The 55486-nt window shown below is 67.6% G+C and carries 56 protein-coding genes (1 of these 56 only partly in view); 27 read left to right on the forward strand and 29 right to left on the reverse strand.

Going from position 1 to position 55486, the window contains the following annotated elements:
- Positions 1–2268: the 3' portion of an aconitate hydratase AcnA gene (gene acnA, locus J0A90_RS07530; protein ID WP_207033192.1), read on the forward strand. The gene continues 495 nt to the left of window position 1, outside the view; 2268 of the gene's 2763 nt are visible here — the last part of the coding sequence; its start codon lies off the left edge, out of view; it ends in the stop codon at positions 2266–2268.
- Positions 2269–2283: 15 nt separating this feature from the next.
- Here the strand turns inward: acnA and J0A90_RS07535 are convergent, their stop codons facing one another.
- Together J0A90_RS07535 and J0A90_RS07540 are read right to left on the reverse strand one after the other, a co-directional pair.
- On the reverse strand, positions 2284–3045 hold the full coding sequence (locus tag J0A90_RS07535) for a response regulator transcription factor (protein WP_207033194.1): 762 nt from the start codon (positions 3043–3045) through the stop codon (positions 2284–2286).
- Positions 3042–4286, reverse strand: coding sequence for an ATP-binding protein (locus J0A90_RS07540; protein WP_207033196.1), 1245 nt, complete (start codon positions 4284–4286; stop codon positions 3042–3044). Before J0A90_RS07540 ends, J0A90_RS07535 begins: the two co-directional genes overlap by 4 nt.
- A 356-nt stretch (positions 4287–4642) precedes the next feature.
- Between J0A90_RS07540 and J0A90_RS07545 the strand changes: the two genes are divergently transcribed.
- From J0A90_RS07545 to J0A90_RS07570, 6 genes are all read left to right on the forward strand, one after another.
- Entirely contained in the window at positions 4643–5845 is a 1203-nt protein-coding gene (locus J0A90_RS07545) for an ABC transporter substrate-binding protein (RefSeq protein ID WP_207033198.1), read from the forward strand.
- Positions 5842–7296, forward strand: a complete 1455-nt coding sequence (locus tag J0A90_RS07550; RefSeq protein WP_207033200.1) for a sugar ABC transporter ATP-binding protein — start codon at positions 5842–5844, stop codon at positions 7294–7296. Before J0A90_RS07545 ends, J0A90_RS07550 begins: the two co-directional genes overlap by 4 nt.
- A gap of 1 nt (position 7297) precedes the next feature.
- The gene (locus tag J0A90_RS07555) at positions 7298–8230 is read left to right on the forward strand and encodes an ABC transporter permease (RefSeq protein ID WP_233076587.1); all 933 of its coding nucleotides are present in this window, start codon (positions 7298–7300) and stop codon (positions 8228–8230) included.
- Positions 8231–8259: 29 nt separating this feature from the next.
- Entirely contained in the window at positions 8260–9198 is a 939-nt protein-coding gene (locus J0A90_RS07560) for an ABC transporter permease (protein WP_207033204.1), read from the forward strand.
- A complete protein-coding gene (locus tag J0A90_RS07565) occupies positions 9195–10130 on the forward strand; it encodes an SMP-30/gluconolactonase/LRE family protein (protein ID WP_207033207.1) in 936 nt (311 codons plus the stop codon). Before J0A90_RS07560 ends, J0A90_RS07565 begins: the two co-directional genes overlap by 4 nt.
- 126 nt (positions 10131–10256) lie before the next feature.
- Positions 10257–10595: a TM2 domain-containing protein gene (locus tag J0A90_RS07570; protein WP_233076588.1), complete on the forward strand. Its 339-nt coding sequence runs from the start codon at positions 10257–10259 to the stop codon at positions 10593–10595.
- Positions 10596–10905: 310 nt separating this feature from the next.
- On the opposite strand, the gene J0A90_RS07575 is transcribed toward J0A90_RS07570, so the two are convergent.
- The 14 genes from J0A90_RS07575 to radC all read right to left on the reverse strand — a co-directional run bounded on the left by J0A90_RS07575 (position 10906) and on the right by radC (position 24926).
- A complete protein-coding gene (locus tag J0A90_RS07575) occupies positions 10906–12588 on the reverse strand; it encodes an NAD-dependent malic enzyme (protein ID WP_207033209.1) in 1683 nt (560 codons plus the stop codon).
- Between the two features lie 276 nt (positions 12589–12864).
- Positions 12865–14079, reverse strand: coding sequence for a YeeE/YedE family protein (locus J0A90_RS07580; protein ID WP_207033210.1), 1215 nt, complete (start codon positions 14077–14079; stop codon positions 12865–12867).
- Between the two features lie 202 nt (positions 14080–14281).
- A complete protein-coding gene (locus J0A90_RS07585) occupies positions 14282–15295 on the reverse strand; it encodes a tryptophan--tRNA ligase (RefSeq protein WP_207033212.1) in 1014 nt (337 codons plus the stop codon).
- A 122-nt stretch (positions 15296–15417) separates the two neighbouring features.
- Positions 15418–16836, reverse strand: coding sequence for a Na+/H+ antiporter NhaC family protein (locus J0A90_RS07590; protein ID WP_207033214.1), 1419 nt, complete (start codon positions 16834–16836; stop codon positions 15418–15420).
- A gap of 145 nt (positions 16837–16981) precedes the next feature.
- Positions 16982–18295, reverse strand: a complete 1314-nt coding sequence (locus tag J0A90_RS07595) for an FAD-binding oxidoreductase (RefSeq protein WP_207033216.1) — start codon at positions 18293–18295, stop codon at positions 16982–16984.
- A 2-nt stretch (positions 18296–18297) separates the two neighbouring features.
- Complete coding sequence (locus tag J0A90_RS07600) at positions 18298–19095, reverse strand: helix-turn-helix domain-containing protein (protein ID WP_233076589.1); 798 nt, start codon at positions 19093–19095, stop codon at positions 18298–18300.
- 256 nt (positions 19096–19351) lie between these two features.
- A complete protein-coding gene (gene ald, locus J0A90_RS07605) occupies positions 19352–20467 on the reverse strand; it encodes an alanine dehydrogenase (RefSeq protein ID WP_207033218.1) in 1116 nt (371 codons plus the stop codon).
- Between the two features lie 160 nt (positions 20468–20627).
- Entirely contained in the window at positions 20628–21071 is a 444-nt protein-coding gene (locus J0A90_RS07610) for a thioesterase family protein (RefSeq protein WP_207033220.1), read from the reverse strand.
- Between the two features lie 21 nt (positions 21072–21092).
- Positions 21093–21428, reverse strand: a complete 336-nt coding sequence (locus J0A90_RS07615; RefSeq protein WP_207033222.1) for a DUF2007 domain-containing protein — start codon at positions 21426–21428, stop codon at positions 21093–21095.
- A gap of 32 nt (positions 21429–21460) precedes the next feature.
- Positions 21461–22663, reverse strand: a complete 1203-nt coding sequence (locus tag J0A90_RS07620) for a class I SAM-dependent rRNA methyltransferase (RefSeq protein WP_207033223.1) — start codon at positions 22661–22663, stop codon at positions 21461–21463.
- Between the two features lie 48 nt (positions 22664–22711).
- Entirely contained in the window at positions 22712–23527 is an 816-nt protein-coding gene (mutM, locus tag J0A90_RS07625; RefSeq protein ID WP_207033225.1) for a bifunctional DNA-formamidopyrimidine glycosylase/DNA-(apurinic or apyrimidinic site) lyase, read from the reverse strand.
- A 138-nt stretch (positions 23528–23665) separates the two neighbouring features.
- Complete coding sequence (rpmG, locus tag J0A90_RS07630) at positions 23666–23821, reverse strand: 50S ribosomal protein L33 (protein WP_035472447.1); 156 nt, start codon at positions 23819–23821, stop codon at positions 23666–23668.
- 12 nt (positions 23822–23833) lie between these two features.
- A complete protein-coding gene (gene rpmB / locus J0A90_RS07635) occupies positions 23834–24070 on the reverse strand; it encodes a 50S ribosomal protein L28 (RefSeq protein ID WP_035472445.1) in 237 nt (78 codons plus the stop codon).
- A 181-nt stretch (positions 24071–24251) separates the two neighbouring features.
- Complete coding sequence (gene radC / locus J0A90_RS07640; protein ID WP_035472443.1) at positions 24252–24926, reverse strand: DNA repair protein RadC; 675 nt, start codon at positions 24924–24926, stop codon at positions 24252–24254.
- Positions 24927–25389: 463 nt separating this feature from the next.
- On the opposite strand from radC, the gene J0A90_RS07645 reads away from it, so the two are divergent.
- From J0A90_RS07645 to uxuA, 8 genes are all read left to right on the forward strand, one after another.
- Positions 25390–26091 carry a GntR family transcriptional regulator gene (locus J0A90_RS07645; RefSeq protein ID WP_207033227.1) on the forward strand — a complete coding sequence of 234 codons (702 nt, stop codon included), beginning with the start codon at positions 25390–25392 and terminating at the stop codon, positions 26089–26091.
- A gap of 28 nt (positions 26092–26119) precedes the next feature.
- Entirely contained in the window at positions 26120–27331 is a 1212-nt protein-coding gene (gene manD / locus J0A90_RS07650; RefSeq protein WP_207033229.1) for a D-mannonate dehydratase ManD, read from the forward strand.
- Positions 27332–27430: 99 nt separating this feature from the next.
- A complete protein-coding gene (locus J0A90_RS07655; protein WP_207033231.1) occupies positions 27431–27586 on the forward strand; it encodes a hypothetical protein in 156 nt (51 codons plus the stop codon).
- Between the two features lie 134 nt (positions 27587–27720).
- The gene (locus J0A90_RS07660) at positions 27721–28704 is read left to right on the forward strand and encodes a TRAP transporter substrate-binding protein (protein ID WP_207033234.1); all 984 of its coding nucleotides are present in this window, start codon (positions 27721–27723) and stop codon (positions 28702–28704) included.
- Positions 28705–28810: 106 nt separating this feature from the next.
- Entirely contained in the window at positions 28811–29395 is a 585-nt protein-coding gene (locus J0A90_RS07665) for a TRAP transporter small permease (RefSeq protein WP_207033236.1), read from the forward strand.
- Positions 29395–30678: a TRAP transporter large permease gene (locus J0A90_RS07670; RefSeq protein ID WP_207033237.1), complete on the forward strand. Its 1284-nt coding sequence runs from the start codon at positions 29395–29397 to the stop codon at positions 30676–30678. The genes J0A90_RS07665 and J0A90_RS07670 overlap by 1 nt, the downstream gene beginning before the upstream one ends.
- 1 nt (position 30679) lies before the next feature.
- Entirely contained in the window at positions 30680–32209 is a 1530-nt protein-coding gene (locus tag J0A90_RS07675) for a mannitol dehydrogenase family protein (RefSeq protein WP_207033239.1), read from the forward strand.
- Positions 32175–33398, forward strand: coding sequence for a mannonate dehydratase (gene uxuA, locus J0A90_RS07680; protein WP_207033241.1), 1224 nt, complete (start codon positions 32175–32177; stop codon positions 33396–33398). Before J0A90_RS07675 ends, uxuA begins: the two co-directional genes overlap by 35 nt.
- Here uxuA and J0A90_RS07685 read toward each other — a convergent pair.
- A complete protein-coding gene (locus J0A90_RS07685) occupies positions 33393–33797 on the reverse strand; it encodes a VOC family protein (RefSeq protein WP_207033243.1) in 405 nt (134 codons plus the stop codon). The two genes, uxuA and J0A90_RS07685, sit on opposite strands and share 6 nt — an antisense overlap.
- Positions 33798–33974: 177 nt before the next feature.
- Between J0A90_RS07685 and J0A90_RS07690 the strand changes: the two genes are divergently transcribed.
- Together J0A90_RS07690 and J0A90_RS07695 are read left to right on the forward strand one after the other, a co-directional pair.
- A complete protein-coding gene (locus J0A90_RS07690) occupies positions 33975–34580 on the forward strand; it encodes a GyrI-like domain-containing protein (protein WP_207033245.1) in 606 nt (201 codons plus the stop codon).
- Between the two features lie 94 nt (positions 34581–34674).
- Positions 34675–35079, forward strand: a complete 405-nt coding sequence (locus tag J0A90_RS07695) for a nuclear transport factor 2 family protein (protein WP_207033247.1) — start codon at positions 34675–34677, stop codon at positions 35077–35079.
- 277 nt (positions 35080–35356) lie between these two features.
- Here the strand turns inward: J0A90_RS07695 and J0A90_RS07700 are convergent, their stop codons facing one another.
- Positions 35357–35644 (reverse strand): hypothetical protein, encoded by a 288-nt coding sequence (locus J0A90_RS07700; RefSeq protein ID WP_207033249.1) that lies wholly within the window; start codon positions 35642–35644, stop codon positions 35357–35359.
- On the opposite strand from J0A90_RS07700, the gene J0A90_RS07705 reads away from it, so the two are divergent.
- From J0A90_RS07705 to slmA, 7 genes are all read left to right on the forward strand, one after another.
- On the forward strand, positions 35643–36068 hold the full coding sequence (locus J0A90_RS07705) for a hypothetical protein (RefSeq protein ID WP_207033251.1): 426 nt from the start codon (positions 35643–35645) through the stop codon (positions 36066–36068). The genes J0A90_RS07700 and J0A90_RS07705 overlap by 2 nt on opposite strands.
- An 89-nt stretch (positions 36069–36157) precedes the next feature.
- Entirely contained in the window at positions 36158–37399 is a 1242-nt protein-coding gene (gene coaBC / locus J0A90_RS07710; RefSeq protein ID WP_207033253.1) for a bifunctional phosphopantothenoylcysteine decarboxylase/phosphopantothenate--cysteine ligase CoaBC, read from the forward strand.
- Between the two features lie 161 nt (positions 37400–37560).
- Complete coding sequence (gene dut / locus J0A90_RS07715; protein ID WP_207033255.1) at positions 37561–38034, forward strand: dUTP diphosphatase; 474 nt, start codon at positions 37561–37563, stop codon at positions 38032–38034.
- Positions 38035–38092: 58 nt separating this feature from the next.
- A complete protein-coding gene (locus tag J0A90_RS07720; protein WP_207033257.1) occupies positions 38093–38680 on the forward strand; it encodes a YaeQ family protein in 588 nt (195 codons plus the stop codon).
- Positions 38677–40083: a phosphomannomutase/phosphoglucomutase gene (locus J0A90_RS07725; protein WP_207033259.1), complete on the forward strand. Its 1407-nt coding sequence runs from the start codon at positions 38677–38679 to the stop codon at positions 40081–40083. The genes J0A90_RS07720 and J0A90_RS07725 overlap by 4 nt, the downstream gene beginning before the upstream one ends.
- A 67-nt stretch (positions 40084–40150) precedes the next feature.
- Positions 40151–41047: an acetylglutamate kinase gene (argB, locus tag J0A90_RS07730; protein WP_207033261.1), complete on the forward strand. Its 897-nt coding sequence runs from the start codon at positions 40151–40153 to the stop codon at positions 41045–41047.
- A 126-nt stretch (positions 41048–41173) separates the two neighbouring features.
- The gene (gene slmA, locus J0A90_RS07735; protein ID WP_035472421.1) at positions 41174–41788 is read left to right on the forward strand and encodes a nucleoid occlusion factor SlmA; all 615 of its coding nucleotides are present in this window, start codon (positions 41174–41176) and stop codon (positions 41786–41788) included.
- A 106-nt stretch (positions 41789–41894) separates the two neighbouring features.
- Here the strand turns inward: slmA and rpoH are convergent, their stop codons facing one another.
- The 4 genes from rpoH to ftsY form a co-directional block, all read right to left on the reverse strand.
- Complete coding sequence (gene rpoH / locus J0A90_RS07740; protein WP_035472419.1) at positions 41895–42761, reverse strand: RNA polymerase sigma factor RpoH; 867 nt, start codon at positions 42759–42761, stop codon at positions 41895–41897.
- Between the two features lie 298 nt (positions 42762–43059).
- Complete coding sequence (gene ftsX / locus J0A90_RS07745; RefSeq protein ID WP_207033263.1) at positions 43060–44031, reverse strand: permease-like cell division protein FtsX; 972 nt, start codon at positions 44029–44031, stop codon at positions 43060–43062.
- Complete coding sequence (gene ftsE / locus J0A90_RS07750) at positions 44028–44696, reverse strand: cell division ATP-binding protein FtsE (protein ID WP_106419408.1); 669 nt, start codon at positions 44694–44696, stop codon at positions 44028–44030. Before ftsE ends, ftsX begins: the two co-directional genes overlap by 4 nt.
- Positions 44693–46285, reverse strand: a complete 1593-nt coding sequence (gene ftsY, locus J0A90_RS07755; RefSeq protein WP_207033265.1) for a signal recognition particle-docking protein FtsY — start codon at positions 46283–46285, stop codon at positions 44693–44695. Before ftsY ends, ftsE begins: the two co-directional genes overlap by 4 nt.
- A 128-nt stretch (positions 46286–46413) precedes the next feature.
- Between ftsY and rsmD the strand changes: the two genes are divergently transcribed.
- Positions 46414–47067: a 16S rRNA (guanine(966)-N(2))-methyltransferase RsmD gene (rsmD, locus tag J0A90_RS07760; protein WP_207033267.1), complete on the forward strand. Its 654-nt coding sequence runs from the start codon at positions 46414–46416 to the stop codon at positions 47065–47067.
- Between the two features lie 165 nt (positions 47068–47232).
- Positions 47233–47436 carry a cell division protein ZapB gene (locus J0A90_RS07765; RefSeq protein ID WP_035473919.1) on the forward strand — a complete coding sequence of 68 codons (204 nt, stop codon included), beginning with the start codon at positions 47233–47235 and terminating at the stop codon, positions 47434–47436.
- Positions 47437–47494: 58 nt separating this feature from the next.
- Here J0A90_RS07765 and rimI read toward each other — a convergent pair whose 3' ends face one another.
- The 5 genes from rimI to J0A90_RS07790 form a co-directional block, all read right to left on the reverse strand.
- Positions 47495–47983, reverse strand: a complete 489-nt coding sequence (gene rimI, locus J0A90_RS07770; protein ID WP_207033269.1) for a ribosomal protein S18-alanine N-acetyltransferase — start codon at positions 47981–47983, stop codon at positions 47495–47497.
- Positions 47984–47997: 14 nt separating this feature from the next.
- Positions 47998–48870 carry a hypothetical protein gene (locus J0A90_RS07775; protein ID WP_207033271.1) on the reverse strand — a complete coding sequence of 291 codons (873 nt, stop codon included), beginning with the start codon at positions 48868–48870 and terminating at the stop codon, positions 47998–48000.
- Positions 48867–49178 carry a BolA family transcriptional regulator gene (locus J0A90_RS07780; protein ID WP_207033273.1) on the reverse strand — a complete coding sequence of 104 codons (312 nt, stop codon included), beginning with the start codon at positions 49176–49178 and terminating at the stop codon, positions 48867–48869. Before J0A90_RS07780 ends, J0A90_RS07775 begins: the two co-directional genes overlap by 4 nt.
- Before the next feature lie 72 nt (positions 49179–49250).
- Positions 49251–50639 carry an MFS transporter gene (locus J0A90_RS07785; RefSeq protein ID WP_207033276.1) on the reverse strand — a complete coding sequence of 463 codons (1389 nt, stop codon included), beginning with the start codon at positions 50637–50639 and terminating at the stop codon, positions 49251–49253.
- Positions 50640–50694: 55 nt separating this feature from the next.
- Positions 50695–51081: a hypothetical protein gene (locus J0A90_RS07790; RefSeq protein ID WP_035473929.1), complete on the reverse strand. Its 387-nt coding sequence runs from the start codon at positions 51079–51081 to the stop codon at positions 50695–50697.
- A gap of 243 nt (positions 51082–51324) precedes the next feature.
- On the opposite strand from J0A90_RS07790, the gene glsB reads away from it, so the two are divergent.
- The gene (gene glsB / locus J0A90_RS07795) at positions 51325–52266 is read left to right on the forward strand and encodes a glutaminase B (protein WP_207033278.1); all 942 of its coding nucleotides are present in this window, start codon (positions 51325–51327) and stop codon (positions 52264–52266) included.
- A gap of 97 nt (positions 52267–52363) precedes the next feature.
- Here glsB and lysS read toward each other — a convergent pair whose 3' ends face one another.
- Complete coding sequence (lysS, locus tag J0A90_RS07800) at positions 52364–53893, reverse strand: lysine--tRNA ligase (protein ID WP_207033279.1); 1530 nt, start codon at positions 53891–53893, stop codon at positions 52364–52366.
- A gap of 309 nt (positions 53894–54202) precedes the next feature.
- Positions 54203–55301, reverse strand: a protein-coding gene (gene prfB, locus J0A90_RS07805) for a peptide chain release factor 2 (protein WP_207033281.1) whose coding sequence is annotated in 2 segments (ribosomal slippage) — positions 54203–55225 and positions 55227–55301 — 1098 coding nt in all. Because the reading frame shifts where the segments join, the coding sequence is not laid out codon by codon here.
- Positions 55302–55486: the final 185 nt, after the last annotated feature.

The raw sequence follows: 55486 nt of genomic DNA on the forward strand, positions 1-55486 counted from the left end.
TTCGACAACTTCCGCGTGGTGCCGCCGGGCACCGGCATCTGCCACCAGGTCAACCTGGAGTACCTGGGCAAGACGGTGTGGACCAAGGAGGTCGACGGCAAGACCTATGCCTTCCCCGACACCCTGGTGGGTACCGACTCCCACACCACCATGATCAACGGCCTGGGCATCCTCGGCTGGGGCGTGGGCGGCATCGAGGCCGAGGCGGCGATGCTCGGCCAGCCGGTGTCGATGCTGATTCCCGAGGTGGTCGGCTTCAAGCTCACCGGCAAGCTCAACGAGGGCATCACCGCCACCGACCTGGTGCTGACGGTGACCCAGATGCTGCGCAAGAAAGGGGTGGTGGGCAAGTTCGTCGAATTCTATGGTGACGGCCTCAAGGATCTGCCGCTGGCTGATCGCGCCACCATCGCCAACATGGCCCCCGAGTACGGCGCCACCTGCGGCTTCTTCCCGGTCGACGACGAGACGCTCAACTATCTGCGCCTGACCGGCCGCGACGAAGAGCAGATCGCGCTGGTGAAGGCCTATACCCAGGCCCAGGGGCTGTGGCGCGAAGCCGGTGCCGAGCCCACCTTCACCGATACCCTGCACCTGGACATGGGCGAGGTCGAAGCCTCGCTGGCCGGGCCCAAGCGCCCGCAGGACCGGGTCGCGCTCTCCGACATGAAGACCACCTTCGAATCCCTGATGGGCGGCGAGCAGCCGGATGCCTCCCACGAGGAGAAGGCCAAGTGGACCGGTGAAGGCGGCGATACCGCCATCGGCGCCCCGCCCGCCGACGGCGAGGCTTATAACAACGGCGCCGATTACCGTACCGGCGACAGCCAGGAAGTGACCTACGACGACGAGACCTTCTCGCTCAACCACGGCGCCGTGGTGATCGCCGCCATCACCTCCTGCACCAACACCTCCAACCCCAGCGTGATGATGGCCGCCGGCCTGCTGGCACGGAAGGCCAAGGCGAAGGGGCTGACCACCAAGCCGTGGGTCAAGACCTCGCTGGCACCGGGCTCCAAGGTGGTCACCGACTACCTGGCCGCGGGCGGCGTGCAGGAGGACCTCGACGCCCTCGGCTTCAATCTGGTGGGCTACGGCTGCACCACCTGTATCGGCAACTCCGGGCCGCTGCCCGAGCCGATCGAGAAGGCGGTCAACGCCGGTGACCTGACCGTGGCCTCGGTGCTCTCGGGTAACCGTAACTTCGAGGGCCGCGTACACCCGCTGGTCAAGACCAACTGGCTCGCCTCGCCGCCCCTGGTGGTCGCCTACGCGCTGGCCGGCAACGTGCGCCGGGATCTGTCGAAGGAGCCCCTGGGCCAGGACCAGGACGGCAACGACGTCTACCTCAAGGATATCTGGCCCTCCCAGGCCGAGATCGCCGAGGCGGTAGAGAAGGTCAAGACCGAGATGTACCGCAAGGAGTACGCCGAGGTGTTCGACGGCGACGAGACCTGGCAGTCGATCGAGGTGCCGGAGAGCGAGGTCTACGCCTGGTCCAAGGACTCCACCTACATCCAGCATCCGCCGTTCTTCGAGGATATGGAGAAGGAGCCCAAGCCGGTCGAGGACATCCAGGAGGCCCGCATCCTGGCCAAGCTGGGCGACTCGGTGACCACCGACCATATCTCGCCCGCCGGCTCGATCAAGCCCGACAGCCCCGCCGGCAAGTACCTGCAGGAGCACGGGGTGGCGGTGAAGGACTTCAACTCCTACGGCTCGCGCCGGGGTAACCACGAAGTGATGATGCGCGGCACCTTCGCCAACGTGCGCATTCGCAACGAGATGCTCGACGACGTCGAGGGTGGCTACACCCGCCACGTGCCCAGCGGCGAGCAGATGTCGATCTTTGAGGCGGCGATGAAGTACGCCGAGGACGCCACCCCGCTGGTGGTGATCGCCGGCAAGGAGTACGGCACCGGCTCGTCGCGGGACTGGGCCGCCAAGGGCACGCGCCTGCTCGGCGTGCGCGCGGTCATCACCGAGTCCTACGAGCGTATCCACCGCTCCAACCTGATCGGCATGGGCGTACTGCCGCTGCAGTTCCCGGAGGGCGAGAGCCGCGAATCGCTGGGTCTGACCGGTGACGAGACCGTCTCCGTCGAGGGTCTCGCGGACCTGACCCCGGGCGGCAGCGTCAAGGTGACCATCAAGAGCGACAAGGGCGAGAAGAAGATCGACGCCCTGTGCCGTATCGACACCGCCAACGAGCTGGAGTACTACCGCCACGGCGGCATTCTCCACTACGTGCTGCGCAGCATGCTGTAAGACGCTGGCAGCCCACTACAGAGCCCCGCCGCCCCCCTGGGTCGGCGGGGCTTTTTCATGGGCTGGCCGCGCGGCCAGCCAGCACTCGAGATCGTGCTGGGCGGTCTCCAGCATCTCCAGATTGAGCGTGCGCGTGGAGATCGCCCGCGACAGCGCGCGCACGCGCTTGTTGAGCCCCGGCAGCGCCTGCTCCTCGCCGTTGACCCCGAGCTTGTCGTAGAGCGTCAGCAGACGATTCTGCACCGTGCGCAGCGACAGCCCCTGACGCTCGGCGATCAGCCGGTCCTGCAGCCCCAGGGCGAGATCCAGCAGTACCGCATACTCGCTCTGGCTGAGCGAGTGGCGTGGCAAGGCATTGCGCCGGCGCAGCCGCTGGATCTCGCGATCCATCATCACCTGCCCTTCCAGCAGCACCGCCCGTAGCACCAGCTTGAGACGTTCGCGGCTGGCGGTCTTGAGCACGTAGCCATAGGCGCTGTGGGCCGGCACGATATCGGCGACCCCGCGCAGGTAGGCCTCGTCGGAGTAGTTGGACCAGAACAGGATGCGGGTGCGCGGGCGCTCGTGCCAGATGGTCCGCGCCGCCTCGATGCCGTTGCGCCGTGCCATCTGCAGGTCCATCACCACCGCCTCGAAGCGTCCGGCGCGCGCCGCCGCTTCGCCCTGCAGCCCGTCCTGGACGTGCAGCGTCTCGGTCACCTCCGGCAGCGCCTCGGCGATCACTCCCTGCAGGAAGGAGGCGTGGAACTGATCATCCTCCACCACCAGGATCTTCACGCCGCGGTCTCCGCCGGCGGCAGCACCAGCCGCACTGCGACCCGGGTGCCGACGTGCTCGAAGATATCCAGGGTAGCGCCGATCAGCCGTGCCCGGGTGCGCATGTGGACCAGTCCGGACTGGCGCGTACCGGCATGGGCGAGCCCCTGGCCATCGTCGTCCACGCTGATGCACAGGGTATTCTCCGGCGCCAGCGTCACGCGCACCTCGATACGCTCGGCGCGCGCGTGTCGCGCGGCGTTGTTGATCGCTTCCTGGACGATCCGATAGAGCGCGGTGCGGGTCTCCCCGGGCAGCCGGTCCGGCGCCCCCGCGGTGAGGTCCTCGACCAGGATCTGGATGCGCTCACCCTCGGTGGCACGCTCGAGGTGATCGCGCACCGCATGGTGGAAGCCGAACAGATCGAGCAGCTTGGGTGCGGTGCGGTCGATGATGCAGCGCAGGTCGTCGATGCTCTGGGCCAGCGCCTGCGCCAGCGCCTCGCGGCTGGGCGGCGGCCCCGCGCCCTCCAGCTCGCGCAGCAGCCGGGTCAGGTCGGCCAGGGTCTGGTCGTGCAGATCCATGCCGATGCGCTGACGCGCCTGCTCCAGCGCCTGGGTCAACTGCAGCGAGCCCTGGCGCAGCCACTCCTCGCTGGCCTGGGTCTGGCTGCGGCCGTGGGCCTGCTGGCGCAGCTCGGCGGCCCCGTGCAGGGCGTGGAGCACCGGCGCCAGCGGTGCCGCCAGACGCTGGATCAGGGCGACGTCTTCGGCATCGAAATGGTCGGCCTCGCGGTGCGAGACGCTCAGCGCGCCGATCACCTGGCCAGCGCTGCGCAACGCCACATGTATCCGGCTGCGCAGCTGATGGGCGAAGATCGGCTCGCAGCAGGCGCCGGCGAAGATCTGGCGCGGGTCGAGCAGCGCGTTGGCGCTGACCATCAGCGGCAGCGAACCATCGAGCACCGAGCGGATCGGCGAGCAGTCGAGCCGGGTGCGCCGCGCCGACCAGTGGGTACTGATCCCCACTTCGTAGCTCACCGACCATTCGGGGCCGTCGTGGAGGCAGACATCGGCATGGGTGAACGGCAGCAGCGGCGCCAGCGCCGCGGCGACCCGGTCGAGTGCGGCCTGGATATCGCTCGCCTCGCCCAGCAGTGCGGGAAGCCGCAGCAGTAGCGCCGTGACCTCGGCCTCGCGCGCCGCCGCGGTCTCGCCGGGCAGCCTCTCCGTCAGGGGCCTAGGGTTCATCGTCTCGCTCACACCGGACTCCTTTACTGTCTGGCCTGCTTGGCTAGAACACGCTTCATGGACCGCGCGGCCCACATGAAGATGGCGCTTGCGCGCACTGGCACGGGCCAAAGTCAGGCGCCAACCGGGCGCCGGGTCGACCAGCATAGCGCTATCCCTGACGCCTTCCCCTCATCCTTAAGTTGAGGGCGAAATTGCGGGAACCCGCAGCATTTGTGCGGGGGGCCGCCTTTACACCCCAGACCGCCACGCCCAACCATGGTCCTCCCTGGACACGTGTCCGATACCACGCCCCACCAGAGGGCGATGTCCGCCCGCCAGTACGACCCGATCGCACCGGCAAGCGGCAGGAGAGATGGGAGCCGAGCATGACCCCTGATAACGACAACCGGCGCTGGCGTGCGGGCCTGCTGGGGCTGGCGCTGAGTGCCGCGGCCCTCGCCGCACACGCCGATACCGGCGGCGAGGCAGCGGCCACGCCCCCGAGCCCTGCTCAGGTCGCAGGCCAGACCCAAGACCAAAGCCAGCCGCGCACGAATTCGACTGCGGACAAGCGCATCGCGCTCTCCAACAACTACGCCGGCAACGCCTGGCGCCAGCAGATGCTCGCGGCCTGGCAGACGCAGACCGCACCCGCGGTCAAGACCGGCGTGGTCGCCGCCGCCGACGCCTTCACCATCGGCGAGAACCAGCCCACCGATCAGGCCGCCCAGATCCAGAACCTGATCCTGCAGGGCTACGACGCCATCGTGATCGACGCCGCCTCGACCACCGCCCTCAACGGCGCGGTGCAGGAGGCGTGCGACGCCGGCGTGGTGGTGGTCTCGTTCGACGGCATCGTCACCGCCCCCTGCGCCTGGAAGATCGTCAACGACTTCCATGAGTGGGGCCGCGAGCAGGTCGACTATATGGCCAAGCGCTTCCCCGACGGTGCCAACCTGCTCGAGGTGCGCGGGCTGCCGGGCACCTTCGTCGATGACGACCTGCACCAGGGCATCGTCGACGAGCTCAAGCACTACCCCAAGCTGCACATCGTCTCCTCGGTGGAGGGCGACTGGGCCCAGGACGTGACCCAGCAAGCGGTGGCCGGGGTACTGCCCTCGCTGCCGCACATCGACGGCGTGCTCAACCAGGGCGGCGAGGCCTACGGCGTGGCCCAGGCGTTCCGCGCCTCGCAGCGCAAGATGCCGGTGATCATCTTCTCCAACGCCCAGGACGAACTGGCCTGGTGGGCCGAACAGCACCGCAAAAACGGCTACCAGAGCATCGCCATCTCCAACGCCCCCGGTATCGCCGTGGTCGCTTTCTGGGTGGCCCAGCGCATTCTCGCCGGCGAAGACGTGCCCAAGCACCTGACCGTACCGCTCTACCACATCCGCCAGGACGAGCTCTCCGAGGTGCTGGCGCACACGCCCAAGGGCTCGGTGGCCGATCAGATCTTCACCCGCGCCGACGTCGAGCGGCTGATCCAGCAGGCCCGAGCCACGCAAGCCTCGACGCCTGAGCCCCGCCCCGCCACGGCCCAGAACCCGGCCAAGAATCCGCCCGCCGCCGAGGAGACCCAGCCATGAACACGTCTCAACCGGTCGCAGCCGTGGTCGCCCTGCGCGGGGTGCACAAGCAGTTCGGCGCGGTCAGGGCGATCGCTGGCATCGACCTCACCCTGGCCCCCGGCGAGTGCGTGGGGCTGGTGGGCCACAACGGCGCCGGCAAGTCGACCCTGGTCAATCTGATCAACGGCACGCTCAAGCCGAGCCGCGGCGAGATCGACAGCCATGTGACCCGCGGCGGTCGCGGCAGCGCCATCCGCTCGGTGTTCCAGGAGCTCTCGCTGTGTCCCAACCTGAGCGCGGCCGAGAACCTGCGCATCGCCCACCCCACGCTCAAGGGGCTGGGCTGGCGCCGTCGCGCCGGTGCCGAGATCCGCGCCAGCCTCGATCAGGTGTTTCCCGGCCACGGCATCGACACCGACGCCCGGGTCGATACCCTCTCCATCGCCCAGCGTCAGATGATCGAGATCGCCATCGGCTTCGCCCCGCGCGGCGGCCAGGCGCGGCTGGTGATCCTCGACGAACCCACCTCGTCGCTGGATGCAGGCATCGCCGAACAGCTACTGGCCTACGTCGAGCGCTTCTGCGCCGAGGGCGGCACGGTGGTGTTCATCTCGCACATGCTGGGCGAGATCTTCCGCGTCGCCAGCCGCATCGTGGTGATGCAGGACGGCCGCGTGGTGGCCGAACGCGCGAGCCAGGACTTCGACCGCGACTCGCTGGTCGACGCCATGGGCCATGTGGCCCAGCACGCCCCGAGCGCCGACCAGCGCCAGCGGGCCGAGGGCGCCAGCACGCCCGGAGCAGGCGCCGCGGGCGAGACGGTGATCGAAGACGCCGCCGGGCTCAGCGCGCGGCGTGGCGAGATCGTCGGCCTCGCCGGGCTTGCCGGCCACGGCCAGGCCGAGGCCCTGGCCAAGCTCTACTTCGCCGGCACCTCCGGCTGGCGCGCACCGCGCCAGCCCCGGATGGCCTTCGTCGCCGGCGACCGCGGCCTCGACGGAGTGCTGCCGCTGTGGTCGATCCTGCGCAACCTGAGCCTCTCGGTGCTACCGGCCAGGGCCCACCGCGGCGCGGTGGATCGCCGCGCCGAGGCGGCGCTGGGCCACGAGTGGCAGCAGCGCATCGGCATCCGCAGCGACGATCTGGGCAACCCCATCACCTCGCTCTCCGGCGGCAACCAGCAGAAGGTGCTGTTCGCCCGGGCGCTGGCGTCGAGCGCCCCCATCGTGGTGATGGACGACCCCATGCGCGGGGTCGATGTCGGCACCAAGCAGGAGGTCTATGCGCTGATTCGTGCCGAGGCCGACGCCGGCCGGACTTTCCTGTGGTACTCCACCGAAACCGAAGAGGTATGCCAGTGCGATCGCGTCTTCGTCTTCCGCGACGGCAAGATCTCGGCCGAACTGAGCGGCGCCGAGATCAGCGAAGAGCGCATCCTGGCCGCCTCGTTCGAGATGCAGGAGAACTGAGATGACCCGTCATTCGATCTCGCCGCGCAAGCTGCTGCCGCTCATCTCGTTCAGCGTGCTGCTGATCGCGACCTTCGCCCTGCAGGAGCGGGCGATGAGCTATCTGGGGCTGAACCTGCTGTTCAACCTGACCATTCCCATCGCCTTGGCCACCATCGGCCAGCTGCTGATCATCATGGTCAACGACATCGACCTCTCGGTGGGCGCCTTCGTCAGCCTGGTGGCGTGCGTCGCCTCCACCCTGCTGGTGCAGCACCCCTGGCTCGGCTGGCTGGCGCTGGCCGGCCTGGTGCTCGCCTACGCCGCCCTGGGGGCACTGATCCACCGCTTCGAGCTGCCGGCGATCGTGGTCACCCTGGGCATGTCGTTCATCTGGGGCGGGCTGGCGCTGGTGATCATGCCCGCCCCCGGCGGCACCTCGCCGGAGTGGCTGCGTGCGCTGATGACGGTCAAGCCGCCGCTGGCCCCCATGGCGGTGGTGGCGGCGCTTTTGATCGCCGCCGCGGCGCATCTGCTGATCATGCGCTCGGGAATCGGCACGGTGCTGCGCGGCCTGGGCGGCAACTCGCGCTCGGTGGCCCGCGCCGGCTGGCGCCTGAGCGGGCTCTACGCGCTGACCTACGGCCTCGCCGGGGTCTTCGGCGTGCTCGCCGGGCTCACGCTGGTGGGGCTCTACACCTCGTCCGGGGCCAGCGTCGCCTCCAGCTACACCCTGCTCAGCATCGCCGGGGTGATTCTCGGCGGCGGCGAGTTCATCGGCGGCCGGGTATCGCCGATCGGCGCGGTGCTGGGGGCGTTGACGCTGTCGCTGGCGGGGTCGCTGCTGGCCTTCATGCACATCTCGCCGGACTGGCAGATCGGTGCGCAGGGGGCGGTGCTGATTCTGGTGCTCGCCGCGCGCCTGCTGTTCACGCGCCGCGAAGCGCTGATTTGAGACTTCTCTCCACTGCAAGGATCGACGCCATGCAAAGCCTGATCTCGCGGCCCTGGCTCTGGGCCTGGCTCGCCGCCATCGCGGTCTTCGCTCTCTCCATCGCGCTCTCCGGCGCTTCCCAGGCCGGTGGGCTGCTCTACGCCGCGCTCTCGTTCGGCGCCTTCGCCGCGATCGTCGGCATCGGCCAGATGCTGGTGATCACCCTGGGGCCGGGCAATATCGACCTCTCGATCCCCGCGGTCATGACCCTGGCCGGCACCCTGGCGCTCAAGGCCATGGGCGGCGCCCCCGGTACCGCACTGCTGGGGCTGGGCGTGGCGCTGCTGGTGGGCCTGGGCTGCGGCGCAGCCAACTTCGCACTGATCCGGCTGCTGCGCCTGCCGCCGATCATCGCCACCCTCGCCGCCTCGCTGCTCTATCAGTCGCTGGCGATCTGGTCCAACCGCGGCCTGCGTATCAAGCCGCCGGCGGCGCTGGCCGACTTCGCCACCGGGCGCACCCTGGGCGTGCCCAACGTGGCGCTGATCGGCGTGCTCCTGGCACTGGTCGTGTGGTGGCTGCTGGAGCGCGGGCTATGGGGGCGCTGGCTGCTCGCCACCGGCCAGAATCCGCGCGCGGCAAGACTCGCCGGTGTGCCGGTAGAGCGCGTGCGTGCCAGTGCCTATCTCAGCGTGGCGCTGCTGGCCGGGCTCACCGGTTTCCTGCTGGCGAGCTTCTCCGGCGGCGCCGCACTCAACATGGGGCAGCAGTACCTGCTGCTGTCGATCGCCGTGGTGGTGATCGGCGGCACCTCGATCGCCGGCGGCTTCTCCAACGTGCCCGGGGTGTGGGGCGCGGCCCTGTTCATGTTCCTGGTGGTATCGATGCTCAACGCCTACGGCTTCGACGCCGGCGCGCGCATGATGCTGACCGGAACCATCATCATCGCTATCGTGATCGCCGCCAACGCCCGGAGACGCCGCGCATGATCCCCACCCCTGAGCATCTCGACAGCCGCGACCCGCGCTTCGCGCGGCTGGTTCACCCCATGGCACCGTTGACCCGGCTGGCCACAGGCTTCACCTGGACCGAGGGGCCGGTATGGTTCGGTGACCATCAGTGCCTGCTGTTCTCGGATATCCCCAGTCAGCGCCTGCTGCGCTGGTCGACACGCGAGGGTATCACCACCTTCCGCGAGCGCACCGGCTTCAACAACGGCAACACCCGCGACAATCAGGGACGCCTGGTGAGCTGCCGCCACGGTAGCCGCGACCTGGTGCGCACCGAGCCCGACGGGCGTATTCAGGTGCTCGCCTCGCACTACGCCGGCGGGCGGCTCAACTCGCCCAACGACGTGGTAGTGAGCCGCGACGGGGCGATCTGGTTCACCGACCCCACCTATGGGCTGATCTCCAACTTCGAGGGCTACCGCGCCGACCCCGAGCAGCCCGCGCGCCACGTCTTCCGGCTCGACCCCGAGGATGGCAGCCTGAGCGCGGTGGCCAGCGACTTCGCCCAGCCCAACGGGCTCTGCTTCTCCCCCGACGAGCGCCTGCTCTACGTGGCCGAGAGCGGTGCCACCCACGACCCCTCGGTGGCCCCGGTGATCCGCCGCTTCCGGGTGAACGGCAAGACGCTCGAGGACGACGGCATCTTCGCCGAGATCGGCGCCGGCGTGCCCGATGGCATGCGCGTGGACCGCGAAGGCAACCTGTGGTCGTCGGCGGCCGACGGGGTCCACTGCTTCGCCCCCGACGGCACCCTGCTGGGGCGTATCCTGGTTCCGGAGACGGTCTCCAACCTGTGCTTCGGCGGCAGTGACGGCCAGCGTCTCTACATCACCGCGACCACCTCGCTCTACAGCCTGTTCGTCGACGTCCAGGGCGCCGAGTGGTGGACCCAGTGTCAGCGCGAGGCGTGACCCGCGAAGCGCGACGCCCCCGCGGCGGCGAGGCGCTGTCGGGCCCGCCGCCGATCCCTTAGACTTGGCGGCCGGACATCGCGGCCAAGACCGCGCCGGCTCAAGTTCATCAATAGGGAACCCCGCATGACCCAAGACGTCGACACCCGGCCACAGCCGCTCTCCGCCGGCATGATCTACTGCCACGGCTGTGGCAAACCGATCCACGAGAGCGCCCGGAGCTGCCCTAACTGCGGCGCCGTCGCGCGCGGCGCCAGGAGCGGGCGCAGCAAGTGGAGCGCGGCGATCCTCGCCTTCTTCCTCGGTGGTTTCGGCGTGCATCGCTTCTACCTGGGTCAGCCGATCGTCGGCCTGATCTATCTGCTGTTCTGCTGGACCCTGGTGCCGGCGCTGATCGCCTTCTTCGAGTTCATCTACTTCCTGGTGATCAGCGAAGAGAAGTTCGACCTACAGTACAACCGCTGACGACGGCAACAAACCAGCAAGAAGCCGCGGGGACGGGGCTTGGAAGCCTTTCACAACCAGTAGATAACCGCTAGATGAAGAGGGCTTCTCCGGCGACAGGGCGTCGCGAGGGCGCTGTGAACCCTTCCCTGGGCGCTACCTTTGCCATCCGTGGCAAAGGACCCTCGCTTTGCCCTGCCTCCGGCGCCCATCGCCAGAAGGTTTGGCAGTGAGCGCTTAGCAGAGGATGAAAAACGAACGGCGCGCCCCCGAAGGGACGCGCCGAAGATCGCTTTCGAGGACGCGCTGAAGACGCGCCGGATCGCCGGGCTCAGATCGAGCGGCGACGGTACTGGCGGTAGCGCGGATACCAGAAGTGGCCGTGGATCGCTTCCCACAGCACCTCGTCGCTGGAGCTTAGCGCGACGCCATCCTGCTGCGCCTGCTTGCCCACGGCGAAGGCGATCTGCTGGCTGATCTCGCGGATATCGCCGAGTGCCGGCAGCAGCGCCCCTTCGCCGGTCTTGACGATCGGCGCGCTCTCGGCCAGCGCATTGGAGGCGGCCATCAGCATGTTGTCGGTGACGCGATTGGCGTTGGCGGCGATCACACCCAGACCGATCCCCGGGAAGATATAGGAGTTGTTGCACTGGGCGATGGGAATCTGGCGCCCGTCGATCTCCACCGGGGCGAACGGGCTGCCGGTGGCGACCATGGCCTGACCGCGGGTCCAGGTGAGCACGTCCTGCGGCGTCGCCTCGACCTTGGAGGTCGGGTTGGAGAGCGGCATCACCAGCGGGTTCTCGCAGTGGCTGTTGAGCGTGGTGATCACCTCTTCGGTGAACAGCCCGCGCTGCCCCGAGACGCCGATCAGGATGGTCGGCTTGGCATTGCGCACCACGTCGATCAGCGCGCGCGCATCGCCGTCGAAATCGAGCGACTCGGGGTCGTGGGCCAGGCGCCGCTGGAAGTCGTGCAGGCCATCCATGTCGGTGGTCAGCAGGCCGTTCTTGTCGACCATGAAGATACGCTTGCGCGCCTCGGCCTCGGAGAGCCCTTCGCGGGTCATCGCCACCACGATCTGCTCGGCGATGCCGCAGCCGGCGGAACCGGCACCAGCGAAGGTGATCACCTGATCGCTGAGCTTGGCGTTCTTGGCCTTGCACGACGCCAGCAGAGTCGCCACGCACACCGACGCGGTGCCCTGGATATCGTCGTTGAAGCAGCACAGCTCATCGCGGTAGCGCGCCAGCAGCGGCATGGCGTTGGTCAGCGCGAAGTCCTCGAACTGCAGCAGCACGTTGGGCCAGCGACGCTTGAGCGCTTCCATGAACAGCGTGATGAACTCGGCGTACTCCTCCGCCGAGACCCGCTCGTGGCGCCAGCCCATGTACATCGGGTCGTCGAGCAGCTTCTGGTTGTTGGTACCCACGTCGAGGGTGATCGGCAGGGTATAGGCCGGGCTGATACCGCCGCAGGCGGTGTAGAGCGAGAGCTTGCCGATGGGAATACCCATGCCACCGATGCCCTGGTCGCCGAGCCCCAGAATGCGCTCGCCGTCGGTGACCACGATCACCCGCACCTTGTCCTTGGTCGCGCTGCGCAGGATGTCATCCATGCGATGACGGTCGGGATAGGAGATGAACAGCCCGCGGTGGTTGCGATAGATCTTGGAGAACTCCTCGCACGCCTCGCCCACCGTCGGGGTGTAGATGATCGGCATCATCTCCTCGAGGTGCTCCTCGAGCAGGCGGAAGAACAGCGTCTCGTTGTCGTCCTGGATACCGCGCAGATAGATGTGCTTGTCGAGATTGTTCTGGCACAGCGAGTACTGGCGGTAGGCGCGCTCGACCTGCTCCTCGATGCTCTCGACGTTCTGCGGCAAGAGCCCCAGCAGATTGAACTCGACCCGCTCTTCGCTGGTGAAGGCGCTGCCCTTGTTGAGCAGCGGCATCTCCAGCAGCGTCGGGCCGGCATAGGGAATGTAGAGGGGGCGCTTGGCGTGATCGGACATGAATCGGCTCTCGCGATGACCTACGGATGAAAAGCGCTGGCCGGACCGAACTTGCCCCCCGCAACGGGGCCAGACCGGGAGTGGCGCGCTATCGTTATCGACCCACCGGCGGCGCCTGGCGGGCGGGCAACCGGCCGTGGCCGGTCGAGGGTCGCCCAGTATGCCACTTGGCGGCGCCAAAGGCATGTATCGGCGCGGCCGGGTGCCCGAGGAACGCACCGGCAGACATGCAAAAGCCCCGCCGTGGCGGGGCTTGGTGGTGCTCGGCGAGCGCGCTCAGCAGCTGGCAGCGACCGGCCTAGCCGGGCCAGGGAAGAACAGCGGGCGCAGCCGCACGCCGAGCATGTTGCCGGCGAAGGCGGCCACCAGCCACAGCCAGCCGTGCAGGCTGCCCGAGGCAATGCCGCTGAAGTAGGCACCGATGTTGCAGCCGAAGGCGAGCCGCGCGCCGTAGCCCAGCAGCAGCCCGCCGATGACCGCGGCGGCGACCGAGCGCAGCGGAATGCGCAGGCTCGGGGCGAAGCGCCCGGCCAGCGACGCCGCCAGGCTCGCGCCGAGGATGATGCCGAGATTCATCACCGTGGTGATGTCGCTGAAGACGCTGCTGTCGAGCGAGGCGGCGCGCGCGGGATTCTGCCAGTAGCCCCAGGCGGTGACATCGCCGCCCACGGCCTGGAACGCCTTGGCCCCCCACAGCGCGAACGCCGAGGTGATCCCCCAGGGGCGTCCGGCCAGCGCCAGGGTCAGATAGTTGAGCAGCGCCAGACCGATGGCGCCGGCCAGGATCGGCCACGGCCCGGTGAGCCAGCGCGCGCCGCCGTGGGGCACCCGCGGCGCCTGCTCGAGCTGGCCGTGGCGGCGTTTCTCCATCACCACGGTCAGACCCGCGATCGCCGCGAACAGCGCGAGACTCATGCCGATCCCGCCGCCAGTGCCGAACAGATCGATCATCGACGTGGGCTGGAACGCCGGCAGGCTCTGCCACCAGGCGAAATGCGCCGTGCCGATCACCGAACCGACGATGAAGAAGGCGAGCGTGATCAGCATGCGCGCGTTGCCACCGCCGACGGTGAATAGCGTACCCGAGGCGCAGCCGCCGCCGAGCTGCATGCCGACGCCGAAGAGGAAGGCGCCGACGATCACCGAGACCCCGATCGGCGAGACGAAGCCCCGCACCGGCTCGCCGAAGAGCGTGCCCGCCCCCAGCGCCGGGAGGAACAGCACCACCGCCAACGCCAGCATCACCATCTGGGCGCGCAGACCGCGGCCGCGGCGCTCGGTGATGAACACCCGCCACGCCGAGGTGAAGCCGAAGGAGGCATGGTAGAGCACGATCCCCAGGGCGCCACCGATCAGCATCAGCCAACCCTGGCGGCCGCCGACGAAGAGCCCCACGGCGAGCGCACCGAGCAACAGCAGCAGCGCGGCGAGCCACGCCTTGGGCGAGAGCCGCCCCAGCCCGGGCGGCGCGGTTTGTGTCAACGTTGTCATAAGCGATATCCCTTTTTAGACCGGAATCGAATGGGCGATACCTTAGTCTTTTGGTCAGGAATTCGAAAACGACTAAATATTCTTTATATAGACGAAAGTGTTATATGCCACGGTCGATGCCGTCGCCTGCCGGATGCCCATACAGCAACGAACCGGCGCAGGGCCGGCTCGTCGGGGTGGGGTAGCGGGTGCGGACGGACGCCTATTGAAAGCGCCCCAGCCCCACCGCCACTCGCAGCCGCTCCATCAGCGCATTGGCCTCGGCGCGGGCGCGCTCGGCGCCCTGCTGCAGCACCTGCTCGATGTGCCCGGGGTCGTTCATCAGCGCCTCATAGCGCTCGCGCGGCTCACTCAGGTGCGCATCGAGGTACTCGAACACCTCGTTCTTGGCCTCGCCCCAGCCGATCCCCTCGGCGTAGCGGCGGCGCATGTCGGCACTCTCCTCCGCGGTGGCGAAGGCGCTGTAGATCTGGAACAGGGTGCAGGTATCCGGGTCCTTGGGCTCGCCCGGCTCCAGCGAGTTGGTCTTGATCTTGCGCACCAGCTTCAAAAGCTTCTTGGCCGAGACGAACAGCGGGATGGTGTTGTCGTAGCTCTTGGACATCTTGCGCCCGTCGAGCCCGCGCAGCACCTCGACCTTCTCGTCGACGATCGCCTCGGGCAGGGTGAAGTAGTCACCCTTGTAGATATGGTTGAAGCGCCCGGCCATGTCGCGGGCCATCTCGATGTGCTGGATCTGGTCGCGCCCCACCGGCACCTTGTGGGCGTTGAACATCAGGATATCGGCGGCCATCAGCACCGGGTAGCCGAACAGCCCCATGGTGACGCCCCGATCCGGGTCGGGAATACCGCCCTCTTCGTTCTCCGCCACCGCCGCCTTGTAGGCGTGGGAGCGGTTCATCAGCCCCTTGGCGCAGACGCAGGAGAGCAGCCAGGCGAGCTCCGGGATCTCGTGGATGTCGGACTGGCGATAGAAGATCGCGTTATCGGTATCCAGCCCCAGCGCCAGCCAGGTGGCGGCGATCTCGAGCCGCGACTGCTGCACCCGCTGCGGGTCCTGCGCCTTGATCAGCGCATGCAGGTCGGCGAGGAAATAGTAGGACTGGACATCGGGATTCTGGCTCTCGGCGATCGCCGGCTTGATCGCGCCGACATAGTTGCCCAGATGCGGCGTACCCGTGGTGGTGATGCCGGTAAGAACGCGTCGCTGGCTCATGAACTCTTCGATCGATGGGAGAGTGGACGGGAAATGGCGAATGGCGGCAGTTTACCTTGCCGCCCGTGCCTTAGCGAACCCGCCTCGCCGTGCCCGCCGCCGAGGCGCGGGCAGGCCAGGAATCAACCGATATCGACCAGGGTCACGCCCACCAGCAGATAGATCACCAGTGACACCAGCGCCACCGCCAGCGCGTAGGGGATCTGGGTGCGCACATGGTCCATGTGATCGCAGGCGGAGCCGGTCGAGGCGAGCACCGTGGTATCCGACAGCGGCGAGCAGTGGTCGCCGAACACCCCGCCGCCGGCCACCGCAGCGATGGTGGCGTAGACCAGCGGCGTCAGCGTATCGCCGGTGAAGACGAAAGCCACCGGCACCGAGATCGGCATCATGATCGCGAAGGTGCCCCAGGAAGAGCCGGTGGCGAAGGCGATCAGCGCCGCCAGCAGAAAGGTGATCGCCGGCAGCAGCGTCGGCGAGAGCCAGTCGCGGCTGATCTCGACGATATATCCGGCGGTCCCCATATCCTTGGAGAGCTGATTGAGCGAGTAGGCCAGGGCCAGGATCAGAATCGCCGGCATCACCCCTTTCATGCCGGCGGTGGCGGTCTTCATGATGTCGTTGAGCGGGATCCCCTGCAGCCGCATGATCACGCCCAGCACCACCGCCGCGGCGAGGAACGCCTCCATCGTCTTGGCCGAGCCCAGGACCACGAAGGTGCTCACGGCAACACCGATCACGATCAGCACCGGCAGCACGAAGTTGAGAAACAGGTTGGTGCGCACGCCCTCGAACGGCTGCAGGTCGGTCAGCTCCTCGCCGAGCAGCGGATCGGCACCGTCGCGGAACACCTTGCCCTCGTTCTGGGCGCGGGCCTCGGCGCGCTTGAGCGGGCCGAACAGCGGCACCACGCCGACGATCACCAGCCCCACCACCAGCACCGAGAGCCAGGCGTAGAGATTGAACGGCACCGCATAGACGAACGCCTGCATGGCCTCACCCGCGGTGTCGATCGGACCCATGCCGATCAAGAGCCCGGAGATGAATACCGCCCAGCCGGTGATCGGCACCAGCACGCTGACCGGCGCCGAGGTGGAGTCGGCGATATAGGCCAGCTTCTCGCGCGAGACGCGGTAGCGGTCGGTGAGCCCGCGCAGGGTGGAGCCGACGAACAGCGGGCTGAAGTAATCGCTGAAGAACACGAACATGCCCATGAACCAGCCCACCAGCTGGACCCGCACCCGCGACAGCGCGCGCGCTTCGACCCAGGCGGTGAAGTTGCGGATCGCCCCGGTACGCTGGAAGAAGGCGATCACGGTACCGATGAACAGCTCCAGCAGCAGGATCCACGAGAAGTCCGTGTTCCCCAGCGAAGTCTTCAACAGGGTGGGAAAACCCATTGGCCCCTGCCCCATGATCGACACGCCGACCACGCAGGCCACCGCCAGCGAGAACACGGTGTTACGGGTGGCGAAGGCCAGGACGATGGCGAGACAGGCGGGCAGCAGCGAGAGCAACCCATAGTGCATTTGCGGATCCATGCTGACTCCTTGGGTGTTGTTGATGTTGTTATCGAATCGGGATCGGGTTAGGCGATGTCGGCGATTCGGGGTCGTCGTCTTGCGCTTATCGGACTCTGCTGGTCGATCTCTGTCAGTCGAGCGGGGGCGCCATCACTCGTGGCGCTTACGCCTCTTCGCGGCCGCGGCGCTGCTCCACGCGGCGGATCGCTTCGAACGCCAGGCGCCGAATCGGCGCCGGTGGCATCCAGCTGGCGCGGCCGAACAGCGCCGGGATGTCCTCCGCCGGCCGCCCCAGCGCCAGCCGTGCCAGCGCCTCGCCCAGTACGCTACCCTTGACGATGCCGCCGCCGTTGCAGCCCGCCGAGACGTAGAGCCCCGGGCCGATCTCGCCCCATAGCGGCGCACCGTTGTGGGTCAGCCCGGTGGTACCGCCCCAGACCTGCTCGAAGCCGACATCGGCCAGCGCCGGATAGCGCGCCGTCAGGCTCGCGGCCAGCGCGGCGGCCACCGTGGCCGGGTCGCGTTCGCGCTCGTAGTCGTACTGGGCGCGGATCATCAGGCGCCGGTCGGCGGTGGTGCGCAGGGTGCAGCCGAGCCGATGCGCCGGCAGCAGCCCCCAGGGCGTGCCGGCCACCGCGGCGGTATGGGCAGGCGTCAGCGGCGCAGTCAACGCGGCATAGGTATAGATGGCGGTAAGGCGCGAACGGTCGGCCCCCAGGGCGCGCGCGAAGGCGTTGTTGGCCAGCATCACCTGACGCGTGCGAATCTCGCCCTCGGGGGTGGTCACACGCCAGCCATCGCCGTCGCGGGTCAGTGACAGCGCCGGGCTCTGCTCGTAGCAGGTGACCGCCGGCGGCAGCGCCGCCACCAGTCCGCGAATCAGCGCCGCCGGCTGCACCAGATAGCAGTCCGGCGAATAGAGCCCCTCGGCGTAGTAGTCGGTGCCCAGGCGCTCGGCCAGGGCCGCGCGATCGAGACTGTAGTAATCGAGCCCCGCGGCGTGCAGAAACTCGGCGTAGCTGGCCAGAGCCGCGCGCCCGGCGGCGCCCCGGGCGGCGCGGTAGGTGCCGCTGCGGGTCAGCTGGCAGTCGATGGCGTGGGTATCGACCTGCGCCTTGAGCGATGCCATCGCCTCGCGGCTGAGGCGGTTGAGGGTCGCCATGCGCGACAGCGCCCCACTGCTGGCATCGTTGGCCAGCGCGATCTCCAGCATGAACCCCGAGTTGCGCCCCGGGCTGCCGTCGCCCACCCGCTCCGCCTCGAGCATCACCACGCGCCGTTCGGGGGCCAGCGCCTGATAGGCCCGCGCGGCGGCGACACCGGTATAGCCGGCGCCGACGATCACCAGATCGGCGCGCTCGTCGCCGCGCTGGCTCGGCCCGGGCGGGCGCGCCGGCAGCAGTGCCTGCCAGCCGCAAGCGCTGCGATGGGCGGGATGGGTGGCGAGATGCGGCGCCAGGTGAGGGGCTAACGTCATGTTCAGGACTCCGGCTGCAGCAGACCGTGGAGATCGGCCTTCAGCCCGGCGACCTCGCTGGCCATGGCGGTGATCAGCGTGGCGCGGTGCGCCTCGCTCAGGCGCGACTTGAGCAGCGAGCAGCTAAAGGCGCCGAGACAGCGCTCGCCCGGACCGAGCAGCGGCATCGCCAGCCCGGTGAACTCGGGCAGGCTCGAACCCTCCACCCCGCGGGCGTGCCCGTGGGCATGGCAGTAGTCGATCTCGCGGCGCACCGCGTCGACATCGATGGCGTAGTCGCGCATCAGGCACTCGCGATTGGCCTCCAGAATCCACGCCCGCTCGCGCGCCTCCAGCGACGCCAGCAGTGCGATCGAGGCCTGGCCCACGCCCAGCGGCACGCGACCACCGATGGACGCCACGAAGCCCCCCACCGGGTAGGCCCCGTTCTGGATCTCCAGACACACCGCATGCCGGCCATCGTGGGCGAACAGATAGAAGCTGCCACCCAGACGCTGGGCCAGCGCCAGCAGCCGCGGCCGGGCCAGATCGCGCAGCTGGGCGCCATTGCCCGCCTCGGCCCCCAGCACCAGCAGCTCGTAGCCGAGCAGATAGCGGTGGCGCAGCGGTGACGGGCGCAGAAAGCCCTCCTCGCGCAGCCCCTTGAGCAGGCGATAGATGGTCGGTCGGCTCAGCTCGGTGGCGTCGAGATAGTCATCGATACCCGCGCCGCGGGCGCCGCAGGCGGCGGTCACGCGCAGGAGCGCCATCACGTGGCGCAGGGTCGAGGGCGTCTGGGAGGCATCACGGCTGGCAGGCACGGTCATGGCTCGGCGGCGAATGTCGCCCGAGCATAACCGAGACATGCAGAGAAATTCGTCTCGCTATACGAGACACGGCGGCCGAATTCAGCGGCGTCGGCAGGTGGAAGGCTCAGCCGCCATCTGCGCGGTCAGCGGCACGCCGCGCCGGCGATACCGACTGCGCCGCCACGGCGGGCGGCGCAGTCAGTGGCGCAGCTCAGCAACTGGTGCAGCACAGCCACTGGTGCAGCGCAGTCAGCGGCCAGGGTTGCACTCAGCGCAGACAGCGCTCGGCGTCGACCGCCTCGATGTCGAACGCCTCACCCACCGCAGCGTAGGTCAGCTGCCCGGCATGGACGTTGAGCCCGGCGAGGAAGTGGCTATCGTCAGCCAGCGCCTGCTGCCAGCCCTTGTCGGCCAGGGCGATGACGAACGGCAGCGTAGCGTTGGTCAGCGCCTGGGTGGAGGTGCGCGCCACTGCGCCCGGCATATTGGCCACGCAGTAGTGGACGATGCCGTCGACAATGTAGCTAGGCTCGGCATGTGTGGTGGGACGGCTGGTCTCGAAGCAACCGCCCTGGTCGATCGCCACGTCGACCAGCACGCTGCCGGGCTTCATTTCGGCGAGCATGGCGCGGGTGATCAGCTTGGGCGCCGCCGCGCCGGGCACCAGCACCGCGCCGACGATCAGATCCGATTCGCGAATCGCCTGTTCCAGGGTCTCGGCGGTGGAATAGACGGTGCGGATGGCACCCTGGTAGCGGTGATCGAGCACCTCGAGGCGCGCCAGCGACTTGTCGAGGATGGTCACCTCGGCGCCCAGGCCGAGCGCCATGCGCGCAGCGTTCTCGCCGACCACGCCACCGCCGATCACGCTGACCTTGGCCGGCGCCACCCCGGGCACCCCTGGCAGCAGGATGCCGGCCCCGCCCTGGGCCTTCTCCAGGCTGTGCGCACCGGCCTGGATCGCCATGCGCCCGGCGACCCGGCTCATCGGCGCCAGCAGCGGCAGGCCGCCCTGGGCGTCGGTGATGGTCTCGTAGGCGATGCAGGTGGCGCCGCTGTCGAGCAGCCCGCGGGTGAGCGTCTCCTCCGCGGCCAGATGCAGATAGGTGAACAGGATCTGGCCCGGACGCAGCCGCGCCACCTCCACCGCCTGGGGCTCCTTGACCTTGAGGATCGCCTCGGCCTCACGCCACAGCGCCTCGACGTCCTCGACGATCGTCGCCCCGGCCTCGCGGTAGGCGTCGTCGGGGTAACCGGCACCGCCACCGGCGCTCGCCTCGACCGACACCCGATGGCCACGGGCGACGAGTTCACGCGCGCCGCCCGGGGTCAGGGCGACGCGATACTCATGGTTCTTGATTTCCTTGGGGACACCGATATGCATGGCTGACTCCGTGATCGTGACTTGTCATTGGGGGATCGAGCGGATTACAGCACAGCCATTCAGACGACGGGATATCTGACGAAAAAAGACGAAAAAATCGCGCGCAGCCCAACTATCGCCACGAAAATTCTCGTCGTGAGAGGTAAAACAGTAGAAAAATCTAGCTTATGGCCGGAGACGTCACCGCCTCACCGTAGACCTCGACGAAGCGCGCCGGCATGCGTCGCGCCCGACCGCTGGAGAGTTCGATACAGGCAAAGCGAGTCTGGGCTCGCAGCAAGGTGGCGCCGGTCGCGCCATGGCGCAGCTGGAAGCGCCGCGTCAGCGTCAGGCGGCCATCGCAGGCGACGATCCAGGTGGCGATCTCGAGCCCATCGCCTTCGAACGCCGGGGCGAGATAGTCGAGTTCGTGGCGATGCACCACCATGCCGCGATCGAGCGCGCGGTAGTCGTCGAGGCTCAGCCCCAGCGACCGCGAATGAGCCCAGCTGGCCTGCTCCACCCAGCGCAGGTACTCGGCGTTGTTGACGTGGCCGTAGTGGTCGATATGGCTCGCCTCGACCGCAATGTCGAGGAGGAAGGGTCGGGGCAGATCCCAGCTCATGGCGTTCTCCTTCAAGGGCTGTCAGGCCGACGCCGCGGCTGGCGGACGCGGCGTCGCGCACTGCCAGCAGGTATCGAAGGCGCCATCGAGGCGCTCGCCGCAGCCGGGACAGACCCAGTCCGCGGGCACGTCGGCCGGCCCCTCCAGCGCCTCGCGCAGTAGCTCCCGGGCGCGCTCGTGGTCGGCCCGGGCCACCCACACCTGCGGCTCGCACTGATCCATGGGCAGCTCGCCGGCGGCGCCGGCCAGGGTCATGTTACGCAACTCGACGGCGATACCCGCACTGTCGATGACGTTGCGAACATGGCACACCAGCAAGACATTGGGATGACGAAAGAGACACACAAGCGCCGTCATCACCCCACTCCCCTTATCACCCCACTCCCCTTTTAGTTGCGGAAGACACGCACGCCGAGCGCCTTGAGATAGGCGGTCTCGGGGATTGCCGGGTGGATCGGATGGTCGCCGGCCTGGCCGCCGCGATAGAGGATCTGGCCATGGCGGTCCTGGTGGCGCACGGCCCCGCGCACGCACTCGACCAGGCGCTCCTCGGCCAGGTGCATCGAGCACGACGCCGACAGCAGCAGGCCATCGCGGCCGAGCAGGCGCATCGCCTCGCGGTTCAGACGCGCGTAGGCGCGCTCGCCGTTGGTGATGTCCTTGCGCTTCTTGATGAAGGCCGGCGGGTCGAGCACCACCACGTCGAAGCGCTCACCCTCGGCGCGCAGCGCGGTCAGCGCCTCGAACACGTCGCCGTGGCCCACCGCCACCTGCTCGTGCAGGCCGTTGAGCGCGGCGTTCTCGGCGACCCGCTCGAGCGCCGCCTCGGAGGCATCGACGCAGAGCACCTCGCTGGCGCCGTGGGCCGCCGCCTGCACGCCCCAGCCACCGACGTAGCTGAACAGGTCGAGCACCCGCTTGCCGGCAACCAGGCCGTTGAGCCAGGCCCGGTTGGCGCGGTGATCATAGAACCAGCCGGTCTTCTGGCCATCCAGCACCGGGGCGACGAAGCGCACCCCGTTCTCCTCCAGCAGCACCTGCTCGGGCAGTTCACCGTGGACCACCGCCACTTCCGACTCGAGCTGTTCGAGACGGCGGCCGCTGGAGTCGTTCTTGAACACGATCGCCCGCGGCGACAGCACCTTGTCCAGCGCCGCGATCACCTCGTCGCGCACCCGCTCCATGCCCAGGGTGTTGAGCTGCACCACCAGCACGTCGTCGAAACGATCGACGATCAGCCCCGGCAGCAGGTCACCCTCGCCGTGGACCAGACGATAGAACGGCTTGGCGAAGAGCCGCTCGCGCAGGCCGAGCGCCTGATTGAAACGGTGTACCAGCAGCGAACGGTCCAGGCGCACGTCGGCGTCCCGCGAGACCACGCGGGCGCAGATCAGCGAGTGCGGGTTGACGTAGGCCACCCCCAGCGGCTTGCCGTTGGCAGCCTCGATCACCGCCTGGGCACCGGGCTCGAGCCCCTTCAGCGGCGTGGCCTGAATGTCGATCTCGTTGGAGTAGAGCCACAGATGGCCCGCCTTCAGGCGGCGGTCGGCGTTCTTCTTGAGGCGCAGGGTCTGGGGCACGGAGGACTCCATGGGCAAAGGATTATCGGGGCGCATTCTAACAGTATCGGAGCCAGGCGCTCAGCGCTGGCAGATCGGGCAATAGACGCTGGCACGCTGTCCCAGCGTCACCTGGCGCAGCAGATGGCCGCACTCGCGGCACGGCTCGCCGCCACGGCCGTAGACGTTGAGGCGCTGGGCGAAGTAGCCGGGCTCGCCGCTGCCGCTGACGAAATCGCGCAGCGTCGTGCCGCCCTGGGTGATCGCCGCCGCCAGCACCGTCTTGATCGCCTCGGCCAGGCGCGCATAGCGCTCGCGCGAGACGCGTCCAGCGGCGCGGCGCGGGTCGATCCCGGCCATGAACAGCGCCTCGCTGGCGTAGATGTTGCCCACCCCCACCACCACGGCGTTGTCCATGATGAACGGCTTGATCGCCGCCCGACGCCCCCGCGAGAGGGTGTAGAGACGCGCGCCGTCGAAATCGGGCGACAGCGGCTCCGGCCCCAGCCGCGCGAGCCTGGGGTCGCTGGCGACGTCACCTGCCAGCCAGTCGACGAAGCCGAAGCGGCGCGGATCGTGGTAGCGCAGGATGGCACCACCCTCGACCACCACATCGACATGATCGTGCTTCCTGGGCAGATCGCCCACCCGCGCCAGACGCAGGCTGCCGGACATGCCCAGATGCCACAGCAGCGAGCGATCACCCACCGGCAACAGCAGATACTTGGCGCGCCGCGCGAGTTCGCCGAAGCGCGCGCCGATCAGCGCCGCTTCCAGATCTACCGGCACCGGTACACGCAGGCTACGGCTGCGTACGATCACCTCGACGATCTCACGCCCCTCGACGTGGGGCGCGATACCGCGGCGGGTGGTCTCGACTTCAGGAAGCTCGGGCATGCGTCTGTTCTCGCGGCTCGGTCATCACCAATCGGCTCATCACCAATTGGCTCATCACCAACGAGAAAACCCGGTCGAGGACCGGGTTTTCCGTACTGTCATTCTGTGCTGGCACTTTGGCACCAGCGGAAAGCTAGATCACTTGATCTTGGCTTCCTTGTAGATGACGTGCTTGCGAACGACCGGATCGTACTTCTTGAATTCAAGCTTGTCCGGGGTGTTACGCTTGTTCTTGGCGGTGGTGTAGAAGTGACCGGTACCGGCACTGGACACCAACTTGATCTTGTCACGCATCTCTCAGACTCCTTAAATGCTGGCGTCGCGCTTGCGGATGTCGCTGAGCACCGCGTCGATGCCTTTCTTGTCGATGATGCGCATGCCCTTGGAAGAGATACGCAGCTTGACGAAACGCTTCTCGGACTCGACCCAGAAACGGTGGGTGTGCAGGTTCGGCACGAAACGACGACGCGTCTTGCGCTGTGAGTGCGAGACGTTATTACCAGTCACCGGACGCTTACCGGTAACCTGACAAACTTGGGACATGGAAGCCTCCGACCACTGGCGGGTTATGCAGAGTTAGCTCGGGCAAACCACGATAAATGGCTGGCGTCCGCCTTCTGCCCTGTTTCAAAGGGCGTACTTTATACCAGACCCCCTCCCCCCCCGCAAGCGCGCGGGCGCTTTTTCCCTTCAATCACTGCGCGTGACATCACCCCCGCCACGCTCACAGCCAGCCCCGTTCGACGAACGAAATCACCTCACCGTCGCCCACCACGAAGTGATCGAGCACGCGAATATCGAACAGCCCCAGCGCCTCGCTCAGGCGCTCGGTGACCCGGCGATCCGACTGGCTCGGTTCGGCCACGCCGGAGGGATGGTTGTGAGCGAAGATCAGCGCGCCGGCGTTGTGGGCCAGCGCCCGGCGCGCCACCTCCCGCGGGTAAATCGAAGCGCCATCCAGCGTGCCCTCGGCGAGAATCTCGAAGCGGATCACCCGATGCTGGTTATCCAGGAACAGCGCCGCGAACGCCTCGTGGGGAAGATGACGCAGCTGGGCACTGAGAAAGCGTCGCACCAGGGTCGGCGAGGTGAGCGCGGCGTCGCGCTCGAGCAGGCTGCCGAGATGGCGCCGCGACAGCTCCAGCGTCGCCTGCAACTGGACGTACTTGGCCTCGCCCAGCCCGTGCTCGGCACAGAAGCGCTGGCGATCCGCCTCCAGCAGCGCCCGCAACCCACCGAAGCTGGCGAGTAGATCCCGCGCCAGATCGACCGCCGAGCGCCCCTTGACCCCGACGCGCAGAAAGATCGCCAACAGCTCGGCATCGGAGAGCGCCGAGGCGCCCAGCGTCAGCAGCTTCTCGCGCGGGCGCTCCCCCGCCGGCCAGTCGTTGATCCCCATCGCGTCGTCTCCTCCTCTTGTTCACTGCTGCCTTTTCAGCACTTTTTTTTCAGCACTTTCTTTTCAGAACTTCTGTTCAGCACGTCTCTCGGCTGCCTATTGGCTAGCCGCTATTCACTACCCGCGATCCCTGACCGACCTTTTCACTGTCCACTCGCCAGCCGGACGTCAGCGTCTCTGCCCGTTCAGCCCCCTGACCGATTCCCTGCCCAGCATGCGGGCGCCGCGGGATGCGACCACTCCAGAGAGATCGGCCACCGCGGCCAAAACTGTGGCCCACCGCGGGGCATGGGCGGACGTGGAGTGACGTGGCATGGCGTGATGTGGCCTGGCGCGGGGCCTGCGAAAGTCGAATCGCCATGCCCTAGCGGCAACTACCATACTAGTTAGACAAGATGGTCTAGCGGTGCCGACCCGGCGCCTGCCATGGCCTTCGAGACGAGCCATACAGACGAGGATCGCCGTGAGCCAATCGCTCTACAGCCTGTGGGAAGACGCCGCCACCGGCCCGGTCCGCCAGCGCCTCTACGCCACCCTGCGCCAGGCGATCATCCGCTTGACGCTGGCCCCCGGCCAGGCGCTGTCGGAGAAGGAGATCGCCGATACCTTCGCGGTCAGCCGCCAGCCGGTGCGCGAGGCGTTCATCCGCCTCTCCGAGGCGGGACTGGTCGAGGTGCGCCCTCAGCGCGGCACCTTCGTGGTCAAGATCTCGCCGCAGGCGGTCTACAGCGCGCGCTTCGTGCGCGAAGCGATCGAGGTCGCGGTGGCCAAGTCGGCGGCGGAGTCGGGGCTCTCGCGACGCGGCCTGGACGAGCTCCACGAGCTGGTCGAGCGCCAGCGGCGCACCCTCGGCAGCGACGACTACGAGCGCTTCTACCTGCTCGACGAAGCCTTCCACCAGACGCTGTCGCGGGAGGCCGGCCACGCCTCGGCGTGGCGTTTCACCGAAGAGGTCAAGGCGCACTTCGACCGCGTGCGCTACATCAGCATGCCCGACGGCACGCCGCTGGAGACCCTGGTCGCCCAGCACGAGCGCATCGTCGGCGCCATCGCCGAGCGCGACCCGGCCGCCGCCGAGCGCGCGGTCCAGGCGCATCTGCGCGAGCTTTTGACCTCGCTGCCACGTCTTATCGAACGTCATCCCGAGCTGTTCGCCGAGTGCTGAACAGACCGCCACCGCCGCCGGAGAGCGCATGAAAATCATCGATGCCCGCGTCATCGTCACCTGCCCGGGACGCAACTTCGTCACCCTCAAGCTCATCACCGACTGCGGCATCCACGGCATCGGCGACGCCACCTTGAACGGCCGCGAGATGGCCGTGGTCGCCTATCTGCAGGAGCACGTGGTACCGGCGCTGATCGGCCGCGACGCCAGCCGTATCGAGGACACCTGGCAGTATCTCTATCGCGGCGCCTACTGGCGTCGCGGCCCGGTCACCATGAGCGCGATCAGTGCGGTGGACATGGCGCTGTGGGATATCCAGGGCAAGGCCGCCGGCATGCCGCTCTACCAGCTCCTGGGCGGCAAGAGCCGCGAGCGGGTGATGACCTATGCCCACTGCACCGGCAAGGATATCGACAGCTGCCTCGCGGAGGTCGCCCGTCACGTCGAGCTGGGTTACAAGGCGGTGCGCGTCCAGGCCGGCGTGCCGGGTATCGAGACGATCTACGGCGTGGCCAAGCGCGACGGCGAGCGCTACGAGCCGGCGGATGCCGAACTGCCCGCCGAGCACGTCTGGAGCACGGAGAAGTACCTCAACCACGTGCCCAAGCTGTTCGCCGCCGTGCGTGAGCAGTTCGGCCACGAGCTGCATCTGCTCCACGACGTCCACCACCGGCTGACCCCGATCGAAGCGGCAAGGCTGGGCAAGGCGGTGGAGCCCTACCACCTGCTCTGGCTGGAGGATTGCGTGCCGGCCGAGAACCAGGAGAGCCTGCGCCTGATCCGCGAGCACACCACCACGCCGCTGGCCATCGGTGAGGTGTTCAACTCGATCCACGACTGTCGCGAGATGATCCAGAACCAGTGGATCGACTATATCCGCACGCCGCTGACCCACGGTGGCGGCATCACCCACGTGCGCCGGATCGCCGATTTCGCCTCGCTCTATCACGTGCGCACCGGCTTCCACGGGCCGACGGATCTGTCGCCGGTGTGCCTCGGCGCGGCGGTTCATTTCGACACCTGGGTGCCCAACTTCGGCATTCAGGAGCACATGCCCCATGACCCGCTGACCGATAGCGTCTTCCCCCACGACTATCGCTTCGAGGCGGGGCACTTCGTGGTCGGCGAGTCGCCGGGCCACGGCGTCGACATCGACGAGGAAGCCGCCGCCCGCTACCCGTACAAACCCGCCAGCCTGCCGGTCAACCGGCTCGAGGACGGCACCCTGTGGCACTGGTGATGCGATACGCGAGAGGCGCCGCGGTTGAGACGCGCGGTGCCATCCACGGCGCGTGGCGGATCGCGCCGACGCAGCCCGCGCCAGTTTGAGGAGAGATCGATGCAAGCCTTTCGTGTCAGCGCCCCGCACGCCTTCGCGGTCACCGAGCAGCCAGCCGGACGCCTCGGCCGGCTCGGTTTCCACCCGATGCCAATCGATCTGCTCGACAACCCTCCAGAACGGGCACACCAGGTGCGGGTACGCATCGCACCCTGACGCCCTGCCAGTCGGGTCGCGGCGTCACTCGCCGCGGCCCGTCGTCTCCGCGGCGCCATCGTCTCCGTAGCCACAACGTCTCTGCGGCACAACAGCGACAACGCCGCGCTACCTCACCCAAGGAGTTTCACGCCATGTTCTCCACCCCGACCCTCAAGCAGTTGCTCGCCGGCATCGCCCTCGGCGCTACCCTCGTCGCCAGCCAGGCCGCCTTCGCCGCCGACTACACGCTCAAGTTCGGCCACCTGGCCAACGCCGAGAACATCTGGAACAAGGCCGCGCTCAAGTTCAAGGAGCTGGTAGAGGCCAATTCCGATGGCCGGATCGAGGTTCAGGTCTTTCCCAACGAGCAGCTCGGCAACGAAATGGATGTGATCAACAGCATCCAGCTCGGCACCGCCGACATGACCATCACCGGTGAGAGCCTGCAGAACTGGGCACCCAAGGCAGCGATGATGGCGGTGCCCTACCTGTTCAAGGACGCCGACCAGCTGCGCCGCGCCGTGGAAGGCGACGTCGGCAAGCAGATCGAGGCACAGATCACCGAACGCACCGGCCTGGTGCCGCTGGCCTGGTTCGAGCGCGGCCCGCGCGAGCTGACCTCCAACCGCCCGATCAAGACCCCTGACGATCTCGACGGCCTGCGCATTCGCGTACCCAACGTGCCGCTGTTCGTCGACACCTGGAAGGCACTCGGCGCGCGACCGACGCCGATGGCGTTCAGCGAGGTATTCACCGCGCTGCAGCAGAACACCATCGAGGCCCAGGAGAACCCGCTCAGCCTGATCGAGAGCGCCAGCTTCAACGAGGTGCAGAAGTACGTCGACATGACCGACCACGTGCGCAGCTGGATCTACGTGGTGATCGGCAAGCAGAAGCTCGAATCGATGCCTGCCGACCTGCAGCAGGTGGTGCGCGAGGCCGCCAGCCAGATGCAGAGCTATGAAGAGACGCTGTTCGCCGCCGACCAGAAGCGGCTCGAACAGGCGCTCAAGGACAAGGGCATGACCTTCGTCGAGGTGGACCAGGCGGCCTTCGCCAAGAAGGCCAAGCCGGCGGTGCTCGACGCCCTGAACGACGAGCAGCGCGCGCTCTATAAAGAGATCCAGGCGCTCTGAACTAGGCATTCTGAACCCGGCGGCGCCCGCCGGTGACGCCTCGCCGCAGGGCAAGCGCGACCGGCAGGCGTCCGAGCGTGCCCCTTCTTCTCATGCGGAGACTCCCATGACGCACCCCAACCCGGCACCGCCCTCGGCCGACGTCCAGGAGGGCCTCGAGGTGCTCGACCGTGTGCCTCGCCTGGGCGGGCCACTGGGCAAGTTCGCGGCGCTGCTCGACCGCGTGCTGCTGACACTGGCGGTGATCGCACTGGTCGGCCTGTCGCTGACCGTGCTGCTGCAGGTGGCTTCGCGCCTGTTCCTGCCGATCACCCTGGCCTGGACCGAGGAGCTCACCCGCTACCTCTTCATCTACATGGTCTCGCTCGGCGCCGGGGTGGTGCTGCATCGCCACCGTAACGTCAACGTCGAGCTGTTCCACGGGCGCCTCTCGCCGCGCGGGCGCGCCCTCTACCTCAGCGTGATCTCGCTGACCACCCTCGGCTTCGTGGTGATGGTGCTACCCGGCGCCTGGCAGTTCGCCCAGATCGGCGCCTTCCAGACTTCGCCCACGCTGCGCATCCCGATGATCTACATCTTCTTCTCTTCGGTGCTGCTGTTCGTCTCGCTCGCGTTCTACGCCGCGATCTGCACCCTCGAGGGAGTCATGGCCCTGATCCGCCCGGTTCCCGACGCCCGGAGTGAGCGCTAATGGATATCGCCGTTCTCTTCATCACCTTTCTGGCCCTGCTGCTGCTCGGCCTGCCGATCGCCTTCTGTCTGGGCGTCTCTTCGGTCGCCTATCTGCTGCTCGGCGGTATCTCGCTGACCATCGTGCCCCAGCGTCTGTTCTCGGGAATCGACGCCTTCGTACTGCTGTGCATCCCCGGCTTCGTCATGGCCGGCAACCTGATGAACGTGGGCAATATCACCCAGCACATCGTGCGCTTCTCCAACGCCCTGGTCGGCCATGTCCGCGGCGGCCTGGGGCTGGCCAACGTCGGTGGTTCGATGATCTTCAGCGGTATTTCCGGCACCGCGGTGGCCGATGCCGCCAGCATCGGCTCGGTGATGATTCCGGGGATGGCCAAGAGCGGCTACGACAAGCCTTTCGCCGCCGCGGTCACCGCCGCCTCCTCGACCATCGGCCCGATCATCCCGCCCAGCGTGCCGATGATCATCGTCGGCTCGCTCTCGGGCATTTCGGTCGGGCGCATGTTCCTGGCCGGCGCCGTGCCCGGGCTGCTGCTCGGCGTGGCGATGATGATTACCGTCTACTGGCTGGCGGTGAAACGCGGCTATCCCAAGGAGCCGCGCGCCTCCTTCACGACGCTGCTCAAGGAGGGACGCAGCGCGTTCTGGGCGCTGCTGATGACCTTTATCATCCTCTACGGGATCATCGGCGGGCTGTTCACCCCGACCGAAGCGTCGATCGTCGCCAGCCTCTATGCGCTGCTGGTGGGCACCTTCGTCTACAAGGGCATCAACTGGCGCAACCTCGGCGGCATCCTGACGGATACCGTGATCACCTCGGCCTCGCTGATGCTGCTGGTGGGGCTGGCCAACCTGTTCGGCTGGATCCTCACCAGCCAGCAGATTCCGCAACTGATCGCCGGCGCGATACTGGGCTTCAGCGACAACCCCATCGTGGTGATCCTGATCCTCAACCTGATCCTGCTCTTCGTCGGCGCCTTCATGGAGACCATCGCCGCGCTGATCATCCTGTTCCCGGCGCTGCTCGGTGTCGCCACCGGGATCGGCATGGATCCGATCCACTTCGGCGTGATGGCAGTGCTCAACCTGATGATCGGGCTGACCACGCCGCCGGTGGGGGTCTGCCTGTTCGTGGTCTCGAGCATCGGCAAGCTGCCGATGCTGCGCGTGGCGCGGGCGATCGTGCCGTTTCTGATCTGCAATCTTCTGGTACTGCTGCTGGTCTCCTTCGTGCCGGCACTGTCGCTGTGGTTGCCCAACCTGCTGATGGGAGCCTCATGAGATGTCATCCAGCGAGATCCATGTCGAACGTCATCCGGCCACGCGCGTGCCACGCCAGATCGGTATCGTTCATCTGGGCCTGGGCGCCTTCCACCGTGCCCACCAGGCAGTCTATCTACAGCAGTTTCTGGCGCGCAGCGGCGATGAGACCTGGGGCGTCTGCAGTGCCAACATCCGCGCCAACCGCACCCTGGTCGAGCAGCTGCGCGCCAATGATCTGCGCTACCACGTGGCCGAATACCGCGACAGCGAGCACCTCGACCTGCGCGAGATCGGCGTCATCCGCGAGGCGCTCTACGCCGGCCCCGACGGGCCGGACCGCGAGGCGCTGCTGGCGCGGATGAGTCACCCGGCGGTACGCATCGTCACGCTGACGGTCACCGAGAAAGGCTATTTTCTCAATCCGGCGAGCGGCGAGCTGCTCACCCGCGCCGAGCCGATCGCCCACGACATCGTCAATCCGACCACACCACACACCGCACCCGGCCTGCTGGTGGCGGCGCTGGCCCGGCGCCGCGCTGCCGGCGTCCCACCGTTCGCCGTGCTCTGCTGCGACAACATGCCGGCCAACGGCCAGCGCACCCGGCGCGCGGTGGTGGCACTGGCGCGCCAACAGGACACCGCGCTGGCCGACTGGATCGAGGCCCAGGTCGCCTTCCCCTTGAGCATGGTCGATCGCATCGTACCGGCCATGGGCGCGGCCGATCGGGCACGCCTGGTCGCGCTGGGTGTCGACGATCCGGCAGCGGTCGTCTGCGAGACCTTCAGCCAGTGGGTGGTCGAGGATGACTTCCCGCTGGGCCGGCCGGACTGGGAGGCCGAAGGCATAGAGATGGTCGCTGATGTCACCCCCTTCGAGACCATGAAGCTGCGCCTGCTCAACGGCGCCCATTCGCTGCTCGCCTATCTGGGTGCACTGGCCGGCATCGAGACGGTCGATGCCGCTGTCACGAGCCCGGCGTTCCGCGAGCTGCTGCGGCACTACTGGCAGTGCGAGGCGGCACCCACGCTCGAGCTGCCGGCGGGCAGCGAGGTCGCGGCCTACACCGAGCGGCTGCTGGCGCGCTTCGCCAATGACAGTCTGCATCATCGGCTACAGCAGATCGCCATGGATGGCTCGCAGAAGCTGCCCCAGCGCTGGCTGGCCGGCGCCGTCGACCGCCTGGCGGTGAACGACGCTACGGATCTGCGCGCCACCGCACTCGGCATCGCGGCCTGGATTCGCTACACCGCCGGCAGCGACCTCCAAGGTCAGCCGCATGCGGTCGACGACCCTCTGGCGGAGACCTTCGCCGCGCTCCACCGTCGCCACGGCGACGACCCCGCGGCGCTGATCGACGCCTTCCTCGCACTCGATGAGGTCTTCCCCGCGGCGCTGCGCGACGCTCGCCCCTTCACCCGGCAGCTCCTCGACGCGCTGATGCGACTGGAACGCGACGGCGTGGCATCGGCCATTGCCGCCTCGATACACGACGCTTCTGATCAGGGGCTTGAACATGCAACACACCTGGCGCTGGTTCGGCCCCAGTGACCCCATCGGCCTCGACGAGATTCGCCAGGCCGGGGCGACCGGCATCGTCACCGCCCTGCACGAGATCCCCATCGGCGAGACCTGGCCGCGCACGGCCATCCGTGAACGCCAGCAGCAGATCGAGGCGGCGGGGCTGAGCTGGTCGGTGGTCGAGAGCGTACCGGTCCACGAGGCGATCAAGCTGGGGCTACCGGCAGCCGAACACTATCTCGACAACTATCGTCGAACGCTTGCCAACCTCGGCACCTGCGGCATCGACACGGTCTGCTACAACTTCATGCCAGTGCTCGACTGGACCCGCACCGATCTCGCCTGGCCGCTGCCCGACGGCGGTACCGCGCTGCGCTTCGAGCAGGCCGCCTTCGCCGCCTTCGACCTCTACCTGCTCGAACGCCCCGGCGCCGCGGCCGACTACACCGCCGCCGAGCGCGACGCCGCCCGCGCCCTCGTCGAACGACTCGACGACGACGCCCGCCAGCGGCTGATCGAGACCATCATCGCCGGGCTGCCGGGTAGCGATGCCCACTACGGCCTGGCCGAGCTGCGCCAGGCCCTGGCCGCCTACCGCGATGTCGATGCCGAGCGCCTGCGTACCAATCTGGCCGTGTTCCTGCGCGCCGTGGTGCCCGCGGCGGAGGAAGCCGGGGTACGCCTGGCGATCCACCCCGACGACCCGCCGCGTCCGCTGCTGGGGCTACCCCGGGTGGTCTCCACCGCCGACGATGCCGCCTACGTGCTCGACAGCGTGCCCAGTCCGGCCAACGGCCTCACCTTCTGCACCGGTTCCTACGGCGTGCGCGCCGACAACGATCTGGTGGCGATGGTCGAGCGCTTCGCCCCGCGCATCCACTTCGTGCACCTGCGCGCGACCCGCCGCGAGACGGACGGATCGAGCTTCCACGAAGCCGGCCATCTGACAGGCGACGTCGACATGGTCGGGGTGATCGGCGCGCTGGTGCGTGAAGAGCGAAGGCGCCAGCGTGATGGCGGTGCATGCCTGCCGCTGCGCCCCGATCACGGCCACCACCTGCTCGACGATCTAAAGCGCGATACCCGCCCCGGCTACCCCTTGATCGGCCGCCTCAAGGGGCTCGCCGAGCTGCGCGGGGTGGAAACAGCGGTGAACGCGCTGGTGCCTGAGGACGACGAGCCTCGTGGCGTTCAGGGCGAGAGAGAGCGCCAATCATGAAGACATCCCGGAGGCATGCACAAAACACAGCTTGTTGCCCTCGGGATCGCGGCAATAGGCCCCGTAATAATCTTCGCCGTAGTGCGGTCTGAGCCCAGGCTCACCCTCACTGCTTCCGCCCCGTTCGATCGCCGTTCGCCACGCCGCGTTCACCGCCTCGCGCGTGGGCGCCGCGAAGCTGACCTGCACCCCGTTGCCCCAGGTCGCAGGCAAGCCATTGAAGGGATACTGGACGATGAATACCGGCCAGGCCTGGCCGGTGGGTACCCAGCCTTCACCCTCCGGCCCGCCATCCATGTCGAACGTCTGACGAACCAGTCCGAGACACGCGAGCAAGGCATCGTAAAACGATGTGAGCAGTGTCAGGTCGCGGGCACCGAGCATGATATGGCTGTACATGATCACTCCTTGCGGTAGGGGATAGCGGGCACGCATGTCGGCACCTATTATCCAATGGGCCGGCTGATCGACATCCTACAGCACGTATAGCCGTCGGGCGCGTCCTGACGATTCGTCCAAGCCGGCGCCGCTTCGCAGCGTGGGTTGAATTAGGCTTTGGCCGTCATAGGAGGGTTGGTGAATAAGATTGACCTGAAAAGCGAGCTAAAGCCCCTATACAAACCTTCCGCAAAAGCGGTCGTGGAGCTATACGTACCTGCGTTCAACTTTCTGATGATCGATGGCGAGGGCAACCCCAATACCACCGAGAAGTACAAGGAGGCGGTCGAAGCCCTCTACTGCGCCGCTTACACCATCAAGTTCGCGTTAAAGCGGGAAAATGCACTCGACTACGTCGTAATGCCACTCGAGGGCTTGTGGTGGGCCGATGACTTGACCAGCTTCGACCGCGACGATAAAGACAACTGGAAATGGACGATGATGATTATGCAGCCCCCAGAAGCTACCACGCAGCTGGTTCAGGCAGCGATCAACCACGCTCAAGACAGGAAGGGGCTGCCTGGGCTACGAAATATTCGGTTCGAGCCATTCAAAGAGGGCCGTTGCGCGCAAATCATGCACGTTGGCCCGTTCTTTGAGGAGGGGCCGACAATCCAGCGGGTGCACCACTACATATCACGCCACTCGGCACTGAGAGGCAAGCACCACGAGATCTACCTGAGCGACATACGCAGGGCAGCACCGGAAAAATGGAAAACCATCATTCGCCAGCCTATGGAATGACAGCCGATTCGCTTCGCTCACTGGCCCAGGCTGAAGTGTGCCCCTAGGCCACTGGCCATGCACCTGGGAACTTCGTCAAAAGGGGGAAAGAACAATGACACTAACCAAAGCCGACTGCGAAGTTCGCGCCGTGCTCGAAGAGTGGGCCAAGGCAACCAGGCAAGGCCGGATAGATCAAGTTCTGAACAACCACGCAGCGAACCTAGTGATCTTCGACGTGTTGCCGCCAATGAAGTACGAAAGTGCGGAATCCTACAGAAGCAGTTGGGACGAGTGGCAGCCGCAAACAGAGGGTGAAGCGGTTTTCGATCTTGAGAACCTGACGATCACTGCCGGTGACGATGTCGCGTTCGCCCATTGCTTCATCCGCTGCGGTGGTACGCTGCCAGACGGTAGAACGTTTCAGGACTTGGTACGTGCGACATTCTGCTTGAGAAAGGTCAATGGCTCCTGGGTGATAGAGCATCAGCACGTGTCAAAGCCCTACGAGAACAGGTGAAAAACCTGTCCGCGCAGATGCATGACAATCGGTTGCAGCGCAGTGTTGGAGGCTGCTCACGTACATCAAGGCCAACTGGCTGAAAAGCTCTTTTCCGCATTCGAGTGGCCGCTCACCCTGTGCCCAGCCTCATTAGCTTCGCTTGCTCGGGGCAGGCGTGTAGGCCCGGCGCTAGAAGCACGGAGTGAGCGTTCCCATGCTCCGCGTGGCAACGCAGCCCTGGGCACTCCCAAGCCGCGACTGCACCTGATTCGACGCGGCGCGTGGGGAACGATAATTAGTTACTGGCAAGCACCACCTTCGTGCGCTCCCCTGCCTCGGCCGTACCTCGCCGGCTCATTTCGTCAGCCTGCCTGCCCAGGTACCAGCCAAGCGCGCCCCAGACCAACGCACAACCCGCCCCCACCAGCGCCACCAGTACGGCGCCCTGGCCGAGCAGGTCGAGAAAGCTCTTCACCCAGCCGCACAAGTCGACAGGCGTGCCCGGCGCAATGCCAATTCCGACGTTTGCATCTGGCTGAGCTATGGTGAAGTCACACCCTCGTCTCTTCGGGAGTACCACCATGCAACGATCCCTCGTGTTCGCCTCCAGCCAGCGCCTGGCTACTCTGGCCATCGCCGCCACCCTCGCCCCCACCCTCGGCGGAGGTGTCTCCAGCGTTTTCGCCGCCGATGCCGGTGCCGCGCCACAGCCGGAGAGCGAGCGGGTACTCAGCGGCGACCAGATCCAGCAGCGGGTGTGGGGGCATCGCGTCCACGGCGCCATGGCCAACGGCCAGTCCTACGACGAGACCTATGCCACCGACGGCAAGATTCAGGGCGACGGCTACACCGGCCAGGCCAGGATCGTCGACGACCGCATGTGCTTCGACTATGGCAGCGACAGCGTCGAGTGCTACGACGTGCGCGCCGCGGGCGACGATCGCATCGAGTGGCTCCAGCAGGGCGAGATCGCCGGTGAAGGGGTGATCGAGGCGCCGAACCAGTAGCCCACCGAGCCTGCCGGGGCGGGAGCTTGCGTTCCGCCCCGGCGCCCTGCGGTGGTAAGGTAGCGCCAATGATTCAGGACACGCACCCCATGTCGCTACCCCTCGGGCCGGGACTCGCCGGCACTCGCATCCTGCTCGGCATCAGCGCCGGTATCGCCGCCTACAAGAGCGCCCACCTCGCGCGTCTGCTCAAGAAGAGCGGCGCCGAGGTGCGCGTGGTGATGACCGAGGGCGCCCAGGCTTTCATCACCCCACTGACGCTGCAGGCGCTCACCGGCGAGCCGGTGCGCACCTCGCTGCTCGACCCCGAGGCCGAAGCCGGCATGGGGCATATCGAGCTGGCCAAGTGGGCGGAGGTGATCCTGATCGCCCCAGCCACCGCCGATCTGATGGCGCGTCTGGCCCATGGCCACGCCGACGATCTGCTGACCACGCTGTGCTTGGCCAGCGAGGCGCGCTGCCTGATGGCCCCGGCGATGAACCAGGCAATGTGGCGCCACCCGGCGACCCTGGCCAATGCCGAGCGTCTCACGACCATCGGCTGGACCCTGCTGGGGCCGGATGCCGGCGATCAGGCCTGCGGTGATGTCGGCCTCGGGCGCATGCTCGAGCCGGAGACGATCTTCACCCAGTTACAGCAGGCGCTCGACCCCGCGGCGGCCATCTCGAGGCAGGATCTCGCCGGGCGCCGGGTGGTGATCACCGCCGGACCGACCCGCGAGGCGCTCGACCCGGTGCGCTACCTCTCCAACCACAGCTCCGGCAAGATGGGCTACGCCCTGGCCGCCGCCTGCGCTGCGCGTGGCGCCGAAGTGACCCTGGTGAGCGGCCCGGTGACACTGGCGACACCACCCGGCGTGGCGCGTGTCGACGTGCTCTCGGCGTGTGAGATGCTCGCGGCGGTGGAGGCCGCACTGCCCTGCGAGCTGTTCATCGGCTGCGCCGCAGTGGCCGACTACCGCGCCGCCAGCGTCGCCGAGCACAAGCTGAAGAAGAGCGACGACACCAGCGGCATGACGCTGGAGCTGGTGCGCAACCCGGATATCGTGGCCACGGTGGCGGCACGTGCCGAGCGCCCCTTCTGCGTCGGCTTCGCCGCCGAGACCCAGGCGCTGGAGACCCATGCCGGCGACAAGCTCGCGCGCAAGCGCCTCGATCTGATCGTGGCCAACGACGTCTCCCAGGCGGGGCTGGGCTTCGGCAGCGACGACAACGCCGCCACCCTGCTGTGGCGAGAAGCGGAAGAACTGCATCGCCAAGCGCTGGCGCCCCAGCCCAAGACGGCGCTGGCCACGGCGATTCTCGACCATCTGGTGCCACGCCTGCCCTGACGTCCCTCCGTGCCGGCACACACGCATCAATGGACGCCGCCCTGCACGGCGGCGTTCGCCGGCCACCAAGCGATGGTAAGCTAGGGCAGACTTCTGCTGCCGCCCGCCGTCGCGGTGGCGATACTCTATTCATCACGTTTTTGCAGGAATCAGGCTTCATCATGACCAGCCCCGCATCGCCCGCGCCCAAGCTCGCGGTCAAGATTCTCGACCCGCGCGTGCACGACTATCCGCTGCCCCACTACGCCACCGAGGGCAGTGCCGGCATGGACCTGCGCGCCCTGCTCGACGCCCCGCTGACGCTGGCCCCCGGCGACAGCGCGCTGGTGCGCACCGGCCTGGCGATCCATATCGGCAATCCGCAGCTCGCCGGCGTGGTGCTGCCGCGCTCCGGACTCGGCCACAAACACGGCATCGTGCTGGGCAATCTGGTCGGCCTGATCGACTCCGACTACCAGGGCGAGCTGATGATCTCGGTCTGGAACCGCGGCCGCGACACCTTCACGCTGGAGCCCGGCGAGCGCCTGGCCCAGTACGTGCTGGTTCCGGTCGTGCAGGCCGAACTCGAGATCGTCGAAGACTTCGTCGCCACCGAGCGTGCCGCCGGCGGTTTCGGCCACTCCGGCCGGCAGTGACCAGCGCTCGCGGTGATAGCCCGGGGGCGACAACCGTGAAGCGAGCAAGGAGAGTCGCGTGGCGCTAGGCGCAACTATCTACAAGGCCCGGCTCAATGTGAGCGACCTGGACCACCACTACTACGCCACCCACGCTCTGACCGTGGCGTGCCACCCCTCCGAGACCGCCACCCGCTTGATGGTGCGGCTGCTCGCGTTCATCGACAACGCCCACACGCTCAACGCGCCGGCCCATGAGGCGCCGGGCGAGCTGAGTATGACCCGGGGCCTGAGCAGCGACGACGAGCCGGATCTGTGGCTCACCGCCGCGGATGGGCGCATCCTCGCCTGGATCGAGCTGGGCGAGCCGTCGCTCAAACGCATCAAACAGGGGCTGTCGCGCGCCGAGACGGTCATCGTCTACCCCTACTCACCGCGCAGCGCCGAGCAGTGGTGGAAGAAGCTCGGCGACGGCGTGCGCGCCCTGCCCCGGGTGCGCGTGATGAGCGTGCCGGCGGCGCCGCTGGAGACGCTGACCGGCTGGGTCGCCCGCAGCATGAGCGTGGACGCCACGCGCATGGAGGGTCAATGGCTGCTGACCGACGGCCAGACCACGCTATCGCTGGAGCTCGACCATTGGAATAATCCCACAGAGAAGACCCCATGAGCCAAACCCTGCAGACACCCGCCAATGCCGTGCCCGCCTCGATCTTTCGCGCCTACGATATCCGTGGTGTGGTCGGCGATACCCTGACCGAAGACGGGGTCGAGTGGATCGGCCGCGCCATCGGCAGCGAGGCCGCGGCCCGTGGCCAGCAGTGCGTGATCGTCGCCCGCGATGGCCGCCACTCCGGCCCCACGCTGGCGGCGGCACTGATCCGTGGCCTGCGCGCCGCCGGCCGCGATGTGATCGATATCGGCCGGGTGCCGACCCCGGTGCTCTACTTCGCCACCGCCACCCTGGCCGAGAGCGCCAGCGGGGTGATGGTCACCGGCAGCCACAACCCGCCCGACTACAACGGCCTGAAGATCGTGCTCGATGGCGTGGCGCTCTCCAACGAGGCGATCACCGCGCTGCATACGCGTCTGCGCCAGAATGATCTGAGCCACGGCGAGGGCCGCCTGGAGCATCGCGATCTGGGCCAGCGCTATCTCGACCGCATCCTCGGCGACGTGCATCTGGCGCGGCCGCTCAAAGCGGTGGTGGACTGCGGCAACGGCGTCGCCGGCGAGCTCGGCCCCAGGCTGATCGCGGCGCTGGGGGCGGAGACCGTACCGCTTTACGCAGAGATCGACGGCGACTTTCCCAACCACCACCCGGACCCCGGCAAGCCCGAGAATCTGGCCGATCTGATCGCCGCGGTAGCCGCCCACGAAGCCGACATCGGGCTGGCGTTCGACGGCGACGGCGACCGTCTGGGCGTGGTCACGCCGGCGGGCGAGATCATCTATCCCGATCGCCTGCTGATGGCCTTCGCCGAGGACATGCTCGGACGCAACCCGGGCGCCAAGGTGGTCTTCGACATCAAGTGCACCGGCCATCTGGCCCAGCGCATCGAGCGCGCCGGGGGAGAGCCGGAGATGTGGTACACCGGTCACTCGCTGATCAAGGCACGCATGCGCGAGACCGGGGCCCAGCTCGGCGGCGAGATGAGCGGACACATCTTCATCAAAGAGCGCTGGTACGGTTTCGATGACGGCCTCTACGCCGCTGCCCGGCTGCTTGAGATCCTGGCAAATCAGCCGCGCAGTGCCGACGCCTTCTTCGCCGACTACCCGCAGGACCCGAGCACGCCGGAGCTCAACGTCGCGGTCAGCGACGAGACCAAGTTCGCCATCGTTGCGCGCCTAGCAGAGAATGGCGACTTCGGCGCCGCCGGGGTCAGAACCTCGCTGGACGGCATCCGCGTCGACTATCCCGATGGCTGGGGGCTGTGCCGCGCGTCCAACACCACGCCGATGCTGGTGCTGCGCTTCGAAGGCCGGGATCAGGCCGCCCTCGAACGCATTCAGGGATATTTCCGTCGCGCCCTCGAGGCCGAGGTGCCCGACGCAACGCTGCCCTTCTGAGCACGTCGGGCGTCGAGAAAAACATGCACAAGGGACATTCATTCCAATCTGGGAGCAGTGACGACTCATGAGCGTTAGCCCACGCGACCCGCGCCACGTGGTCGAGATCCTTTCCGAGGCGCTGCCTTATATCCAGCGCTACTCGGGCAAGACGATCGTGGTCAAGTATGGCGGCAATGCCATGACCGAGGACACGCTGATCGACTCCTTCGCCCGCGACATGGTGCTGATGAAGGAGGTCGGCATCAATCCGGTGGTGGTGCACGGTGGCGGCCCGCAGATCGGCCAGCTGCTGGCGCGGCTGAACATCGAGTCGCGCTTCGTCGACGGCATGCGCGTCACCGATGCCGAGACCATGGACGTGGTCGAGATGGTGCTTGGCGGTCTGGTCAACAAGAGCATCGTCAACCAGATCAACCAGTGCGGCGGCAAGGCGATCGGCCTGACCGGCAAGGACAGCGCCCAGATCCGCGCGCGCCAGCTCAAGGTGAAGCGGCGCACTCCGGAGATGACCGCCTCGGAGATCATCGACATCGGCCACGTGGGCGAGGTCGAGCACGTCTCCACCGATCTGATCGAGATGCTGTCGAAGGCCGACTACATTCCGGTGATTGCGCCGATCGGAGTCGACGCCGAGGGCCACAGCTACAACATCAATGCCGACCTGGTCGCCGGCAAGGTAGCAGAGGCGCTGAAGGCGGAGAAGCTGATGCTGCTGACCAACGTCGCAGGCCTGCAGGACGCCGACGGCAACGTCATGACAGGGCTCTCCACCGAGCAGGTCGACGCGCTGATCGCTGATGGCACCATCTACGGCGGCATGCTGCCCAAGATCCGCTGCGCCCTGGAAGCGGTCAAGGGCGGCGTGGGCAGCGCGGTGATCGTCGATGGCCGGGTGGTCCACTCCACCCTGCTGGAGATCTTCACCGACGCCGGCGTCGGCACCCAGATCGTCGCACGCTAGCGTAATCCCGACACGGGCCAGGACGGCCCGCTCCGCCGTGCACTGACCGGGGCGTCATCGCCCCGGCCGCGTACGACGGAGTCACTCCAAGCAGGAGCCAAGACACCACCACCGACAAGAACGCTCATGACGCAGGCAACTTCAACGCTTTCCCGCCGCGAACAGATCCTCCAGGCACTCGCACTGATGCTGGAAGAGGACAGCGGCAAACGGATCACCACCGCCGCCCTGGCGCGTCAGGTCGGCGTCAGCGAAGCGGCGCTCTATCGCCACTTCCCCAGCAAGGCGCGCATGTTCGAGGGGCTGATCGAGTTCATCGAGACCAGTCTGTTCGAGCGCATTCGGCGAATTCTCGAGGAGACACCGGATGCCCTCGGCCGCTGCGAGACGATCGTGCAGCTGGTGCTGATGTTCGCCGAGAAGAACCCGGGGCTCAGCCGGCTCATGGATGGCGACGTGCTCACCGGCGAAACGGCCAGGCTGCGCACGCGCATGTCGCAGCTGTTCGAGCGTCTGGAGACCCAGTTCAAGCAGATTCTGCGCGAAGCCGAGCTGCGCGAGGGGCTGCGTCCGCGGGTCGCCGTCTCGGCCAGCGCCAATCTGCTCGCCGCCTTCGTCGAGGGGCGCATCAGTCAGTACGTGCGCAGCGACTTCCGCCATCTGCCGAGCGCCCACTGGCAGGATCAGTGGACCCTGCTCGGCGCACAGCTACTGGTAGGACAAACGACTACCAGCGCCTGAGCCGGCACTGGTCTGACCCAGCGATCCTGGCTCAGGCCCTGTAACGCAAAAAGCCCGACATGCTGAGCATGTCGGGCTTTCGCGCTGCGAGTGCGCCGATCAATGATCAGGCAGCGAGGGCGTCGCCCAGCTGCTGCTTGATCTTCTTCATGGCGTTCTTCTCCAACTGGCGGATACGCTCGGCGGAGACACCGTAGACATCGGCGAGCTCGTGTAGCGTCGACTTCTCCTCGGAGAGCCAGCGCCGCTGCAGGATGTCCCGCGAGCGGTCGTCGAGCAGCGCCAGCGCGTCACGCAGGCGGCGGGTGTAATCCGCCTCCCAATCATCGGCTTCGAGCTGCGCTGCCGGATCGAAGCTGCTGTCCTCGAGATACTGGGCCGGCGCCTGGTAGCTCTGCTCGTCGTCCTCGCCGGGGCTGGCATCGAAGCCGGCGTCGTAGGCCGAGAGCCGCCCTTCCATCTCGCGCACCACGTTCGGCTTGACGTCGAGATCCTTGGCAATGGCATCGACTTCGTCATTGTTCAACCACGCCAGGCGCTTCTTGGCGCTGCGCAGGTTGAAGAACAGCTTGCGCTGGGCCTTGGTGGTCGCGATCTTGACGATGCGCCAGTTGCGCAGCACGTACTCGTGAATCTCGGCCTTGATCCAGTGCACCGCGAAGGAGACCAGACGCACGCCCTGATAAGGATCGAAGCGCTTGACCGCCTTCATCAGGCCAACGTTGCCTTCCTGGATCAGGTCGGCCTGGGGCAGACCGTAGCCCGAGTAGCTGCGCGCGATGTGCACCACGAAACGCAGGTGCGACATGATCAGCCGGCGCGCCGACTCCAGGTCGTCCTCTTCGTGCAGGCGCACCGCCAGGGCGTGCTCCTCTTCGGCCGTCAGCACGGCGATGCCGTTGACCGCCTGTATATAGCCGTTGAGGTCGTGACCCGGCGAAAGATTGCCGATGGTTTGAAGACTGGTGCTCATATGCCGTGTCTCCATGCTAGGCGGTGCCCGCGGTGCCGAGCGTGGTATCGCTCAGGCGTCGCATCGCACCGCCGCAGGTTGTTAGGCCTGTCTATGCTCGTGAGATGCCTCTATGACCCCGAGTGTAGACAAAAGTTCAATCGTTGGGCCAGCGCGACCCGGTGTCCGAGCGGCTATCGACGTCATGCCTCGAGACTATGACCACCCCGAGGAAAACGATGGCCGTGCCAGCCGCTACTGCCATGTCAGGCTGGCGTGAAGATGACGCAGACGTCGAGTGCCGTTCGATCTAGTCTCGCTAGCGCGGCTTGGTCTCCGCCAGATGACGACCGACGGCGAGCCACGCGCCCAACCAGCCCAGTAGTGTACTAAAGAGCAGCAGAAAAACCGAGTTGGACACGCCTAAAGTCGGTAGCGCGAAGTGCGCGCCGTAGCTCTGGGCCAGCGCGTTCACCGGCGCGGCCAGCCAGTTGCCGCCCACGGCCAGAATACCCAGCGCCAGCAGCCCGCCGCCGAGCCCGTACCAGGCCCCGCTGTAGAGGAACGGCCGCCGGACGAAGGCGTGAGTGGCACCGATCAGGGTCACCACCTCGATCTCCTGACGCCGGCTCTCCACCGCCAGACGAATGGTATTGCCCACCACCAGCAGTACGCCGAGCCCGAACAGCAACCCCAGCGCCAGCGCCACCCGCTGGCCCAGCGCCGCCAGCTGCTGCAGACGGTCGAGCCAGGCCAGGTCTAGGCGCACTTCGTCCACCCCCGGTAGCTGACCGAGGCGCTGGCTCAGCGCCTGTACCGCGGCCGGGCTCGGGTCGTCCGGCGTCACTACCACGCTGGCAGGCAGCGGGTTGCGCTCGAGCTGGCTGAGCGCGTCGTCCACCCCCAGGGCGCGCTGGAACTCGTCCAGCCCCTCGGCGGCGGTCACCAGCCGCGCCCCGGCCACGCCGGGCTCGGCACCCAGCGTCTCGGAGAGCGACAACGCGCGGCTCTCGTCGATATCGTGATCGAAGTAGACGGTCAGCGTAGCGCTCTCGTCAAGCTGGGCATCGAGCAGCTGGGCGCTGTCCAGCACCAGCCACAGCCCGGCGGGCAGGATCAAGGCGATGGCGATCGCCAGCATCGTCAGCAGCGTGGCCAGCGGCCGCCGTACCAGGCGCAGGGCGCTGTCGCCGAGCATGGCACGGTGGTGGCGCAGCCAGGCGCGCCCGCCCCCGGCAGGTCCCGGTCGGGCGCGCTGGGCGCCGCGCGGCGCCGGCTGACGTTCGCTCATGCCGCCTCCCCGTCACGCACCAGGCGCCCCTCGCGCAGCTTGAGCACGCGGTGGCGCAGACGCGCGATCAGGGCCAGATCGTGGCTGGCGATCAGCACCGTGGTGCCGATGCGGTTGAAGTCCTCGAACAGCCGCATGATGTCGGCCGAGAGCTGGGGGTCGAGGTTGCCGGTGGGCTCGTCGGCGAGCAGCAGTGCCGGCTTGTTGACCACCGCGCGGGCGATGCCGACGCGCTGCTGCTCACCGGTGGAGAGCTCGATCGGCAGCGCGCGCTCGCGGTGCAAGAGGCCGACCTTGTCGAGCGCCGCGCGCACCCGGCGTGCCGCCTCGTGGGGCTCGATCCCCTGGATGGTCAGTGGCAGCGCCACATTGGCGAAGATATCGCGGTCGAACAGCAGCTGGTGATCCTGGAACACTACCCCGATCTGGCGCCGGTAGTAGGGCACCTGGCTGAGGTGCAGGCGGTCGAGATCGTGCCCGGCGACCAACACGCGCCCGCGGGAGGGGCGCTCGAGGCGCATGATCAGCCGCAGCAGCGAGCTCTTGCCGGCGCCGGAGTGGCCGGTGAGAAACAGCATCTCGCCGCGCTCGACCCGGAAGTTGATATCGGCGAGCGCCTCGAACCGCCCGCCGTAGCGCTTGCCGACATGCTCGAAGGCGATCATGAAGCGGCGTCACCGTCCCGGTCGAACAGCGCCTTGACGAAGGTGTCGGCGTCGAACGGACGCAGGTCGTCGAGTGTCTCGCCGACCCCGATGAAGCGGATCGGCGTGCCCATCTTTTTGGCCAGGGCGAAGATAATGCCGCCCTTGGCGGTGCCGTCGAGCTTGGTCAGGGTGATCCCGGTGACCGGAATCGCTTCGTCGAAGGTGGTGGCCTGGGAGATGGCGTTCTGGCCGGTACCGGCGTCGAGCACCAGCATCACCTCGTGGGGCGCCGAGGCGTCGAGCTTGGCCATGACCCGCTGCACCTTCTTGAGCTCCTCCATCAGATGGCTCTTGTTGTGCAGCCGTCCGGCGGTGTCGGCGATCAACACGTCGACCTTGCGCGCACGTGCCGCCGCCACCGCATCGTAGATCACCGAGGCGCTGTCGGCGCCGGTGTGCTGGGCGATCACCGGTACCCGATTGCGCTCGCCCCACACCTTGAGCTGCTCCACCGCCGCGGCGCGGAAGGTGTCGCCGGCCGCCAGCATCACGCTGCGCCCCTCGTTCTGGAAGCGCTGGGTCAGCTTGCCGATGGTGGTGGTCTTGCCGACCCCATTGACGCCGACCATCAAGATCACGAAGGGTCCTTCGCCCTTGGGCGGCAGCGCCAGCGGCTGGGTCACCGGCTCGAGCAGCGCCGCCAGCTCCTCCTGCAGGGCGCGGTAGAGCGCATCGGCGTCGGCCAGCTCCTTGCGCGAGACGCGCTCGGTCAGCCGCGCGATGATCTCGCTGGTCGCCTCGATACCCACGTCCGCCAGCAGCAGTTGGGTCTCGAGATCCTCCATCAGGTCATCGTCGATCTGCTTCTTGCCCAGCAGTAGATCGGCGATGCCGTCGGTCAGATTGGCGCGGGTACGCCCGAGGCCGGCACGCACCCGCGCCAGCCAGCCGCCCTTGGGCTTCTCGCGCGGAGCCGGGGGGGCCTGCTCGGGTACGCTCTCGGGCGCGTCTGTTTCTTGGGTACTGACGTCGTTGCTGACGTCGACACTGGCCGGCCCGGTCGCTGCGGGCGCGCCGGTAACGACCTCGGCGGGCGCCGTCTCGGCCGCCGGGGCAGCGGCTGACGCAGCTTCGCCCTCGGCCGGCGCCGTGGCATCGCTGGTTTTCGGCGCCGCAGCCTCGCGCTCATCAAGCGCCGAAGACTCGTTCTCGTCCAGCGCCGAAGACTCGCTGTCTGCCGGCGCCGTGGCATCGTGGGCCAGCGCCGTCTCGCGGCTCGGCGCGGCCGGGGTCTCGTCGAGGGCGGAAACCGCGGCGTCAGCGGCCAGCGGTTCATCCAGCGCCGCGCGGGCGGCGCTCGTCTCGACCGGCTCGGGGGCGTAGTCGACCGCGGCGCCACGCTCGGGGTCAGCGGCCTGCACGGCCTCGTCCGCGGCAGGCGCCTCAGCCTCGGGGGACACCGGCTGCACCGCAGCGTCTTCTACCGGCGCCTCGGCGTCGGCGATACGGGCTTCTTCGGCGGCACGCGCTTCGGCCGCCTCCGCTTCCCGGCGGGCGGCTTCCTGCTCCTGCTGCTGTTTCTTGCGGCTCTTGAATAGTCCGAACATGGATGACTTCGCTGCTGATGGCCGTGGCGACGCCGCCGGGTCGGCGGGCGTCGACACGCTCTCGGAAAAGGTCGATATCGAGCGTCAATCCTATCACCGCGAGGGTGGCGGGGGTACAATTGCGCGCCATGAATCGACGTCGATCCCAGCGTGGCGCGCCCGGCGGGCGTGCCCCCTCCCCTGCCGCCGACGGCGGCCGTCGCGGCCAGCGTGCCTCCCACGGCGGTCGCGGCGAACTGCGCCTGATCGGCGGCGAATTTCGTCGCCGCCGGCTGCCGATCCTCGACAGCCCAGGGCTGCGCCCGACCCCGGACCGGGTGCGCGAGACGCTGTTCAACTGGCTCGCCTTCGAACTCGCGGGCACGCGAGTGCTGGATCTGTTCGCGGGTACCGGCGCGCTGGGGCTGGAAGCGCTCTCCCGCGGCGCCGGCGAGGTGCACTTCGTCGAAGCGGCAGCCCCGGTGGCCGCCGCGCTGACGCGCAATCTGGATACTCTGGGGGCGCAGGCCACGGTCCATCGCGGTGACGTCGCCGGCTATCTGGCCGGCCCTGCCACTCCCTGCGGGCTGGTATTTCTCGATCCACCGTTCCGTCAGGGGCTGGCAGCGGCCACCTGCGAGCGGCTGGAGCAGGGTGGCTGGCTTGCGCCGCACGCCTGGATCTACGTCGAGACCGAGCAGGAGCTGGCCTGGCAGCCGCCGCCCGGGTGGCAGCTACACCGCGAACTGCGCGCCGGCGACAGCCACGCCCGGCTGTTCCGGCGCACCCCGCCAGCGGCCTGACGCCGCCGTCTCCACCTCGAGACGCTTGTCGCCACCGGCCACGCCACGTAGGCTGGCGGCCAGCCGAATCATCGGCAGTGGCGGGCGTCATTCGTCACCTTACCCGCACGCCGGCGCGTTACGCCGGCGGCGCCTGCAACCGTCGTCAACCCCAAGGAGAGCGTCATGAACGGAGAGATCTTCGCCCAGCTCGAGCAGAAGATTCAGAACGCGGTCGACAGCATTGAGATGCTGAAGATGGAAAACGAAGAGCTGAAGGCTGAGAACGCCCAGCTGCGCCAGGAGCGCGACGAGTGGGAGCGCCGCCTGGGCGGTCTGCTCGACAAGCTGCGCGCCCTCGACGAGACGCAAAGCGACGCCGGCGCCTGAAGTCACGTTCAGCCCGTCTCACGGCACCGACGACCGCCCCGGCCGTCGGTGTCGCCGCCTACTCGGCGGGCACGTCCGCCGGCAACGCCCGTGACATCAGCACCGCCTCTTCGCTGCCGCCATCGTCACAGCGGTAGTACCCCCGCCGCCGGCCATCCTCGGCAAAGCCCAGCTTGTGGTAGAGCCGCTGCGCGGCCTGGTTCGACGCCCGCACCTCCAGCAACATGCGCTCGGCCCCACGGCGCGCCGTTCGCGCCAGCAGCCACGCCAGCAGCGCCGCGGCGAGACCGCGCCGACGCGCGTGCGGGTGCACGCTGATCGACTGCAACTCGGCATCGAACGGCAGATAGGCGACCACCGCCACCGCGTGCAGTTCGGCGGCCTCGAACACGCCCCACACTTCCAGGGTATCGTCACTCAGTGCGCTGCCGAGCAGCGTAGTCGACCAGGCATCGTCATTGGCGAGCGCCTCGAAGCGAGCCCAGGAAGCCAGATCGCCCGCACCAAGTAGACGCGGCGATGCCGGCAGAGAGGGAGTGGCAGTCATGCGCTGGGCTCGGCTCAGGCAGCGCCGGCAGACGCCCGCCGCCACGCCTCGCCGGTGGCATGCAGCTGCGGCCAGCAGGCACGCTTGGCCGCCGGGTCACCGAGCAGGCTGGCCGGATGCGGCCAGCGGTGGCAGTCGAACTCGAACGGGGTGTCGCCGGCAAACAGCGCCGCGGCGTCAGCGCCGGGAATCACGATGGCGCCTTCGATGCTCAGACCGTTGCGCATGGCCTGACCACCGCAGAACACCGCCAGGCCATCGCGGGCCTCGCCCAACGGGTCGTCCACCGGCGTCTCCATCAGCGGCCAGTCGAGGCTCGCAAGCGCTCGCCAGTCGCCGGGCAGCCCGGCGGCCACGAGCATCTGCTTGAGCAGCGCCTGGGCGGGTGCCGGCAGCCCCTCGCGCCCGCCGGGCAACAGCAGCCACCAGCGCTGGTCGAGCACCGCAAGCGTCAGCGAGAAGCGCAGCGGTGCCGCCCGTTCACGGGTCGCCGCCTCGGGGGCGGGAGTCTCGGCCGGCGTATCGGTGGGGGTGTCGACGGGTTTATCGACGGATTTATCGAAGACGGCGGCCGACGCCTCGGCCGGCGCCGGATCTTCCCCCAGCAGGGCCCGGGCGCGCGCCACCGGGGCACGGCTGGCGCGCTGCGCAGCAGGCTCAGCAGCGGAGTCGGGGCGCATCGCCGCAGGCGTGCGCTCCGTGGACTGGGCAGCGGGCGTTTCCAGCAGCGCGTGGAGACGCTGGCCCGGCGCGGGTTTTTCCGCTGCCGCCGGCACCTCCCACTCGGACTGTGCGGTGGGCCGGGCATTGATCAGGCGGTAGCGTGACACCCAGGCCGGGATGCCCATCGCCTCCAGGTACTGCAGCCGTTGGGGGTCGGCGATCACCGCTCGCCTCCCCCACGGCAGTTGGGCGAGTCGGGACGACTGCCGCCACGCGCTGCCCACTGCTGCGGCGTATAGAGGTGCAGCGCCAGGGCGTGCACCGGGCCGGCCAGCTCATCGGCCAGCACCGAGTAGATCAACTGGTGGCGCTTGACCGGCATCAGCCCGGCGAAGCGCTCGGAGACCAGCGTCACCTTGAAGTGGGTTTCCGAATCGGGCGGCACATGGTGCATGTGGCTCTCGTTCTCGACCGTCAGATACTGCGGCTCGAGCGTGGCCAGCTTTTCTTCGATGCGGGTTTGAACACTCATGCAACACCTCCTGTGCCAGTCGGGTCATTGTAACGTCTGGCGGCCGTCGCGGCGACGCCACCGGCAGCCGTCTCAGCCGCGGCGGTCGCGGGCCGCCAGGGGTACCCGGTAGAGGCTCAGCCCCAGCGCCACCACCACCGAGACGCAGCCCAGCCACAGCGACAGCGTCAGCGAGCCGAACGACAGCCCCAGAATCAGACCCACCAGGGCGGTGCCCAGTGACTGGCCGAAAGTGCGCACCGAGGCCAGCACGCCGGAGGCGTTGGCGCTCAGCGCCAGCGGCACACTGCCGATCATCTCGCGGTTGTTGGGCGCCTGGAACAGGCCGTAGCCGACGCCGCACAGCGCCGTGCGCCAGATCACATCGACATAGCCGGAGTCGGCATCGAGCCCGGTCAGCGCCAGCATGCCGAGCAGGAACAGCCCGAGTCCCACCGAGCTGATCAGCGCCGGATTGCCCTTGTCGGCGAGCCGCCCGGCCACCGGCCCGATCACCATGATCACCAGTGGCCAGGGGGTGAACAGCAGCGCCGAGGCGATCGGCGAGACGCCCATCACCGTCTGGTAGAGAAATGGCAGCCCGACGAAGGCGATGCCCTGGGCCAGGAAGGCGAACATCGAGGTGACCGCGGCGAACGAGAAGCGCGGCTCTTCGAACAGCGCCAGCGGCACCAGCGGGCTGGCGACATGGCGCTGGCGATAGACGAAGCCGACCAGACAGGCCAGTGCCAGGGCCAGGGTGACCAGCGCCATCGCCCCACCGCCGCCATGGCCGAACTGATCCAGGGCGAAGACGCTGCCGCTCAACATCACGATCGACAGCAGCGCCCCCCAGACATCGAAGTGCGCTCGCCGAGCCGGCTCACGCGGCAGCGAACGGGTCGCCAGAAACAGCGCAAGCCCCCCCACCGGGACATTGATCGCGAACAGCCAAGGCCAGCTCGCCAGATGCAGGATCAGCCCACCGATCGACGGCCCGGCGGCGATCCCGAAGGCCACGGTGAGGGCGCTGAGGCCGATCGCCGAGCCCAGCAGGCGGGTAGGAAAGATGACCCGATAGAGCGACGGGCCGATACTCAGCATCGCCGCGGCACCGATACCCTGCAGCATGCGCGACACCAGCAAAAGCTCGAACGAACGCGACAGCGCACACGCCAGCGAGGCCAGGGTGAACACCGCCAGACCGCCGATATAGAGCCGATGCCGGCCGATCACCCGGCTCAGCGCGGCGAAGGTGAGCAGCAGCGCCGCGGTGACCAACTGATAGACGTTGGCGATCCAGATCGATGCCGCGCCGCTGATGTCGAGCTCGTCGGCCAGGGTCGGCAGCGCGATATTGACGATGCCGCTGTCGAGCACCGCCATCTGCGTGCCGGTGACCAGCGCCAGCAGCGCCAGCTTGCGCTCGCGCCCGGGCAGCCCGTCGTCGCCGTCACGCACTTCGAACAGCCGTTTCAGCATGCCGCCATGCCCACCTCCGGCAGTGCGCAGCGGCCAGTCAGGCCCAGGGTCTCGCTCACTCCTCGTCGGTCTCCATCAGCAGCTCGTCATCCACCTCGGCGGTCTCCAGCTCGACCTCGTCATCCAGGTCGATCGCCAGATAGCTGTGCTCGACGGTCAGGAACTGTTCGAACAGGGCCAGATCGACCACCTCCGGCCACTGCCGAGAATCCTCTTCCCAGGCGCGCAGCTCGCTTTCGAGAATATCCACGCAGCGCTCTTCGACGTAGGCCGCCAGCGCTTCCGGCGTGTCCATCTCGGGGATCAGATAGACAGTGGTCTCAGCCGCGATATCGTCGAGGGTGAGATCGTCCTCGCCCATGGTGGGTTCGAGCGAATTGACCCAGTCGACGAAGGCCTGAGTGGGCTTCACGCTGAGTGCGGAACGGTTGAGCAGCTTCATGGTGTCACCCCTTTGCATGGAAACCGACGGCGCCGAATTTGCCGGCCCTGCGGCCGACTAGCTCGACGCTGCACTGGTGCGGCGCTGCGCGCAGCGCCGACAGTATGAGCGTTCGTCGCGCCCATGACCAACCCTGGATTGCGGCACTCGCCGCGGCGCTCGACGACAGCGGCACGGCAGATGCAATCGGCGCGGCGGCGCCCTACACTGGCGCCCCTTTATCTGCCGACTGCCGTCACCGCCATGTCCTCTTCGTTCGACCCCGCCGCCCTAGACGATCTGCTGACGCGTATCGCCCGCGACGCGCCGCGCCACTTCGGTGAGGGCCAGGTGGCCAGCTATATCCCGGCGCTGGCGGAAGTGGTGCCGGATCAGTTCGGCATCGCCGTGTGCGACGTCGCCGGGCGCGTCTACCGGGCCGGGGCAGCGGATACGCCGTTCTCGATCCAGTCGATCTCCAAGCTGCTCAATCTGATCATCGCGATCCAGCATCTGGACGAGGCCGATATCTGGCAGCGGGTCGGCCGCGAGCCCTCGGGGCAGGCGTTCAACTCGATCGTGCAGCTGGAAGTGGAGCGCGGCATTCCGCGCAACCCCTTCATCAACGCCGGCGCACTGCTGGTCACCGATCTACTGGTATCGCGGATCATGTCGATCCACTGGGTCATGCGCGAGCTGGCGCGGCGCCTGGCGGGCAACCCGGGTCTCGGCTTCGATACCCGGGTCGCCAGCTCAGAGATGGCGCATAAGGCGCGCAACGCCGCGCTCGCCTATCTGATGAAGGCCTACGGCAATCTTCACGGCGAGGTCGACGAGGTGCTCGACGTCTACTTCCACGGCTGCGCGCTGTCGATGAGCTGCGTCGACGTGGCGCGGGCGTTCGCCTTCCTGGCCAATCGCGGCGTGCATCCGGGCGACGGCAGCGTCATCGTCACCCCGCAGCAGAATCGCCAGCTCAACGCCCTGCTGCTCACCTGCGGTCTCTACGACGCCGCCGGCGACTTCGCCTGGCGCGTGGGCCTGCCCGGCAAGAGCGGCGTGGGTGGCGGCATCGTGGCGATCGTGCCGGGCCAGATGAGCCTGTGCGTGTGGTCGCCGCGGCTCGACAGCTACGGCAACTCGGTCGCCGGCCTGCGCGCGCTGGAAACCCTGGTCGAGGGTCTGGGCGTCGCCCCGCTGGGCTGAACGCCACCCGCCTCGCCGCCGGCGAATCACATCACGCGCGGGCCAGCGCCGTCGCTCGCGCAGCGGGCGCCGGCGACCACGCTGGCCCGCGCGGCGATCACTCCGGGCGCATCGCCGGGAACAGCAGCACGTCGCGGATCGAAGGGCTGTCGGTGAGCAGCATCACCAGGCGGTCGATGCCGATACCCTCGCCCGCGGTGGGCGGCATGCCGTACTCCAGCGCGCGCACGTAGTCGGCGTCGTAGTACATCGCCTCGAGATCGCCGGCATCCTTCTCCGCGGCCTGGGCGGCGAAACGCTCGGCCTGGTCCTCGGCGTCGTTGAGCTCGGAGAAGCCGTTGGCGATCTCGCGCCCGCCGACGAAGAACTCGAAGCGGTCGGTGACGTGCGGGTTGGCATCGTTGCGCCGCGCCAGCGGGCTGACCTCGGCCGGATACTCGGTGATGAAGGTGGGCTGATCGAGGCGATGCTCGGCCACCGCCTCGAAAATCTCGGTCTGCAGCTTGCCCAGGCCCCAGCTCGCCTTGACCTCGATACCCAGGCGGCGGCAGGTGGCGGTGGCGCCGTCGAGCGTGTCGATGTCCGCCTCGCCGATGCCGTCGCCATGTTCGAGGATCGACTGGCGCAGGGTCAGGCGCCGGAACGGCTGGCCCAGGTCATACTCGGTGCCCTGATATACCACCACGCTGCTGCCCAGCACACGCTCGGCGACGTCACGGATCATCGCCTCGGTGAAGTCGAGCAGGTCCTGGTAGTCGGCGTAGGCCCAGTAGAACTCGAGCATGGTGAACTCGGGGTTGTGACGCGTCGACAGCCCCTCGTTGCGGAAGTTGCGGTTGATTTCGAACACCCGCTCGAAGCCGCCCACCACCAGCCGCTTGAGATAGAGCTCCGGGGCGATGCGCAGATACATGTCGATATCCAGCGCATTGTGGTGGGTGACGAAGGGCCGTGCGGTGGCGCCACCGGGGATCGGCTGCAGCATCGGCGTCTCGACCTCCATGAAGCCGCGCTCGACCATGAAGCGCCGGATCGCCGCGATCACCCCGGAGCGCACCTCGAACACGCGCCGCGACTGCGGATTCATGATCAGGTCGACATAGCGCTGACGGTAGCGCGCCTCGAGATCGGTGAGACCGTGGAACTTGTCGGGCAGCGGACGCAGGCTCTTGGTCAGCAGCTGCGCCTGGCGCAGCATGACGTAGAGATCGCCCTTGCCGGATTTGTGCACCGGGCCGCTGCCGGCGACGATGTCGCCGATGTCCCAGCTCTGGATGTCCGCCAGCAGCTCGGCGGGCAGCCCCTTCTTGTCGACGTAGAGCTGGATCTGCCCGGAGACGTCCTGAATCACGATGAACGGGCCGCGCTTGCGCATGATCCGCCCGGCGACCGCAGCCTGACGGTCCAGCGCCTCCAGCGCCGCCTTGTCGTGCTCGCCCAGCTCGGTCTGCAGCTCGGCGGCCAGGCTGTCGCGGCGGAAGGCGTTGGGGAAGGCGCTGCCGCCCTGCTCCGCCGCGCGCTCGCGGCGTTCCGCCAGCTTGCCGCGACGCTCCGCGATCAGCCGGTTTTCTTCCTGCACGTCAGTCGGTGCAGTGGAGGGAGATTGCGGGTTGTCCTGGTTCGCCATGTCGTCGCCTGTGGAAAATCGTATCTATGAAGTCGTCGAATCGATAACGCCGTCGAATCCGTGAAACGCTCGGCTCACTGCTGCGCGCCTTGCCCTGGCACAGCGCTAGAGGATCTGGCAATGATCGCTCAGGGAATCAACCGGCCAACGCTCGCAGCGCGGGGTTCGAGCGCTTGAACCGTTCCAAGGGCCGCTACGAGCGATGCCAAGACAAGGCGAAACTCGACGAGCCAGCGGAGTTGACTGGGGTGTCAATGAGCATGGCGAGTCGAGTTTCAACGCCGTATTGGCAAGCGCAGTCGGCCCGAATCAGAGCCCCTGTTTCAGGCTCGCCTCGATGAACGCATCCAACTCTCCATCGAGCACCTTCTCGCAGTTGCTCGTCTGTACCCCGGTGCGCAGATCCTTGATCCGCTGGTCATCGAGCACGTAGGAGCGGATCTGGCTGCCCCAGCCGATATCGGCCTTGCTGTCCTCGGCCTGCTGCTTGGCGGCGTTGCGCTTCTGCATCTCGTGCTCCCACAGCTTCGCCTTGAGCTGTTTCATGGCGAAGTCGCGGTTGGCGTGCTGGCTGCGCTGGCTCTGGCACGCCACCACGATACCGGTGGGCTCGTGGGTGATACGCACCGCCGAGTCGGTGGTGTTGACGTGCTGACCGCCGGCCCCGGAGGAGCGGTAGGTGTCGACACGCAGATCGGACGGGTTGATCTCCACCTCGAAGTTGTCATCGACCTCGGGAGAGAGGAACACCGAGGCGAACGAGGTGTGCCGGCGCCCGCCGGAGTCGAACGGACTCTTGCGCACCAGCCGGTGCACGCCGGTCTCGGTGCGCAGCCAGCCGAAGGCGTAATCGCCCTGAACATGCACGGTGGCCGACTTGATGCCCGCGACCTCACCGGCGGAGACTTCGGTCAGCTCCGCCTTGAAGCCGTGGTGCTCGGCCCAGCGCAGATACATGCGCAGCAGCATGTTGGCCCAGTCCTGGGCCTCGGTGCCACCGGAGCCGGCCTGGATGTCGAGATAGGCGTTGTTCTCGTCCATCTCTCCGGCGAACATGCGCCGGAACTCCAGCTTGTCCAGCTGCCCTTCGAGGTAGGCGAGTTCCTTGCGTACCTCATCGACGGTGGCATCGTCCTCTTCCATCACCGCCAGTTCGAGCAGCTCGCGGTTGTCGGCGAGGCCGCTGTCCAGGGTATCGATGGTCTCGACCACGGCTTCCAGCGACGCCCGCTCCTTGCCCAGTTTCTGGGCGTAGTCGGGGTCGTTCCAGACCTCGGGGTTCTCCAGCTCGCGCGAGACTTCTTCTAGCCGATCCTTCTTCTCGGCATAGTCAAAGATACCCCCTCAGGACGTCTGTCCGTTCGGACAGGTCCTTGATGAGGTTGTTGATCGGATTGATCTCTTGCATGGGACTCCTGCCATCATGAGCGTGGGCGCCCGCCAGGCCGCGCCAACCGCGGGGGCGGCACCCGGCGCCGGGCTGCGCCAAAAGGTCGACTATTGTAGCCAAACGCCGGCAGAGCGTCATCCCGGCTTCGCCGGCTGGCGTGGTGACATTGCATCAGGGGCGAGACGCGGGAGCGCACGCGGTAG

The organism is Salinicola sp. DM10, from assembly GCF_017306975.2.
In the GTDB taxonomy this organism is placed as follows: Bacteria; Pseudomonadota; Gammaproteobacteria; order Pseudomonadales; family Halomonadaceae; genus Salinicola.

What these genes read in the sequence shown, in the direction of transcription:
- J0A90_RS07545 (WP_207033198.1), top strand. Translation starts at nt 4,643, where the DNA reads ATGACCCCTGATAACGACAACCGGCGCTGGCGTGCGGGCCTGCTGGGG.
- J0A90_RS07550 (WP_207033200.1), top strand. Translation starts at nt 5,842, where the DNA reads ATGAACACGTCTCAACCGGTCGCAGCCGTGGTCGCCCTGCGCGGGGTG.
- J0A90_RS07555 (WP_233076587.1), top strand. Translation starts at nt 7,298, where the DNA reads ATGACCCGTCATTCGATCTCGCCGCGCAAGCTGCTGCCGCTCATCTCG.
- J0A90_RS07560 (WP_207033204.1), top strand. Translation starts at nt 8,260, where the DNA reads ATGCAAAGCCTGATCTCGCGGCCCTGGCTCTGGGCCTGGCTCGCCGCC.
- J0A90_RS07565 (WP_207033207.1), top strand. Translation starts at nt 9,195, where the DNA reads ATGATCCCCACCCCTGAGCATCTCGACAGCCGCGACCCGCGCTTCGCG.
- J0A90_RS07570 (WP_233076588.1), top strand. Translation starts at nt 10,257, where the DNA reads ATGACCCAAGACGTCGACACCCGGCCACAGCCGCTCTCCGCCGGCATG.
- J0A90_RS07575 (WP_207033209.1), bottom strand. Translation starts at nt 12,588, where the DNA reads ATGTCCGATCACGCCAAGCGCCCCCTCTACATTCCCTATGCCGGCCCG.
- J0A90_RS07580 (WP_207033210.1), bottom strand. Translation starts at nt 14,079, where the DNA reads ATGACAACGTTGACACAAACCGCGCCGCCCGGGCTGGGGCGGCTCTCG.
- J0A90_RS07585 (WP_207033212.1), bottom strand. Translation starts at nt 15,295, where the DNA reads ATGAGCCAGCGACGCGTTCTTACCGGCATCACCACCACGGGTACGCCG.
- J0A90_RS07590 (WP_207033214.1), bottom strand. Translation starts at nt 16,836, where the DNA reads ATGGATCCGCAAATGCACTATGGGTTGCTCTCGCTGCTGCCCGCCTGT.
- J0A90_RS07595 (WP_207033216.1), bottom strand. Translation starts at nt 18,295, where the DNA reads ATGACGTTAGCCCCTCACCTGGCGCCGCATCTCGCCACCCATCCCGCC.
- ald (WP_207033218.1), bottom strand. Translation starts at nt 20,467, where the DNA reads ATGCATATCGGTGTCCCCAAGGAAATCAAGAACCATGAGTATCGCGTC.
- J0A90_RS07610 (WP_207033220.1), bottom strand. Translation starts at nt 21,071, where the DNA reads ATGAGCTGGGATCTGCCCCGACCCTTCCTCCTCGACATTGCGGTCGAG.
- J0A90_RS07615 (WP_207033222.1), bottom strand. Translation starts at nt 21,428, where the DNA reads ATGACGGCGCTTGTGTGTCTCTTTCGTCATCCCAATGTCTTGCTGGTG.
- J0A90_RS07620 (WP_207033223.1), bottom strand. Translation starts at nt 22,663, where the DNA reads ATGGAGTCCTCCGTGCCCCAGACCCTGCGCCTCAAGAAGAACGCCGAC.
- mutM (WP_207033225.1), bottom strand. Translation starts at nt 23,527, where the DNA reads ATGCCCGAGCTTCCTGAAGTCGAGACCACCCGCCGCGGTATCGCGCCC.
- rpmG (WP_035472447.1), bottom strand. Translation starts at nt 23,821, where the DNA reads ATGCGTGACAAGATCAAGTTGGTGTCCAGTGCCGGTACCGGTCACTTC.
- rpmB (WP_035472445.1), bottom strand. Translation starts at nt 24,070, where the DNA reads ATGTCCCAAGTTTGTCAGGTTACCGGTAAGCGTCCGGTGACTGGTAAT.
- radC (WP_035472443.1), bottom strand. Translation starts at nt 24,926, where the DNA reads ATGGGGATCAACGACTGGCCGGCGGGGGAGCGCCCGCGCGAGAAGCTG.
- manD (WP_207033229.1), top strand. Translation starts at nt 26,120, where the DNA reads ATGAAAATCATCGATGCCCGCGTCATCGTCACCTGCCCGGGACGCAAC.
- J0A90_RS07655 (WP_207033231.1), top strand. Translation starts at nt 27,431, where the DNA reads ATGCAAGCCTTTCGTGTCAGCGCCCCGCACGCCTTCGCGGTCACCGAG.
- J0A90_RS07660 (WP_207033234.1), top strand. Translation starts at nt 27,721, where the DNA reads ATGTTCTCCACCCCGACCCTCAAGCAGTTGCTCGCCGGCATCGCCCTC.
- J0A90_RS07665 (WP_207033236.1), top strand. Translation starts at nt 28,811, where the DNA reads ATGACGCACCCCAACCCGGCACCGCCCTCGGCCGACGTCCAGGAGGGC.
- J0A90_RS07670 (WP_207033237.1), top strand. Translation starts at nt 29,395, where the DNA reads ATGGATATCGCCGTTCTCTTCATCACCTTTCTGGCCCTGCTGCTGCTC.
- J0A90_RS07675 (WP_207033239.1), top strand. Translation starts at nt 30,680, where the DNA reads ATGTCATCCAGCGAGATCCATGTCGAACGTCATCCGGCCACGCGCGTG.
- uxuA (WP_207033241.1), top strand. Translation starts at nt 32,175, where the DNA reads ATGCAACACACCTGGCGCTGGTTCGGCCCCAGTGACCCCATCGGCCTC.
- J0A90_RS07685 (WP_207033243.1), bottom strand. Translation starts at nt 33,797, where the DNA reads ATGTACAGCCATATCATGCTCGGTGCCCGCGACCTGACACTGCTCACA.
- J0A90_RS07695 (WP_207033247.1), top strand. Translation starts at nt 34,675, where the DNA reads ATGACACTAACCAAAGCCGACTGCGAAGTTCGCGCCGTGCTCGAAGAG.
- J0A90_RS07705 (WP_207033251.1), top strand. Translation starts at nt 35,643, where the DNA reads ATGCAACGATCCCTCGTGTTCGCCTCCAGCCAGCGCCTGGCTACTCTG.
- J0A90_RS07700 (WP_207033249.1), bottom strand. Translation starts at nt 35,644, where the DNA reads ATGGTGGTACTCCCGAAGAGACGAGGGTGTGACTTCACCATAGCTCAG.
- coaBC (WP_207033253.1), top strand. Translation starts at nt 36,158, where the DNA reads ATGTCGCTACCCCTCGGGCCGGGACTCGCCGGCACTCGCATCCTGCTC.
- dut (WP_207033255.1), top strand. Translation starts at nt 37,561, where the DNA reads ATGACCAGCCCCGCATCGCCCGCGCCCAAGCTCGCGGTCAAGATTCTC.
- J0A90_RS07725 (WP_207033259.1), top strand. Translation starts at nt 38,677, where the DNA reads ATGAGCCAAACCCTGCAGACACCCGCCAATGCCGTGCCCGCCTCGATC.
- argB (WP_207033261.1), top strand. Translation starts at nt 40,151, where the DNA reads ATGAGCGTTAGCCCACGCGACCCGCGCCACGTGGTCGAGATCCTTTCC.
- slmA (WP_035472421.1), top strand. Translation starts at nt 41,174, where the DNA reads ATGACGCAGGCAACTTCAACGCTTTCCCGCCGCGAACAGATCCTCCAG.
- rpoH (WP_035472419.1), bottom strand. Translation starts at nt 42,761, where the DNA reads ATGAGCACCAGTCTTCAAACCATCGGCAATCTTTCGCCGGGTCACGAC.
- ftsX (WP_207033263.1), bottom strand. Translation starts at nt 44,031, where the DNA reads ATGAGCGAACGTCAGCCGGCGCCGCGCGGCGCCCAGCGCGCCCGACCG.
- ftsE (WP_106419408.1), bottom strand. Translation starts at nt 44,696, where the DNA reads ATGATCGCCTTCGAGCATGTCGGCAAGCGCTACGGCGGGCGGTTCGAG.
- ftsY (WP_207033265.1), bottom strand. Translation starts at nt 46,285, where the DNA reads ATGTTCGGACTATTCAAGAGCCGCAAGAAACAGCAGCAGGAGCAGGAA.
- rsmD (WP_207033267.1), top strand. Translation starts at nt 46,414, where the DNA reads ATGAATCGACGTCGATCCCAGCGTGGCGCGCCCGGCGGGCGTGCCCCC.
- J0A90_RS07765 (WP_035473919.1), top strand. Translation starts at nt 47,233, where the DNA reads ATGAACGGAGAGATCTTCGCCCAGCTCGAGCAGAAGATTCAGAACGCG.
- rimI (WP_207033269.1), bottom strand. Translation starts at nt 47,983, where the DNA reads ATGACTGCCACTCCCTCTCTGCCGGCATCGCCGCGTCTACTTGGTGCG.
- J0A90_RS07780 (WP_207033273.1), bottom strand. Translation starts at nt 49,178, where the DNA reads ATGAGTGTTCAAACCCGCATCGAAGAAAAGCTGGCCACGCTCGAGCCG.
- J0A90_RS07785 (WP_207033276.1), bottom strand. Translation starts at nt 50,639, where the DNA reads ATGCTGAAACGGCTGTTCGAAGTGCGTGACGGCGACGACGGGCTGCCC.
- J0A90_RS07790 (WP_035473929.1), bottom strand. Translation starts at nt 51,081, where the DNA reads ATGAAGCTGCTCAACCGTTCCGCACTCAGCGTGAAGCCCACTCAGGCC.
- glsB (WP_207033278.1), top strand. Translation starts at nt 51,325, where the DNA reads ATGTCCTCTTCGTTCGACCCCGCCGCCCTAGACGATCTGCTGACGCGT.
- lysS (WP_207033279.1), bottom strand. Translation starts at nt 53,893, where the DNA reads ATGGCGAACCAGGACAACCCGCAATCTCCCTCCACTGCACCGACTGAC.